The organism is Frankia sp. AiPa1 (genome assembly GCF_023243075.1).
GTDB lineage: Bacteria > Actinomycetota > Actinomycetes > Frankiales > Frankiaceae > Frankia.
Genome location: NZ_JALKFZ020000140.1, coordinates 57672 through 115342, shown reverse-complemented (window position 1 = coordinate 115342; position 57671 = coordinate 57672). Strand labels below are relative to the sequence as shown.

Below are 57671 nucleotides of genomic sequence, written 5' to 3'. Positions count from 1 at the left end.
GCTCCCCGTCCGCACTGTCACGCGCCGGGGCCACCTCGCCGCCCACCCATCCCGCCGAGCCCGGTGACGGCGGGCCTGAGGCCGCCGGGCCCGATGCGGTCGCGTCCGGCCCGGCGTCGACGGGCAACAACGACCCGTCCCCCGCACTCGCCCAGGCCGGGTCCGCCGACGCGCGCGGGGCAACACCCGCGGCGTCCGAGCCGGCGCCACGGGAAACACCGGGTGAGGCACGGCGTTCCGTCGCCGACGACGTCTGGTCCGGCGAGACAAGCCACCACGACCCCTTCAGCCCGGAATCCCCGGCCGGCCCGGAATCTCCAGTCGGCAACGCATCTCCAGTCGGCACGGAGTTTTCAGTCGGCAAGGGATCTCCGGCCGGCACCGAGCCGCCGGTGGCGACAGGGCCCGCGGGCGACGCCCCTCCGACGGCCGATATTCCCGCGCCGCCCAGGCCGGCGCCGGCCCGAAACCCACCGCCGATCCCCGCCGCGCCGCCGAACCCCACTGCGCCAGCGGCCTCGCTGGGCGGGACCGCCCCGTCCACGGAGCCTGTGCCCGGGGCGGCCCCGCCCACCAATCACCTGCCCACCTCGGAACTCCCGCGGTTCGCGGCACCGGTACCTCCGTGGGGACCCGTCCCACCGGCACAGGTCCCGTCCGCGGCACAGCCTCCCTCCACGGCGCCGTTCCCCTCAACGGCACCGCTCCCCACAGCGGCACACGACGGCCGGCCGGCCCTGCCCACGCCGCCGTCGCCCGTCGCGGACGCTGCGCCGCCGGGAAGCGAGCAGACCTCGGCGCGGGCGGACCGCACCGTGGACGAGGAGGATGATCTCTGGTGATCTTCCAGGTTCTGATCCTCCTCTCGGGTCTGGCCGGTCTGGGCCTGCTGGTCTACACGGCGTGGCCACGGGCCGCATGGCCACGGGCCGGCTGGTCACGGTCCGGCGGGTCACAGTCCGGGCGCCCACTCACCCGTCAGCGGGCGGGCGACGCGCCGGGTCTCGAGCTTCCCCTGCGTCCGGGCCGCGGTGGGACCGGCACCGCTGGACGCCGGCCCGGCGATCCGAACCGCGCCACCCCCACGAACCGCACCGCCCCCACGAACCGCACCGCCCCCACGAACCGCACCGTCCCCACGAGCCGTACCGCCGCCCCCGGACGGGTCAGCAACGCCGGCCCGGTCGGCCAGCCCAGGCCAGCAGGCCAGCCCAGGCCAGCAGACAAGGCCGGGCCAGCAGGCAAGGCCGGTCCGCGGGCCGGGAACCGGCCAGGTTCGCCGAACTACCAGCGCGGCCAGCCGGGCCTGCCCGGTTTGGGCGGCGGGCCGGGCAGCCCCGGCACTGGTGCCGCCGGGCGTCCAGACGGGTTCCGTCCGCCGAGGCCCACCGGCGGCGCGGACACCGGGGGAGAGAAACCGCCGTGGAGGGGTCCAGGCAGTGGGTGACGTCGAGGAGCTGCGGTTCCATCGGCCAGGCGGGGGGACGGTCGTCTGGCAGGTCGAGATGGATTCCGACGCGACCGATGAGACCAGGAACTTCGTCACCAAGCGTGGCCGGTACCGCGACTACCAGCTCGCGATCCGCTATGCGGTGGGCGGGGAGAGCGCCGAGCTCGCCCTGGAGAACGCCATCGCCACCGGACTGCGGATGCTGCGCCGCTTCGACGCCGACCGGCGCCTGCCATGGGACGGGTCCGGGTCCCGCTACCCGTGGCACCTCTCCCAGCTGTTCGGCTACGACGTGGACCAGAGGCGGCCGTTCGCGGTCACCGTCGAGTGGGGCGTGCCGGTCGACAGACTGCCCGTCCCGCTGTCCTCGCCGGACGACCAGCAGGAGTTCGCCCGGGGCCTGATCCGCGGGCTCGTCCTGCTGGAACACCTCGGGATCTCCCACCGGCAGCTGCGGGCCAACACGCTGTACTGGCACTCTCCCAGCCGGACGCTGCAGATCAACCGGTTCGAGTACGCCCGGCTCATCGGGGAGCCGCGCACGCGCCTGGCCCAGGTCGCCACCCCGGCCGAGCGGACCCCCCGCGAGTGGGCACCACCCGAGCAGATCCTCGGCGGCGGCGTCATCGACGCCCGCGACGACCTGTACAGCGCCGGATGCGCCCTGCTGAGCGTGACGCCCAACCGGCTGCACATCGGCCCGGGCGGCAATCCCGACATCGCCGCGAGCAACATCCCCTGGCTCGGGCAGATCCTGCACGGCGTCTTCGACCCGTTGCCTGGCCGCCCGAGCGCCGAGCAGGTACTGCGTCGGCTCGGCGTGGTCCTCACCCAGGACGAACTGCCCCGCTCGGAGCCGGATCCACTGGCCGAGGGACGCCGGGCGTTCGAGCAGCTTATGATCGCCAAGGGCCAGGGGCTGGCGGCTCCCCCGTCCCCGCGTGTCCATCCGACCGCGGAGCAGCCCACGATCGGACGCATCACCCCGACCCGGCCGACCAATCCCGGTGGCGCGGCCGGGCTGACCGACCCCGAAACTCCCACCCAGCCGCCGCCCACGGACGGATCGCCGTCCGCTCGGCTGCCCCGCATCCGCCGACGGGATCGGAGGTGAGCGCCGTGACCGTGACCGACACCGCGGGAAAGCAGAAGGTCACCTGCGTGATCTGTCTGGAGGAGTTCGACTGGAACGGCCGTGAGGCCTACCGTCGCGACGACAACGGCCCCCCGTCCCACGTCACTCTGCCGCCCCGGACCAGCGCGCGGTGGGCGCCGGAGATCCAGGGCGCGGTCCTGCGCTGCCCGAACGAGATCAACCGCGTGCCGCACTACTTCCCGGTGGACTTCGTCCTGCACGAACGACCGATCGTGATCGGTTTCGTCGGGGCTTCCCGGGCCGGCAAGACCTGCCTGCTGGCCGCGATGTCCGGCGAGATCGACCGGCAGCGGCTCGGCCCGCGCGGCCTGCGCACCATGCCGGTGAACCTGACCGAGCACAACACCTACCGGTCCAACGTGGTCGACCCGTTCTTCGAGAAGGGCATCGCCCCCCCGCACACCCGCAACGCCGCGCTGGTCTCCTACGCGGACGCGGTGCTGCTGACCACGGGCGCCGGGCTCACGTTCCCGCTGGTCTTCTTCGACGCCGCCGGCGAGCAGCTGCTGGGCCTGCAGAAACACGCGATGGCGTTGCGCTTTCTGCACCGGGTCGACGGTCTGATCTTCGTGGTCGACCCGACGAAGATCGGCGGCGAGGACAGCCGGGACGGCGTCGAGGACGACGAGTTGTCGGACGCCACCACCCTGGACGACCCGACCTACAGCGCCACCGTCGCCGGGCTGCGTTTCCGGGACAAGAAGGATGGCCGCCTGCTCATCCCGGCCGCGCTGGCGATCACCAAGTCGGACCGGCTGCGTTTCACCCCGCCGGTCGACCGCTGGCTGAGCCGTCCGGTGCCCAGTGCCGTCGACCGCTTCCTGTTCCGCCAGGAGAGCCAGGATGCCTACGCGTTCCTGCACCAACGTCGGGCCACCGCCTGGCTCGCGCCGGTGGACCAGTTCCAGTGGTGCACGCTGCACTTCGTCTCGGCCAGCGGGTCGTCCGCCGTCAGGTCCGGCCCCGCCGGTCCCGGCGAGGAGGCGCCCCCGGGCAGGTTTGTTCGGCCGGCGCGCCCGCGCCGGGTCCTGGAACCGCTCGTGGCCCTCCTGGCCATGATCGGGGAGCGCGACGTGCAGTACGTACGGGGGGGCTGACGGTCCGATGGACGGCAATGACCCGCGGTGGGTCCACCAGGCGATCATGCTGTACGACACGCGGACCAACGGTTTCCGCGCGGTCGTCAGCACTCTGCCGGAGACCGACAGCGCGCTGGCCAGCCCTGCGCTGACGTCGCTCGCCGATGCTCCCTACCGGCATCAGGACGCGGAGTCGAAATCCACCCTGTGCTTCGCCGACGCCCCGGACGGCCGCGGGATGGTGATCCGCCGCTTCTACGACGCGAGTTCCGGGCGACCCGCCTCCGCCGCCCACGTCCTCATCGGCCACAAACCCAAGGTCGGCGCCGGCCTCGCCCTCGGCCTGTTCGCTGGCTGGCCAGGCTGGTGGAACGGCGGACCGCCCCCAGAACTGCACGTCCTCGACCGCCAGCACCTCGTCGACGAGGCCGAAGGCCATCTCAACCTCGAACGCAACCGCGACCGACTCGGCGGCGCCCGAGCAATCGAACACGAGGAAGAACTCACCCGCCTCATCGTCGCCCTCATCGAGGCCCGCGACCGACCACTCGCGGTCACCCCCCACCGCTCCCACCCCGTCCACCTGCTCATCGCCGCCCGCGAAATACTCCGCGAATGGGTCAGCCCCGACTGGACCTTCTCCACCGGAGACCCCGAACAAAACGGCGGCATCCACATCACCTTCATGCTCCCCGAAGGCCGCATCCACTCCGAGAACCACGTCAACCTCGCCACCTACCCGGCAGAGGCACCCCACCTCATCACCGCCGCCAACCTCGTGCGCGCCTACACCAACTCGCACGACGCCGCCGCCTGGTCACAACTCCTCAGAGACGCCGGCATCACCAGCCGCGAAAGCCTCCTCACCTGGGCACAGGGCTTCACCCCCACCAGCGACGAAGCCACCATCACACGCAGACTCGGCGAAGAACACAACAAGGTTCTGAACCAGGAACGCGAAAACGCCCGCACCATCCTCGACCTGAAACAGCGAGAGCTCGACGAAATACTCGACGAACGCGAGACGCTGGAAAACCAGATCGACACGCTGACCGATGAACGCGATGATCAGGCCATGCGCGCGCGGCGGCTCGAGGCTCAGCTCAAGGAACGCGTGGATACACAGACCCAGCTCGCACAGCAAAACGAGGACCTGCGAGTCAAGCTCGAGGCCGCCGCGCGCCGAATGGCGCAGTCACCCGTCCGGCCCCCACAGGAGACGACCGATCGCTGGCCAGCCGGCCAGCCTCAGCTCGCACCGCTGCCCGGGGGAAATCCGGGCGCCGGAGAATCCCCCGGCACTCCCGCCCGTGGTCTCCCGACACGGGTCCCGGGTGGGGCGGCCGAGACCGGCCCGACCCGGATACCCACGCCCGTCGCCGCGCAGCGGCGTGGCCAGGGCATCGAAGCCACGCCGGAAGAGCTCGCCGCGCGTTGGCGGCGCGACATGTGGGTCCTCGGCGCCGTGGTCGGCGTTTTCGTCCTGCTCTTCCTTGTCAGCCTCGGTGGGCACGCGTGACTCCACAGCCCCCGAACGCCCCCGGGGCCGTATCCGCTCCTGACGTGGGCAGCGGCGGCTGGGTACCCCGACCGGAGCGGCCCCTTGCGGCCGACGACGTCCCCATCGATGTCTGGTCCACCCTGCGAGACCCTTGGACCTGGGCACGCACCGGTCTGCTGGCGTACCTGCCGACGCTGACCGCCTGGATTCTCGTCGTCGGGCTACGCCACCACCGGCCCGACCTGAGCGTTCCCAGCCCGCTTCCCGTGGCACTGATCATTGGGCTCGCCGGATGGATCACGCTGCAGGGCGTCGTCGTCGTCGCGGACCGTCCGTCAGCCCGGCGACCTCGGTCGTTCGGCCCGCTGGCCCGGCTGGCGGTGCCGCTGGTCGGCGCCGTCTACCTACTCGTCGCCTTCGGCGTGCTGGTGCGGCTGCGTATGTCGGGCCTGCCGGGAAGCACCCGGTTCCCGCTTGTCGGGCTCGCCGTGTCACTCGGTCTTGGCAGTGCGGGGCTGCTCGCCCTCGCCGTGCTGGTGCGGACCATGCCGCGCGGGCGGCTCATCGGGGCCACCGCGCGTCGGCGGGAGACCCTTGATCCGCTCGGGATCATGCTCGTCGGAGCCCTCCCGGCGGTCGCCCTCGTCTGCACGATCAACCACTTCGGCGGCTCCACGTTCGTGCTGGGCACAGAACGGATCCAGCCCGCCGCGCTGCTCCCGGCACTGGCTGTCGCCGCCGTCGCCCTGCTCATCACGCTGTGGAGGCGGTGGTACGCCCACCACAGCCCGACCGACGTCGCCGCGTACCTGACGACGTGCTCCATCGTCATCAGCATCGCGCTGGTCGCCGCCCTCGGGCCTGGCCAACCGGCGCAGGCCCTGGCCGCCGCGGTCGGCATGGCCTGGCTCATCGCCTCGAGCACCGGCAGACGCTGGATCCCGGCGCTCGGCCTGGTCGCGGTCCTCGCGGTGTATGCGGTGTACGCGTGGGTCAACGGGAACATCGTCCACAATCCCTATCGGCCCGAGGGACAGCCTTCCGGATACGCCGCCCATGCGCTGGCGCGCGCCGGAGCCGCCGGCAGCGGACCAGGACAGGGTCTGGTCGAGTCCTACGCATCCGGCAGGGCGCCGGGCCATTACGCGCTGAACGTGGTCGCCGAGGAACTCGGCACAGCCGGTATCCTGCTGGTCCTGGCCACCGTGGTTCTGACCGGCCTTTTCCTCACGCGGCTCGCGGCCCGCTGCGGGTGTGGGGAACTCGGCGCCTGGGCACAGGGCCTGGCTGCCGCGACCCTGGTCACGCTCGCGATTCCCACGCTCCCGCTGGTCTGGCCGGACTACGACGTCGACGTGGCACTGCCGGGCATCGCCCCCGACGGGGTCGGTCTCATCGCCCTGCTGTGGACCGTCGGCGCGCTGCTCGGCGCGGCCAGCCGGGTAGCCGAGACCCGCGCGCCCGCCATTAGGCGGCCCACCACTGCGCCGGCCGATTCCTTCGGCGGACACCTGCGGGCCATCCTCGCGGGACCAGCACGGACTCCGCTGATCGCGGGACTGTGCATCATAGCCATGGCGGCGGCCGTTGTGGTGTCCGCCGATCACGCCGCCCACGACCGCAATCTTTTCGACAAGGACGACAGGCATGCCGTCGAGGTGGCCAACCAGGTGCGTCCCGCTCGGGTCCTGACCAGTACGACCGTCGGCCTCGACGGCGCCACCCAGGAAGTAATCAAGAAACTGACGTCTGCCACGGACGCCAGAACGATCGCCGCGACGCGACGCTGCCCAGCGATAGCCTCAGGCAGTGTCCCTGGCGCCGGCCTGGGGCCAGGCTGCCCGCCCTCCCACCTGGTGTACACCCTCGCCGCCGCCGCCCAGAACGCCGCGGACCACGCCCTGCGAACTCTCCCGGCAGGCACGAACGGGGTGGTCGTCGCGCTCGACGCCAGCGACGGCCGGCTCCTCACCCTCGCCACCAGCCCCACCACGCCAGCCACGGAGACGCCAGTCGCGCAGCCCACCTGGTGGACCCCCCAGCCGGTCGGCATGTCCCTGGTCCGGGAACTCCTCGGCCGAAGCCCCGCCCTCGGTTCTGCCCTGCTCGCCGACCTGCGCCGCAACACACTGCTCCACAGCGGCGACAAACTGCCGAAGGACCTCACCGCGGACCAGGAGCGGATCGCTCAGGCCATCCACGAGCCTCTGTCCGGCGACCACGGACTCCACGATCTCCTGACCGCCGTCGACAACATCATCAAAGACCAGTTCAAGGACTGCGTCACCATCGATCAACCCGGCAGCGGCACCATGAAACTCGCCGACGGCGACAAGTGCCCCCTACCACAGCTGGTCAGTTTCATCCTGCCCACCAACGACGAGGGCCAGCCCGAAGCCAGCACGCCCACCACCGGGCATCCCGCCGTCCGGTCACTGGTCGACAACTGGGATCTTTCCAGGACCGCCGGCGCCGCGCTGCGCGCCGAAGGCCTGGGCACCTACACCGCACAGGCCTCCGGACAGCAGAGCAGCTCCGACACAGCCTGCACCGGAGGAACCGCGTGTCTGCGGATCAGCCCGATCCAGCTCGCCACCACCTTCGCCGCGCTCCTCACCCAGAACAAATCCGGCACCGCGGCCGCGCCGATACCCTTTCTCATCGGTGCTCAGAACAGCTCAGCGGCTCAGGCACCGCACGGCGCGTCCCCCTGGCCCGCGGCGAACAGCGACCAGGGCAAAACAGGCCAGAACGGAACGGAAGGGAGTGATCTCGCGGGCGTGCTGAAGACCGCCGGCATGTCCAGGTCGCTGCCCCAGTTCTGGAACGGCATCAACCAGGCCATCGACGTCCAGGCCGACGGCGGCGGGAGTTGGTCCATACGGACGGCCCCGAAAAGCGACGGGCACGACCCGTTCGTCATCGTCGCCTACACCGCACCCGGCACACCCGCTTCGGGGGCCCCAACCCCAGCATCGGACCTCGCCACCGCGGTGAACAGAGCGCTGTATGGGACGGGGGGCTGATGACCGAGCCTGCTGGGCCCGCCGGGGCTCCCGGGCCGGACGTGCCGATGCGGCCGGCCCGGCGGCGGGGCGGCGACAGCCGGATGGCCAGCCGAATCGGGCTGTGGGGCGCGCAGACCAGTGGGAAGACCACGATGCTCGCCGCCCTGCACGCCGCCATGACCCAGCAGAGCGGCGAGGACGAGAAACAGGACTGGATCCTGTTCGCCGGGAACACGAGGACCTCGGACTTCCTGGCCAAGGCGCGCAGTGACATCGCCCGCCGGGAGTTCCCGGCCGCCAATCTCTACGAGGCTCGCGATCTCTCGCTGCGCATGATGCGGCCACGGCGCTCCGGCCTGCTGCGACGGCTGACGCGCCGTCCCCCGCTCCGAACCGAGTTCGAGCTCACCCTGATGGACGTCAGCGGTCAGATGTACAACCCGACCGTGCTGGGCGACAATCCCGACCTCTATGCGGACGAGTCGGAGGCCGGGGACGCCGTCGAGAAACTCGTCGACCATCTTGCCCGGGCCGATGGCCTGGTCTACCTGTTCGACCCGGTGCGTGAGCTGGACAACCAGGATTCCTATCAGTACCTGGAGACAATGCTCGAGCGGGTGCTGCAACGTGCCGACGAGCTCGGCCGGATGCCCGACGGGAAGCTGCCGCATTACCTCGCGGTCTGCATCAGCAAGCTCGACGACCGGCGGGTGTTCCACCGGGCCTACGACGGCGGGTTCGTCTCCGCCGGCGACGACGACGCGATGATGCCGGTCGTCACCAGCGAGGACGCCGCCGACTTCTTCCAGTACCTGTGCTCGCGGGAGACGATGGGCCGCCACGCCGGCAGCGGCCCGAAGGTACGCGGCAGCATCGAACGGCACTTCCATCCGGGCCGGGTGCGGTACTTCGCCAGCTCGTCGATCGGGTTCTACGTCGGACGTACCGGGATGTTCCGCGTCCAGGACTTCGAGAACGTCGAAAAGGTCGATGGCCGCACCCGTATCCGGGGCGACGTCCGTCCTACCGGTGTGCTCGAGCCAGTCCTCTGGCTGGTCGAGTCGATCCGGTCCGACCCGCCGCCAGCCGCCGAGGCCATCACGTCCGACGGGCCGTCGGCGCAGCCGGGACCGCAGGACGAGGACCAGGCCGGGCCCGCCAGCCGCCGCACGGCGCTCCGCTCGCCGCGGACTCCCCGCCGCAGCGAGGACGAGGCGTTCGCCCCCGCCGACTACGGCCCGCCCCCGCTCTGGCACCGCGACGACGACGTCACCACCACCGGCCCACTCCCCCTCCCCTCTCCCGCTCCGGGCCTGGATCCGGACGCGTTCCCGGCCGACCCCTCGGACGGCGGCTTCCGGCTCGACCCCGTCCGTCCCCATAGCAGCCCGCCGTATGCCAGCTCGCCCAACGTCGGCGACCGCCACTCCGACGATCGCGACGGCGACGGGACCGACGGCTACCGCAGCGAGCCGGTCCGCCTGCAGAAGTTCGAGATCGGTGACGTGCGGACCCATGCCCAGCCCGATGCGCGGACCAGCACCTGGCCGGACGCAGCCCCGCCGGGTCAGACCTCCGCGGACGAGATCTGGCCGGACGAGGCGTCGCCGGGCGGTTTCCGAGTCGAGGGCAGCCAGCCCGACGGGTATCGGCCTGGCTGGTTCCTCGACAACGGTGATGGCGACGGTTACGGCGGCGGTCATAGTAGTGGCGGCGACGGCAGTGGCGGCGGCGGTGATTTCGGTGGCCGTGACGACGGCCGCGGAGTGTAAGGAGTGACGACGCGGATCGAGGCCGACTGGGCGATCTACAGCAAGACCGCGGGCAGTGCCGATGACTACCGGGTGCTGCGCGCGGGTGGCGCCTACTTCAGCCGCGACGACTATGACGCGATCCTGCGCCGGTTCGTCCCGGGCACTCCGCCCACCCCGTCCCAGCAGTCCGACCCGGCCGCCCTGCCCTGGGTCACGATCAGCTACGCCCCCCTTCCTCCCAGTACCGCGTCCGCGGCGGGGAGCGGCAGCGTGCTGGGAATCGCGCTGTGCACCTGGACGAACCGCAGCGACGCCGCCGGCCGGCCGGTCTCCGCGACCACCTACCTCTGCGCACCGTTCGCGCGTCTCGCCGCCGTCCCCGTGAGCTATCAGAGCCTGTACCGGACGGTGCGCGACGACGCGACGTTGGCCGCCGCGCTCACGCCGCAGCCGCGTGGCATCCAGCGTGGCGGGCCGGTGCCGCTGCTGGAGGCCGATCACGGCGGCGCGCGTCCAGCAGAGCCCCGACCGGGTGGGGCATCTCCGCCCGCGCTCCCGCCGACAGCGGCATCCGCTCCGCGACGGCCGCCGGGCGGGTCGCTGTCCCTGGAGTTCTCGCCCGGATTCGACGCCGAGGCGATCGCCCGGCGCCTGGACGCCGCTGAGCTCAACGCCGACGGGGGCGTCTTCCGGCAGGCGGCCGCCGTCGCCGCCTTGCTGCTGTGCCAGCCGGTGGCACTGCTCGGGCCGGCGTCGTCGGACCCGCAGACGAGACTTCGCCACCGGTTGTGGTTCCTCGACACGGTGGCCGCGCTGCTGCCGTACGGCCAGCGTTCCCGGCTGGTCGCGAGCACCTGGGCGGATTCCGGCAGCACACATCGGATCCGGCTCGCCTTCACCAATCGGGCTCGGCCAGGCGATGCCGCGGTGCACCTCGGCGGCCCGCGCCGGGGCTTCCGGCTACCGCCGCTGCCCCACGGTGCCGCCGAGTACTTCGCGCTGCTCCTCGAGTTGCGGGAGCGCCGGAAAATACCCGCGGCGGAGATCATCCGGCATCTCGCCGAGGCGCCCTACCGGCCAGGACATCACCTCGGCGACCCGGAGCACGCGCTGCTGAGTCTGGCTGACCTGCCCGGTCCGAGGTTCTTCACCACTCGCCTGCTCGTCGCGGCGCCCAGTGGCCCGGCGTCCAACCCGGCCGCGGCGTCGGTAGCCGCCGGCTCTGCCGACCTTGCCGCGGCGCCCTTCGGTACCGCACCCGTGCGGCTGTCCCGTGCCACACCGGCCGTGACGTCCACGTCCCGTGCTGTGACGGGCGGCGCGGTGACGGTCGGCGGCGCGGCGGCGGGCGGCGCGGGCGAGCGGAGCCTGATCACCCGTGAGCTGGTCTCGGACACCGTGGCGCTGATCCGGGCCCAGCGGGTCCGCCGCCGGCTGCTGTCGGGTCCGTCGAGCGCCCTGGCCGACGATGCGGTGCTCGGACAGCTGGCCGCGCACCCCGGCGGGCCCGCCGTCGCCCTGGAGCTTGTCCGGCGCGCCGTCGAGGACGACCTGCGCCTCGAAGCGGGCGGACGCGGGCCGGTCGTGGCCGGCACGATCGAGGCTGCCCCCCACACGGCAGGCTGGCTTGGCTGGCTGACCAGCGCGCCCTCACTGGGCGAGACGCTACGTCCGTTCACCGGACTGCTGGCCCGGCGGCACGATGCGGTGGACTTCGACGAGCTCGCCGCCAGGGGCCAGGATCTGTGGCAGGACAGCCGCTACTCGCTGGCGGCGGTCCGGCTCGCCCGGCTCACCGGGCAGGGCCGGGCGCTGGCCGAGCCACTGTGGACCTGGCTCACCACCGCGGCCGTCACCCCCCGCGCGCTCTCACCGGCCGAGAAGGCCGGCTGGGCCGAGGAGCTGCACCGGGCCTCCGGCGGCGACGGGGAGGGGGAGGCCCGGCTCGACTTCGCCTGCCTGCTGCTCGACGCAGAGCCGGTGGAGCCGCTGCGGGACCGGATGACCACCTCCTACCGGCGCGCCTATCGCTCGGCGATGTTCGGCGCCTACCACCTCATGGTGGACAGATATGGCCGGGGCATCCGCGCGGTCCGTCTCGCCGGCCTGGTGATGGACGGCCTCGCGGCCTCGCTGGAGCGCACCGGATGGCCGTACGACCCGGTGGCCAAGAACCTCATCCTCGAGCTGCTGACCTGGATGGTCGAGTCCGTGCACTGGATTCCGCCGAGACTGCGGATCGTCATGAACGTGTTCGTCAGCGAGCGGGGCGCCTCCGGCGGCTACCGCCACGGGGTCGACGACAAGTGGCTCCAGGCCTGGCCGGCCATGCTCACGACCTACGTCGACGGGCCGACCACCCGCCGCACCTATTAGCCCGGATCCAGCCTGTCTGTCACCACAGGTCGCTGCCGGGTTCCTCACCGGGCGGCGGTATGAGCACGGTCTCGTCCACCGCGCCGTCCCTGGCGGCGCCGTGCACCGTGTCGTCCTCGGCGGCGCCGTACACCGCGCTGCCGCTCGCGTGGCTGCTGTTCGCGCGGCCGCCATACGCGGAGCCGCCGTACGAGGGGCCGTCCTGCGTCCCGCCGCCGTGTGCGTCGCCACCGTGCGCCGTGGCGCCGTTGACCGCGGCGGCGGGCTCGGCGTGACCGTTCGCCGCCACACCGCCCGCATAGGCCCGGGACCCGTCGGTAGGCTCGCCCACCGCTGGCCCGCGCCCGACCGGCTGTTCGAACAGCGGGTCGGAGGGCGACCGGGAGGGGATCACAGTGGCCTCGTCCGCGTCCTGCCAGGTTGGATCCGAGAAGCCCAGCACACTCGAGGCACTCGACCGTTCGTACCGGCCTGGGGAATCCTGGTGGCGCGAGGGTTCCGCGTCCTGCGCCCGACGATCCGAGACAGTCGTGCCCTGGCCTGCGTCGCCCGACCGGCCCCGGCCATCCCGGTCCCGGTCCCGGTCCGGGACGACATCATGTCCGGAGGCGGTGCGTCGGCCGTTCACCAGGTCCCAGCTCGCCGTGTCGGCGCCCCGGCCGCTGGTGCTCCGGCCGGCGTCGACATCGCGACCGCTGGTGGGACGCTCCGGGCCCCGACGGGCCCGGCGCAGCTCGTCCCGACTGCGTCCAGTCGGCGGCCACGAGCGCTGCGGCGGGGCGCCGAGCACCTCGTCGACGCTGGCCGAACGCTGGTAGGCGGGCAGGACGTTCGGGGCGGGGACCTGCCGGGTGGTGCGGTAGTTCGGGTCCTGGTCGACCCGGTCGAACTCCTCGCGCTTCCAGCGGTCGAGGGTGCGCTCGGCGATCTCGACCTGATCCCGCACGGTGCGGCGGGCCAGCTCCTCGATGGCCTCGTCGCGCTCGTCCCGGGCGGCCTGCGCCTCGCGCAGCGTGTCCGTCTGGTAGATCGTCTGCTCGGCCCGCAGCCGGCGGCTGAACTGCCGGGAGATCGCCAGGTGCTCGCGTTCCTCCGCCTCCAGGCCCTCCTCGTATTTGTTCTTACGCCCAAGCAGCATGAACAGTTTGAACAGAATCGGCAGACAGTCGATCGCGGTGATGAATGCCAGCAGCGTGTAGTGCGTGGTGCGCATCGTCGCGTTGTGCTTGGTCAGGTCGCCGAGGGCCTGCATACGGATCAGCAGGCCGGTGTTCTCCGTGTTCGACGTGTCGAACGAGCGCCGCAGTCGGTCCCGCTTCACGAGCAGCGGAGCAAGCTCCTTCTGGTCAGCGGCGATCTGGTCCTTGGCGTCCTGCACGGCCTTTTGCTGCCGGGCGGGAAGAGCGTTCCCCGCGGTTGTCCGGGCCGCGGCCAGCTGGGTCTGCAGCGGCTGAACGAAGTTCTGGAAGTAGTCGTCCCGCTGCTGCTTGAGCTGCTGGGTTCGGAAACCGTCTCCCGGCCGGCCCGAGCCCACGCCGTCACCGCAGTTGGTGCTGCCGGACTCCTCGCAGTTGATCTGCTGCTGGAGCCGGTTGTAGGTCTTCATCGGGTCGACGTCCGGGCTCAGCTTCGCCACCAGCGAGCTCACCGCCGGGTCGTTCTCGACGGTCGCGCCACCCTTGGTGTTGACGAGCACCGTCTGCCTACCGATGTCGCCGCTGAGCCGGTTGATCTGGCTGACGATCGGATTCCTCGGGTCGTTCCAGCTCTCCTGCTGGCTGGTGGCCGCCGAGGCCTGGATCAGCGCGACCTGCTGCATGATCTCCGGCTGGAAGATGCGCAGCACGAACGGCGTGGAGACCACGAGGCCGATGAGGAAAGCCAGCGCCGCACGCGGCAACAGCATCCAGATGTTGGAACGGCCCGCGGTCGCCAGTAGCCACCGGTCGAATCCCATGATGGCGAGGCCCCAGAGCAGCCCGAGAACGGCGCACGCCGGGATCGGCAGGTTCAGGCCCATCCGCAGGGCAAAACCGCTGGAGATCGCCGCCATCGACGAGGTGATGAACACCGCGCTGCCGAGACCGACGTATTTCGGCCGGTCGGACGGAAACCGTTCGAGCACCCTCAGGTTCGCCGTGGACAGCCACAGCATGAACTGGCCCATGGTATGGAACGGCGCGCGCACGAAGCGGCCGACCGCACCTGACACTCTGCGCACTCCTGAGCCGATCCCCCGCATGGCCAACTCCCCAGCAGGCCGCGTCCCCCGTAGCGACTCCGCACCAGCAGGATACTCCCCGCCGGCGGGATCCAACCGCCGCGATTCCCATATCCACACCGCCCCACGACGGCCCGCGGCGGACTATCGACGCCACCCCTCACACCGACCTCACCCGACCCCACGGAACGTGGACAGGCACACGGGCTCCCTCCCGAGGCTCCCACCCTAAGCCGCTTCCCACCGGCGCCTGACCAGCACGTCCGCCCATCGGACCGTCCTTTCCCCCGGTAAACGCTCCACTTGGTGTCCACAGGACGATCCCCCCCGGCCGCGCACCCGTCACGCTCCCGCCGTGCCCACAACGAAGGGCTGCCCGTCGCTCGGCGTCAGCGCGAGACCGCCTGGGCCAGGGCGCAACCGGCAGCGGCAGCGGCGGCCGCGACGACCGCGACGACCACCACTCCGGGCGGCCGGTGGTACGTTCGCCGGAGGTGGGAGACCGTGATCCGCTCCGGGTTCTGGGACGGGTGGGCTGGCCGGTGGAACCTGTGGGACGTCTACTGACGGTCAACCTCGCCGTCGTCCGGGACGGCGCGTGGACGGGCGCCATGGGCCGCAGCGGCATCGACAAACGTCCGGTCAGCGGCCCGGTGCGGGCGGGGCCGGAGGGCCTCGGTGGCGACACCGTCGTCGACCGGCGGTTCCACGGCGGTGTCGACCGGGCCGGTTATGCCTTCGCGCACGAGGATTACGCCTGGTGGATGGAGACGCTTGGGCGGCGCATCATCCCGGGTAATTTCGGCGAGAATCTCACGACGGCGGAACTCGACGTCACCGGTGCCCGGATCGGCGAGCTGTGGGCGATCGGCTCGGCCGTGTTCGAGGTGTCGGCGCCGCGGGTGCCCTGCCGGGTATTCGCCGGGTTCTGGGATGTCCCCGATCTCATCGCCCGTTTCACCCAGCGGGCCGAGCCCGGCGCTTACCTGCGGGTCCGGACGCCGGGTGAGGTCACCGCCGGTGATGCGATCACGATCGTTCACCGACCGAATCACGACATCACCATCGGATCCGTGTTCCGTGCACTGACAACCGAGCCAGAGCGCCTGCCCGAGCTTGGCGCCGTCGCCGATGTTCTGCCCACGGACATCCGGCGCAGGGTCCGCCGCCGCCTCGCCCACCGGGTGCCAACTCCCTGAGGTCGGGCTACCGGTGGACTATTGGCGCTGCTTGAACTGGCGCATCACGGTGGCGGTCTCGATCCCGGTGATTCCCGGGACGGACGCGATCCGTCGCGTGAGATACCCGTAAAGATCCTCGGTGTCGCGGCAGATCACCGCGGCGACCAGGTTGCTGCCGCCGGTGGTGGCCGCGACGAACGCGACCTCGGGATGCCGGGCGAGGGCCGCTCCGGTGGCGTCCAGCGCGGCCGGCGTCACCGTCAACCAGAGCAGCGCGACCTGTGATAGCCGAGCCTGTCGAGGTCGATCTGCAGATCGAAGTACACCGCGCCACTGGCACGCAGGCGGGCGAGCCTGCGCCGCACGCTGGGCTCGGAGAGCCGGACGGACGCGCCCAGGCTGACATGTCCCCGTGTCCCGCCCGTCCGCAGGAGCCCGACGCATGGCTCCCGGGCGACTACGAGCCGGAATGGCCGACGGCGGCCCAGCTCGCCTGCCTTCACTCCAGACGATCAGAGTCACGTTCCGCGACGGAATTCCCAGCCCCGGACCGCGCCAAGATCCAAAGAGGTCGCCATGGGGGGATTCGTGTCCGATTTGCCCCCCACGGCGACCTAGATAGCGGGATCTTGCTCTTCCACCCAACGCGGAAGGTGACGCGTCCCGGCTCCGGGCACTCTCGCGGTGGGAGCCGGGTGACGGCAGGGCGGGCAGGGCCAGGCGGAACGCGCGAAAACGGGTGTTACGGGCGAAACAGGCGTGACGTGGGGGAATAAGCGTTACAGGCCGGAACGCGCGCCACCGGCTCGACAGTCGGAGCGGACGGACAGGCGGGAACGGGTGTAACGGGAGGGAGCGGGCTGTTCGTACCGTTCGGCGCGTTGACAACGATGTGGGCGGACCGCATACTGCGAACGCCTGTGTAAGGAAGCCGGTGGAAATCCGGCGCGGTCGCGCCACTGTGACCGGTCCGCCCGCCAGGCGTGGTGGGGGCCGGGAGCCAGACCCAAGCGCAGGTGAGTCCGTTCATTCGGGACGCACGATCCCCCAGGAGGTTTTCCCTTCATGACGACACCTGCCGCCGAGTCACGGCAGCGCGCGATCGCCCTCCCGCTGACCGCCCGCCACCTGGCGCTGGGTCTGACGGCGCTGCTCTCCCTGGCGCTGCTGTACTTCATCGGCGTCGACCAGGGCGCGACGTCGCTGTTCGGCTCGGACACGCACATCCACGAGTTCGTGCATGACGCGCGCCACTTCCTCGGCTTCCCCTGCCACTGAGCGGGGGCCGCCGCGATGGAACTTCGTCACATTTACCGCGGCCTTGGTGTGGGGCTGGTCGGCGGGCTGTTGGCGTTCGTGTTCGCCCGCATCTTCGCCGAGCCGTTCATCCAGGACGCGATCGACTACGAGAGCGGGCGCGACGCCGCTCAGGACGCACTCGGTCATGCCGCCGGTCTCGGGCACGGGCATGAGGGGGCGGAGGTGTTCAGCCGCTCGGTGCAGCGCAACATCGGCGTCGGGGTGGGCATGGCGGCTTTCGGGCTGGCCATCGGCGGGCTGTTCGTCGTCGTCTACCTGATCCTTTCCCGGCGGTACCCGCGGATCCGCCCGCGGGTGCTCGCCGCGCTGCTGGCCGGGGCCGGGTTCGTGAGCCTTTACCTGGTGCCGTTCGCCAAGTACCCGGCGAACCCGCCGGCGATCGGCCACGAGGAGACGATCGGGGACCGCAGTGCCCTGTACGTGACGATGGTCGCGGTGTCGGTGGTGTCGCTGACGCTCGCCGTGTTCGCTGGGCGCTGGCTGGCCGGCCGGGTCGGGGCGTGGAACGCGAGCCTGCTCGCCGCGGTGGTGTTTCTCGTGCTGGTCGGGGTGGCCATGGCGCTGCTGCCGCCGTTGGGGCATCTCGCGTCGAACAAGGCCGAGTACGGCACGTTCGCCACCGAGACCCCGCAACCGCTGCGGGACGCGAAGGGCGCGATCGTCTACCCGGGCTTCCCGGCCGACGTGCTGTTCCGATTCCGGTTCTACTCCGTCATCAGCCAGCTGATCATGTGGCTGACGATCGGGTTCGGTTTCGGCGCCCTTGCCGAACGCCTTGCCGTCGCCCCGGTCCGTGCCCGTGCCACGCGGCGTGGGTTGACCGAGGCAGCCACCGACCGTCCGTCGGCAACAGCGCCCGCGGCGCCTTCCGCCGCCGGCTGAGACGGGGATACGCCCGTCCGTTCGATCAGGGACGCGGGGCCGCCCATCCGGCCCCGCGTCCCTGATCGGTCTGTCCCGCCTGGTCTGTGACGTCGATGGCCGCGACCTCGCCGACCAGTGGCGGCTCGGCTCGTTCTCGCCGGTCAGACGGTTGTCAGGACACCGCCACCCCGACGCAGTTCGTCATCTTAAGTTAGGGTTACTTTATTTCTTCACGCCGCGCCTGGCAACCGGCTCGCCCGACCAGGCGAGCTGGTAGACGCATGCCAGCCGCGAGCCGACAGGCGTGCGCAGCAAGACCCTGAGGGCGCCTCGTCAGCCGAGCCGGTAGGTGACGCCGGTGATCCGCTCGGACTCGGCCCACAGGAGGCGCTGGCGGTCGCGGTGAAGGGCGGCCCGGCCTGCTCGCGCGGGCGCCGGCGTCCCCGTCGCGCCGAACAGTCCGTTCGGCCCATAGAACTCGCCACCGCGCACGGACGGATCCACCGCGGCCCGGATGGAGGCAAGCGCCCCGGCCTGCGCACCGTGGATGAGCCAGCCCATCACCGGCTGCATCCGATCCGCCATGAACGCCCGCATGACCGTGGGCAGGCCACGCCCCAGGCCGGTCCGGGCCACTCCCGGATGCGCCGCCACCGCGATGGTCGACGCGCCCGCCGCGTCCAGACGCCGCTGCAGTTCGAAGGCGAACATCAGCATCGCGAGTTTCGACGCCGGATACGGCAGCCGCCCGCCCGCGGAGCCGTTGGCGGCCGGCGAGATCACGCGAGGACGGTCCGACTGGCCGGCCGAGAAGGCGGGGACACGGGCCAGGTCGACGGGGCTGATCCGGCCGATGTGATGCGCGAGGCTGCTCACCATGACGACGCGCGAGTCCGTGGCGGCGAGCAGACGGTCGAGCAGCAGGCCGGTCAGGGCGAAATGCCCGAGGTAGTTGATGCCCAGCGTCGGGTCAAAACCGTCCTGGGTGGCGGCCGGATCCGGCCGCATCACCCCGGCATTGTTGATCAGCAGGTCAATCCGGGGATGCTCCGCCCGGATCCGCCCGGCCGCCGCGTACACCGACCCGAGCGAGGCCAGGTCCAGGTGCTGCACCCGCACATCGGCGGTGGACGGGCCGCCGGCCGCGGCGACCTCCGAGCGGATGTGGGCGGCGGCCGCCTCAGCCAGGGGCACATCACGACAGGCCAGAACGACGGTGGCGCCGTGCCCGGCGAGAACTCGCGCGGTCTCGAAACCGAGGCCGGAGTCGGCGCCGGTGATCACAACACGCCGTCCGCCCAGGTCGGGTACGTCTGCGGGACTCCAGCCCAGAACATCGCGGTCACGACCGCCCATGTGCCTGCCTCCCCTTCCCGCGCCCCCGCTGCCCCGCCACGCTCCGCTCCGCCCCCGCTCCGCCCCGCTACCCGGTCAGTTCGGGCTCGAGCAGGATGAGCGGGATCACCCGTTGCGTCTTCGTCTCATACCCGCGGTACCAGCGGTTGGCGACCACGGCGGGCCAGAGCCGGCCACGTTCGTCCGCGGTGGCGGGTCGGCCACGCATCGACCGCCACTGCTCACCCCTGGCCCGCACCTGGACCTGGGGGTTGGCGCAGATGTTGAGGAACCAATCGGGATCACGATCGTCACCGCCGCGGGAGGCCACGAGGACGATCGTGGACCCCTCCCGAAGCGGCGAGGTCAACCGCAGCGTGTGCGGACGTCCCGAGCGCCGACCGATGGTGATCACTTCCAGCACGGGCATGCCCGCGGCCCGCCAGCCCAGCCGGCCCCCCGTCAACCGGACGACGACGCCATGAGCCCGGTTCAGCACCTTGAACATTCGGTCTCTTGCCATCCTGCGCCCCTCCGCGTCCGCCGTTCAATCCACCCGTTGCCCGATCCACCCGCCGCCGAGCGATCCACCTGCGGCTCACCCGTTGCCGTGGGCCGATACTGCTCCATCCATCTGGCTACCCACCCGCGCGCACAGTGACCCCGTCGTTCACCGCAGCGCCGCCCGCCGCCGGGCGCGATGCTGGGGCACTTCCCACCCGGACATTCAATCGATCCTGCCGTCCACCACACGAAGTGGGTCCGGATTGTCGTGTTTCCGTCCCCCGAACGCGGGCCCCCGACATGGCGCCGACACAAAAAGCGACCTTGCGGATACTCGATGCAACAGGAGGGTAGGTATCCGGCACGGAGCACGGGAGCAGGCGTCACGACCAACGTGCCCGTCGACGCATTCGTCAGAAAGGCGCTCGGATGCCGATCCTCTGCCGCCCGTCCATCGCGGTGCCGGAGCATGTGATCTCCATGGCGCAGACCCTGGAACTGGCCCGCCGACTGCACGCCGACCATCCCCGACTCGATCTGGTCCTGCAGCTGATCGCGCACACCGGGGTGCGGGAGCGTCATCTCGTCCAGCCACTCGCGCAGACGCTGCGCCACCCGGGGTTCGAGGCCCGCAACGACGTCTACGCGCGGGAGGCACGCCGTCGGGTCCCCGCGGTGGTGCGCGGTGCGCTCGCCGCCGCGCGGATCGATGCCGCGAAGGTCGACGCGATCATCTTCGTGTCCTGCACCGGCTTCCTCATGCCGTCGATGACCGCCTGGATGATCAATAATCTGGGGTTCCGGTCCGACACCCGGCAGATCCCGATCGCCCAGCTCGGCTGCGCGGCCGGCGGGGCCGCGATCAACCGGGCGGCCGACTTCTGCACCGCCTACCCGGACGCGAACGTTCTGCTCGTCGCGTGCGAGTTCTGCTCGCTCTGCTATCAGCCGGACGACGTCGAGGTGGGAAACCTGCTGGCCAACGGGCTGTTCGGCGACGCGGTGGCCGCCGCGGTGGTGCGCGGGCGTGACGGCAGCGGCGTGTGCGGCATCGACCTTGAACGCAACAGCTCGTACCTGGTGCCGGGCACCGAGGAGTGGATCTCCTATGCGGTGCGGTCGACCGGCTTCCACTTCCAGCTCGACCGGCGCGTGCCGAGGACCATGTCGATGCTCGCCCCCGCGCTGCACACCCTGGCCCGAAGCCACGGCTGGGAGGCCGCCGACCTCGACTTCTACATCATCCACGCCGGCGGTCCGCGCATCCTCGACGACCTGCGCGACATCCTCGGCGTGGACGCCTCGGCCTTCCGCTACAGCCGGGCCACCCTCACCGACTACGGCAACATCGCGAGTGCCGTCGTGTTCGACGCGTTGCGCCGCATGTTCGACGACGACGTCCTCGAACCAGGCGCCCGCGGCATGATCGCCGGCTTCGGCCCGGGCATCACCGCCGAGACCAGCATCGGCAGCTGGACCCGCGGCCCCGCCCGGCTCGAAGCCCCCCACGGCAGCGCCCGGATCCCGGACTCCCAACGCACCGACCCGGGTAGCCGCCGCGGCCGCCCCGAGCAGTTCCGCGAGAAGGGACGCGCGCATGCACTCCGAGACCCGTGTGAGGCCGGACCGCGAGGCACCCTCCGGCGCGACGTCACCCGACGCGATGCCGTCGGACACGACGCCGTCTGACCCGCTGCCGCCCCCGGCGGTGCACTGCCCGTTCGACCAGGGTGACGCGCTCGAACCCGATCCGTTGCTGGAACGGCTGCGCGACGAACGTCCGATCACGCGGATCACGATGCAGTATGGCGTGGGCTGGGCCTGGCTGGTCACGCGATACGACGACGTCCGCCGGGTGGTGAGCGATCCGCGGTTCAGCCGGGCCGCGGGGGTGGGCCGTGACCTGCCACGCATGACGCCCGAACCGATCGCGCAACCCGACGCGATCAACCTTCTGGACCCGCCGGACCTCACCCGCCTGCGTCACCTGGCCGCGCAGGCGCTCACCGCGGGCCAGGTCGCCCGGATGACCCCGGCCATCCAGTCCATCGTGGACGGGCTGCTCGACGAGCTGGCCGCCGCGGGACCGCCGGCCGAGTTCACCCGGCAGTTCGCCGCCCGGCTGCCGCTGGACACGATCTGCGAACTCATGGCGATCGCCCCGCATGACCGGCCCCGCATCCGCCGCTGGGTCCTCGACATCATGTCCACCCGCAGCGGCGCGGACACGAGCCGCGCGGCCAAGGCAGCACTGCGCGCCCACTTCGACGAGCTCGCTGCCCGTCGCCGCCGTGACCCCGGCGAGGACCTGATCAGTCTGCTCGCCACCGCCCGCGACGGCGAGGACGCCCTCGATGACACGGAGCTCGCCATGATGGCGCAGGTGCTCACCGTGAGCGGCCACGACACCAGCACCTACCAGCTCAGCAACATCCTCTACACCCTGCTCACCCGTCCGGACGCGCTTGCCCGGGTGCGGGCCCGGCCCGAGCTGCTCGACCGGGCGCTCGAGGAACTGCTGCGTCAGATCCCCTTCCGCCGGGGCGTCGGCATCGCCCGGATCGCGCGGGCCGACGTGGAGCTCGGCGGGGTGACGATCCGCGCGGGCGAGGCCGTGCACGTCTCCTACCTGGCCGCGAACCGCGATCCGGAAGTGTTCGACCGGCCCGGTGAGCTCGACCTCGACCGTCCCCCCACCACGAACCTGACCTTCGGGCACGGCACCCACTTCTGCCTGGGCGCGAACCTGGCCCGAGCGATGCTGCGCCTCGCCGTCGCCAGTCTGCTGCACCGCCTGCCCGCGCTGCGCCTGGCCGTTCCCGCCGCCGAGATCCCCTGGCACACCGGTTCGATCTGGCGCTACCCCGAGCGCCTGCCTATAACCTGGTAGATCGGCTCTCCGCCGATACCCCCGGCTGCGCCTTCCCGCGCCACGAGCTCCCAACCGAGATGGGAAGTATCGGATGGGAGCAGCGCCCGGGACGGCCGAGTCCAGACCCAGCCAGACCCGGCCGAGATCATCCGGGCACCGGCACATCGGCCGGGTGCCTGCCTGGTGCGCCGGTCGTCCCCTCGGCTGCCCGTCCCGGCGTTCGGTCGGTCCGTGCGTCAGTGCCCGCCTCGGCCGTCGTCCGGCGGTCGGCCAGACCGGTCGGGCGCCGCCGTCCCGGACGGACGAGAAAAGCGACGACCAGAAGGGCGACGACGGCGGTGACCGCGGCGTTCACGCCGAGGGCCAGGTGCAGACCACCGAGCGTGGCCTCGGCCGACGAGTGGCCGCCGGCGTGTTGCAGCGCGACGGTGCGCGCGTTCGCGATCGCTGACATCACGGGGATACCGAGGGTCAGCGCGACCTGCTGCGTCATCGTGGTCAGACCTGTGGCCAGGCCCTGCTGCGCATCCGGGAGGCCGGAGGTGGCGGTGACCAGGTAGGCGACGATGCCGCAGGCGTGCCCGAAGAAGCCGACGACCGAGGCCAGCAGGACCAGCGTCAGCGAACCACGGCCGAGCCCGATGAACACCAGCGCCAGCGCGCACAACCCCTGCAGGATCAGACCAAGCACCAGCATCGGCCGGGAGGGAACAACCGCGAGGATCCGCGGGGACAGCATTCCGGCGGTGAAGGCAGCGGCCCCGGGGACCCCGAAGATCAGGCCCGTGGTGACCGCCGAGTAGCCGAGGACCTGCTGCAGGTAGAGCGTCAGAATGAACACGATCGAGCTGCCCAGCGCGAAGACGCCGAAACCGCCCGCGTTTCCCCATCCGACGTGGCGCAGCCGCATGACGTCCAGGGACGCCAGCGGATGTGGGCTGGTCCGCTCGATCCGCCAGAACGCCGCGAGCAGGACCAGGCCGAGACCGATCGCGATCCACACCAGCGGGTCCGTCCAGCCGTCCTCGCCGCCGCGGGAGACACCGAAGACGAACGCGACGAGACCCGCGGTGACACTCAGCGCACCCGGTACGTCCAGGCGCTGCCCCGGCGTCCCGCGGCCGGCCGGAATGGCCCGTGGCGCCAGCACGATGATCGCGACCGCCACGGGAACGTTCACCAGGAATGCCCAGCGCCAGCTCAGGTAGCCGGTGAGCAGGCCGCCGACCAGCGCGCCGACGGTGAACCCGGCCGGGAGCAGCGCACCGTTGAGGCTGAGCGCACGCTGGCGCACCGGCCCTTCCGGAAAGATGGTCACCAGCAGCGACAGCGCCGCCGGGACGGCGATCGCCGCGGCCAGGCCCTGCCCGACCCGGGCGACGAGCAGCTCCGCGGGAGACTGCGCGATCCCGCCGACCAGGGACGCGACGACCAGCAGGACGAGTCCGCCCAGGAACAGCCGTCGTCGACCGGCGAGGTCGGCGACCCGGGCGAACAGCAGGGTGAAACCGGCGGATGGCAGCGCGAACGCGGTCGCGATCCACTGCAGATCCCGGTCGCCGATCCCGACGCCCCGCCCGATCGAGGGCAGGGCCACATTCAGGATCGAAAAGTCGATCGCCAGCATGAACTGGCTGCCCAACAGCAGGACGAGCGCGAGCCGTTGCCGTGGGGTCATCCGGGTAGCGGAGGAGAAGGAGGATGCGGTCACGCGGAAAACATTCATCCCGTCAGGCCGCGCCAGCCACATCCCTGCGGATGCCATCCCTGCGGAGAGTGGTACTGACAGGGTCACCCTGACTGCGGTGGGAGAGCGTCCACCGCGGGGACAATGCCTCCAAGGACGGAGCCACCACTGACGGAGCCTCCACTCGCGGAGCCATCTTGACGGAGCCATCATGACGGAACTCGGCGAGTTTCTCCGTTCCCGCCGCGACCGGCTCACCCCGGCGGACGTGGGGCTGAGCCGGCCCGGGGATCGCCGACGCGTCCCCGGGCTGCGCCGGGAGGAGCTCGCGCAGCTTGCCGGAGTCAGCGTCACCTACTACATCCGGCTCGAGCAGGGGCAGAGCCGCAACGCCTCCGACGCGGTGCTCGACGCCCTGGCTCGCGTACTGCTGCTCAGCGACGACGAGCACCAGCACATGCGCTCGCTCGCCCGGCCGACCCGGGCGGCCCGCAGATCGGCTCGCCCGGAGCGGGTACGCCCGGGTGTCATGACGCTGCTGGAGGCGGTACGCGACGTGCCGGCGCTGGTGCTCGGCCGGCGTACCGACATCCTCGCCTGGAATCGACTCGGGCATGCGATGATCGCGCCGCATCTCGAGTTCTCCGCGCCGGCGCAGTGCGCCATCCGGCCGAACATGGCCCGGCTCATTCTGCTCGACGCCCACACCCGCGATCTCTACGTGCACTGGCAGCGCAAGGTGGATGACCTGGTCAGCTATCTGCGGTTGGCCTCCGGGCAGCATCCCGACGACGAGGCGCTCACCGCGCTGATCGGCGAGCTGTGCGTGAAAAGCCAGGTGTTCGCCTCGGCCTGGGCCCGTCACGGAGTCCGGGACTGCCGGGCGATGGTGCGCGAGTTCCGCCACCCGCTGGTCGGCGAGGTGAGCCTGGCCGAGGAGCTGCTGCGTCTGCCGGACGACCCGGGCCTGCGGCTGGTCATGCTCATTGCCGAGCCGGGCTCGACCAGCGCCGAGCGGCTCTCCCTGCTCGCGAGCCTGCACGCTCCCGGCGCATCCGCCGCTTCGAGCACCCCGGTGGCCGCACGTGAAACGTGATGGTGAGCATCCGAAACAACCACATCGGCCTGCCGCCGGCGGGTGCTGGCGAGGTACGGATCGTGCGGGCGACCAGGCAGCGTAGACCACCAATCCCCGATTAATCCGATGTTGGAGGCGGTCGCGGCCCGCACCCTGGGCGGATGGACGACCGACCGGGCCCCGTAGAGGCCATACCAGCCCAACGCGACGCTCCCGCTGCCGCCGCGCATCCACCCCCGTCGGGCATGAATGATCCGGTTCTCACGTACGGCCGCGAGGACGGTGATGCCACCGGAGCGTGGACGAAGCACATGCGCACGATGGAACGCACAGGTGTGCGCACCATGGCCCGCCAGCTTCCGGGGCTGCTGCGTCTGTCCTGGTCGCTGGCCTGGGAGGCCGACCGAACCGGACTCATCGCACTGGTTGCCGTACGGGTGCTGTCGGGCCTGCTGGAGGCTGCGGGGCTGCTGGCAGTAGCCGGGGCACTCACCGGGCTGCTGGCCGAAGGGCCGACGCCGCAGCGACTGCACGCGGCGTTGCCGGCGCTGGTGCTCGTCGTCGGCGCCGGGACGACGCGCACCGGACTGTCGCTGGTCGAGAACCTGCTGCGCAGCCGGTTCGGGCCACGCATCGATCGGGTCTGCACGGTGCGGCTGCTCCAGCTGGCCACCCGGACGTCGGTGATGGCCTTCGACGACCCGCGCTTCGTCGACGACCTGGAAGCCGCCGAGCGCGGTGCGGCCGGCGGGCGCCAGCTTGTGGACAACGCCATGGACGTGTTCACCGCCGCGGTCCGGATGATCGCCGCCGGAAGTGTGCTCGGGGTGCTGCACCCGGTGCTGGTGCCGCTGCTGGTGCTGTCCATCGTGCCGGACGGCTGGGCGACGGCCCGCTCGGCCCGGCTACGGTATACCTCCTGGCTCAGCCGCATCCGCCAGGTCCGGCGTCAGTACATGTTGGCGCACCACATGAGCGAACGGGAATGTGCCGCCGAGATCCGCTCGTTCGGCCTGGGTGCGTTCCTGCTCGACGAGTACACCCGGCTCGCCCGCGACCTCGAGGACGAGCAACTGCGCGTCGGCCGCGGCCAGGCCCGTTACCGTCTGATCGGCGAGAGCGTGGCGGGCCTTGCTCTCGGCGCCACCTACGCCACGCTCGTGCTGCTCCTCGACCACGGGGTGATGCCGTTGGCAGCCGCCGGCACCGCCGTCCTCGCGATCCGCACCGGGCGCGGCGCCCTGGAGACCGCGCTGTCGAGCCTCACCGAAGCGTACGAGAACTTCCTCTACTTCGCGGAATACCGATCATGGACTGAGGAGGCGGCCCAGCGAATTCCCGCACCGCGTTCGACAAAGGCGCCGACGGACCCGGACGTTATCCGAGTCGAGAACGCCACGTACACCTACCCGCACACGGACACCGTCGCTCTGCGCGGGGTCTCGGTGGAACTACGCCGTGGGCAGGTGGTCGCCTTCGTCGGGATGAACGGCAGCGGCAAGTCGACGCTGGCGAAGATCCTCGCCGGCCTGTACGTTCCCGACTCCGGCACCGTGCGGTGGGACGAGGTCGACCTCGCCGGTGTCGACCCGGACAGCGTCCGCGACCGGGTCGGCCTGATTCCCCAGTCGTACACCCGCTGGCCGATGTCCGCCCGGATGAACATCGCCGTCGGCCGGGTCGACCGCCTGGCCGCCGACGGCCCCGACAGCGTCGTGCCGGCCGCCGTCGCCACCGGCGCGGACGAGGTCGTCGACCGCCTACCGCATGGCTACGACACCTCGCTCGCCCGCCAGTACAACTCCGGTCATGACCTGTCCGGTGGCCAGTGGCAGCGCATCGCCTGTGCGCGCGCCGTCTACCGGGACGCCCCTTTCCTGATCGCCGACGAACCGTCCGCCGCCCTGGACGCGCGGGCCGAGCAGGCGCTGTTCGATCTCATCGGGGAGCTTGGCCGCGACCGCATCGTCCTGCTGATCACCCACCGTCTCGCCAGCGTCCGGGGTGCCGACCGCATCTACGTCCTCGACGAGGGCGTCGTCGTCGAGGAGGGCACCCATCTCGACCTCATGGCCCGCCTCGGCATCTACTACGACCTGTTCACCATCCAGGCCCGCCAGTTCGTCGACGCGGATTAGTTCTCGATCCGCTCGCCGCAGTAGTTGGGGTCAATCGTCGTCAGCCCGGTGCCCTCAGCGTTGACCGCGACGAAGGGATAGCACACGTCCGGCTTGCCGAAGTCCGCCTCGAAGTTGACGGTCGGGATGATGCCCCCGGCGTCGTAGCCCTTGACCGCGCGCAGGCCGTTGATGAAGCTCTCCCTGGTCGGACACGGTCCGGCCGCCTGCAGGCCGCGGACGAGCATGTCCCCGGCGACGTATCCGATCTCCGCGATGGGATCATCGAGGTCCTGCAGTTCGGGGGCGTAGCGGGCCAGCGCCTGCTTGTAGGCGGCGATGGCCGGGTCTTTCGGGTCGACGGGCGCGGACGAGTAGGTCGTGAGGCCCGCGATCAGGGAGCCGTATTTCTGCAGCAGCTGCGCACCGATCTTCTGACCGCCACTGAGAATGACCTTCGGTGCCAGCCCCTGCGACCGCACGCCGGCGACGATCCGGGCGAACGCGTCCGTCGTCAGGGTGCTCGCCAGGACATCCAGGTTGTTCGCCTTCAGCTGGCGGGCGATCTCCCGGATCTGGCCATCGGTCGGCGTCTGGTCCGCGACTCCGATCGTGACCGTCATTCCAGTCGACGCGAGACTCGTCCTGATCTGATTGGCGATGACGTCAGAAACCTTGAGACCGGCCGCGTCGGTGACGAAAAGGACGCGGGTGCCACCATGCTCCTGAACGTATTTCCCGAAGGTGGTGACCGAGGTCGAGGAACTGACGGCCGTCAGGTAATGGAAGTAGGTGAACATGTTCCGGTACTTCGACCACACCGGCTCCACGGCCATGCCGAGCACGGGGACCTTCTGGTCGGAGAGATACTGGGCCCCACCGCTCGACACGGGGGTCACCTCGATGACGGCGAAGTCCTTCTTGTTCTCCACCAGATTCCGCGCGACCACCAGGTTGGTGTCCGGCTGACCCCTGTCATCCGCCCAGTCATAGGTGATCTTCCGGCCGTTCACACCCCCCGCCGCGTTCGCCACGCCGATTCTCGCCGCCAGTCCGGCGCGGGCCGCGATAAAAGTGGCCGAGAGTGGCCCGGTATACGGATAGATGAATCCGGCCTTGACCTCGTCCGCCGTGACTCCGGGGGTGTCACAGGCCGCGGTCGTCGAGGCCGGGCCGCCGCTGCAGGCCGCGAGGGAGGCCAGGAACAACAGTGCTGCGGGCAACGCTGACAGTGCGCGCATCCTCATGCGATGGGCCTCCCTGAGGCGAGCCTGTGATCTGGCCGTGGTGGCCAGGCGCCGCACCGCTCCTGACCTGCCCCGGCTCCGGCGGCCGGATCGGCCGCCTCAGTGGACTATGGGCGCGTCATCCCTGTCGAATCCGGACCAATCACGTCATTCTCACCGCTACGGGTGGAACAAAAAGGATATATCTAGCAAAAAGGCGAAATTCTACCCTTATGACGGCTTGTCCAAAGTCCTGACAGCTTCCTGCCACGCCGCTCCGGCCGCGGACCGCGGTGCGGTAGCGTCAACCACGTCCCGACACCGCCCGAGCCGGAGGCCGTCGCGCCCCATGCGCCTGCACGTCGGCTGCGCGATGTGGACGCACTCGTCGTGGAACGGCCGGTACTTCCCGCCCGCCCTGCCCGCCGCCGTTCGGCTGCGGCACTATGCGAGCTGGTGCACGGCGGTCGAGGGCAACACCACGTTCTACGCGATCCCGAGTCCGGACACTGCCCGCTCCTGGGCGCGGCAGACCGACGAGGACTTCCGCTTCGTTCTCAAACTCCCAAAGCTGATCACTCATGATCAGCGCCTGACCGACGTGGGTGTTCCACTGCGGGCGTTCCTGGGCGCGGCCGAACCGCTGGGTCCGCGGCTCGAGGCGATCTGGCTGCAGTTTCCGCCCGCGTTCACACCCGTGGACGTACCGGCGCTGGCGGCCTTCCTACGCAGGCTGCCACGGACCTACCGGTACGCCGTCGAGGTCCGTCACCCGGCGTTCTTTACCGACCCGGACGCCGCGCTCGCCCTGGAACGCATGTTGCTGACCATGGGCGCGGAATGGATCCCGTTCGACACCACCGCGTTCTTCGCCAGCCCGCCGACCAGCGACGCCGAACGCGACGCCTGGGCGAAGAAGCCGCGCATGCCACTGCGCGCTCGGGCGCTGACCGACCGCCCGATCATCCGCTACCTGGGCCGTGACGACGCCGCGCGCACGGCCGAAGGCTGGCAGCGCTGGGCGGACCTCTGCGCCGAATGGCTGCGCGAGGGCCGCTCCCCCACCGTCTTCATCCACACACCGGACAACGCGGACGCCCCGCGGCTCGCCCGCCAGTTCCACGACGACGTCCGATCCCGCGTACCGTATCTCGATCTTGCATCATTGCCCTCTCCCCTGCCAGCGTCGCCTCCCACCTTGTTCTGAGACGAGCCTCGCCACCGGCAATCAGTGGGGAGGCGAACATCGGCGATGCACACCGGGAGCCGCGGCGGTGGCCTGGCGAGGGACGGCGGCGACGCCGCTCAGGACACTCCGGCGCCGGCCGGCAGGAGTCGCGCGGCCGGGGGCGTGCCGGCGGCATCGTAGAGCTCCGCGAGGTTGCCCGGGTCGAAGAACTCCTCGCTGGAACAACCGCCGCCGACCATCGTGAAGAACCTCCGCAGGTGCCGGGGGCTCTGGCTGAGCGCGGTCACGACGGCGGCGAGCAACGGTGGCAGGGTCAGGTCGGACAGGGCGACGGTCAGGGCGAAGCTGCCGGCGCTGTCGCGGTCACGCTCGCGGGCATAGTCGGCGACGGCCTCGTCGATCGGCCCGGCGCCCGACAGCCCCCGATGCAGCTGGTCGGCGAGGATCTCGCCATACACAAAGGCATCCGTGATGCCTCGGGCGGTCAGCGGGTCCTTGTGGTAGCCGGCGTCGCCGACAAGTGCCCAGCCGGGGCCGTGCGAGCGGCGATAGAAGTTGTCCGGGTAACGCACGGCGCGGAACGGCTCCTCCCGACGGCCGCGGGCGCGCAGATCGGCGCCGAGTTCGGGCCGCACATGGTCGATCACGGCCTGGAATCCGACCGTGGCGTCGGCGCGGAACTCCCGGTACGCGTCCCGTTTCCGCATGACGACCAGCATGGTCAGACCGTCGTGGGTGGGACAGGAGGCGAACTGCCGTTCGTCGCGCGTCCGATTCTGAAAGTCCCAGTCAAGGCCGGAGAAATAGGAATAGTAGACGAAGCCAGTCGCCGGTACGGTGCCGTACGCTTCGGCGCCGACCTTTGCGGCCACCGTGGAATTCGCACCGTCGGCGCCCACGACAAACCGCGCGCGGAAATCATGCTCGGCACCGTCGGCAGTTCTGGCTCGGATCCCGCACGCACGGCCGTCCGAGCTGAACAGAACATCCTCGACGGCACAGCGCTCGAGGACCTCGGCACCGGCCTCCCGCGCCGCGTCGACCAGCAGTGCGTCAAGCACGGTCCGCCGAGGGCAGTACACCTCAGTGATCCCCTCGATCGGATCGGCGAATCCCTCGACGCCGAGATCACCGTTGGAGAAACCCATGTGCCGCACCGGCGGAACACCGGTCTCCCGCAGCCGGTCGAGCAGTCCCCAGGCATGCAGGCGAGCGAGACCCGCCTGGTGGATCAGATGCGTGGACACCGTGTCGCTGGGAAACGCGGCCCGGTCGACGACCAGGGTCCGGTATCCGTGCCGTGCCAGCAGCATGGCCACCGGTGCCCCGGCGCAGCGCGCCCCGACAACAATGACGTCATACATAGCGCCCTCCCGTGATCCAAACGGTCCTGGCAACGTCGAGCATCGAACGTCGAACAGTGCCGGAGGTGCGGTCAGGAATGCCGTTCGAGAACGGCGCGCACGACCTCGCCCACCGCGGTGGGGAGATCCTGCCAGGCATTACCGAGATCGTCTGCGTAGGAACGCCGGTAGGCCGGTCCGGTCACTGCCGACTTCGGGGCCGGTCCGGCCGCTACCGGCGCCGGGACAGGGACAGGCGACGCCGGGGCCAGGCCCGACGCTGACGTACCCACCCGCGAGCCGAGTGGGCGTGGCGCGGGCAGGTGGAGGGAGTGGAACTGGATCGACAGTCTGAGACCCGGCGCCGTCGCCACTGCGACCGGGCCCGCCCCGAGGGAATGCGCGTCAAAGAGCTGCAGTTCGGTGCGATCGGGATGGTGCACGACGATCGCCACCCAGCCGGGTCCGCCGTCGGTGTCAGGAACGAACACCGGCGACTCGCCGGCGGTACCGGACGGAAACGGCCAGGCGGATTTCTCCGTCATCGTCTCGAGATCCAGGTGGACCAGCGAGGAGGGTATCTCGCGGGTGGGCAGGCGCGCGATCGGCACCTCCCGATGGGGATGGTCCCGGTAGAGATCCACCACCCGGGTGACGAGCATGTCCGGGTCGCATCCCCAGTACGCCTGCCACAGGTGACGCCCGGTCTCCAGACCCGCGGGGCGCATGTCCCGGGCGTAGAGCAGTGTCGCCCAGTGCCGGTCGGAGTCGAGGAACTGCCGGCTGTCGCGGACTTCGCCCGTCCGACCGTCGATGACATAGCGGCCCACCGGTGACGCGTCGACCGGCGCGGACACAAATCCGCGCAGTCCCTTCGCCACCGGTTCACCGGTTCCCCACACCCGGTCGGAATCCCGCAGCGAGTAGTTCAGGTCCCAACCGTTGGAATGCGCCAGGTACAGGGTGACGTTGTCGCCGTCCTGCCGATAGTCGGCGAAATGATGGAGCGACTCGCGCGGCACCCGCGCGTGGGTGACCGGAACGGCCCGTCCCCGCCGCGCCGCCGTCAGATCACGCTTGGCGACCAGGTAGATATCGGTGAACGGGTGGTGCGGCCGGGTACGGTTGCGGCCGGCGACGCTGCCCGGCTCCGGCTGGAAACCTATCTCGGTGAAGATCACATAATCCTCGGTGACCGTCACCTCGTGCACCCCCTGCACCAGGTGCGCGCCCGGGACATACCAGGTGTCGATGTCGCCCTGGCCGTCCCAGCGGACGACCCACAACGGTCCCTCCACGTCCGTGCGGGACGTGCCGCGGGGTTGCAGGTTCGTGTTGCACCACCACAGGCAGCCCTCGTCGAGGTCCTCCACCGGATGGGCGGCGGTGCGCACCCCCGGCCACAGCGGATGCTCGACGACCTGCGGATACTCGGCGACTCCGCCGAGGTAGGAGTGGAACGCGAAGGTCGCCGGATCGACCTCGACCGGCCGCTGGGCCAGCCCGGTCAGCAGGAGGCGGTCGCCGAAGGAATGCGGCGCGACGTTGGTCATCGCCGGGCGGGAGGTGGCCAGCAGTGGGGCCAGGTCCGCCGGTGGCAGTATCTGGCTGAGCCCCGCGAAAATCGCCAGATCGGGGGTGACCACCCGGGTGGTGAGCCAGTGCCGGCTGGCCAGGTCGACCTGGCTGAGAATGCCGGGCCCGGCGAACATGAAGTCCACCGCGGTCGGCTGTGCCGGCCCGATGAACAGGGCACGCCCCGATATTTTCTCGGGCCAGGCACCGGCGGTCACGGTCAGCTCGACGTCATGTTCCATGCTCGGTTCGAGAAGATGGTGCAGCGCGTGGTCCATCTGACCTCCTCGCCGGCCAGAACGCCGCTCTCCGGACGGACCGGGGCAACGTCTGGAGAACAGGGGGATGCTCAGGAAAACAGATCCGCAGGACAGGTCGAGACAGCGCCGGTAATCCGGGCATCATCAGGATCCGCCAGCCCGCAAAAAGCTGCGCCATCAGCTGAGAATATTATCGGCGCCGAGGCCGTACAGGGCCATCACAAAGCAGAATCAGACCATAGGGATCGTGCGGAACGACGAGCGGACGGACGACATCTTCCGGCACGATGGATCCGTCCCGTCTGCTGTATGCGCCAATATTGCCCGCGACCTCGTTCCCAGGATCGTACGTTCGTGGGAACGAGGAACGACGCATGGCACCCGGCCACCGGCCAGGAAACGAGGTATCCGGTGCTCGAGACGACCCTTGAGGTCAGTGTCGCCGTTCCCCTTCCCGGCAGGGACGTCCACGCCTTCATGGCCACGCCGGATCACTGGGCCGCCGCATCCGCGGTGACCGAGCGGATCGAGGGCGAGCGCACCGACCGCCCCGCCACGCTGGGGCAGACCTTCGCGGACGTGCTGCGGCTCGGCCCGGACGCGACCACCACAGTGCGGTGGACCGTCACCCGGGACGATCCCGGCGTCGCCTGGCAGATCTCCGCCAACCCACCGGCCAGCACCGACCCGGTGGACGGCCGAATTCACGTCACGGTGACCTACACGTACACCTACACCTACACCTACACCTACGGCGACGGCGACGGCGACGGTCCGAGCGGCCATGCCCCCGATCCGACGGGGCACGCCGCGGACCTGGCGGCCGAGGCCGAGGCCGGACCCGACGCGGTCACGCCGCAAGCCCGTACGACGCTGCTCACCCGCACGGTTCGTGCCACCTACCTGGGAAACGCGCTCCTCCCCCTGCCCTACCGGGATGTGTTCACCAATCAGGCGGTCGCCGCGGGGTTCCTCGCGGCGATGCGTGACGGGATGCTGGCCCGCCATCGGCGCACCACCGCCTGACCGGCCCCCGGATAGGCCGGCGTCGGCCCGGAGGACGGTCTGCCGCTATCCCGGGAGCGCCCCTTCGTGGGATAGGTGCCTCCACGGTCCCGACCTGGGCACAGCGGACGAAGGTCAGGCCAGGTTCTGTCCGCACAGGTTCGGTTCCACGACGACGAACCCGTCGCCGGCGGGATTCGCCTGGACGAACGAGTAGCAGGTCGTCACCTGGCCGGCCGCGGCACGCAGGCTCATCGGGCTGATCAGACCGTCGGCGTCATAACTGTTCACCGTGCTCAGCGCGGCCACGAACCCGCCCCGGGTCGGGCAGGCGCCGGCGAGCTGCAGACCGCGCAGGAACAGATCGGTGCTGATGTAGGCGGCGACCGCGGTGTCCTGTTGCGGCTCGGTGATCTGCGGCGCATAGCGGCGCATCGCGTCCACGTAGGCCTGGACGCCACGGCCGCCGAGTTCGAACGGCCGGTAGAACACGGGGACGCTGATTCCGGCCATCCGGGAACCGAACGTACGCAACAGTTCGTGGTCGTAGCCGGTGGCGGACAGGACGACCTTCAGCGAGTATCCACCGCCGCGTATGGCGTCGACCACCGTGATGAGGTCCTTGGGCGCGAGAACGCCGACGACCGTGTCCGCGCCGCTGGCGGCGATGCGGTGACCGATGACGGCCGGGTCGTCGACGCCGGCCGTGTAGGTGATCGTGTCGAGCATCCGCACTCCGGCGGCGGTCAGGCTGCGGGCGTACGACGCGGCGCTGTTCGCCACGGCCGGTGAGAGCGCTGGCTGCAGGATCACCGCCCGCCGCCCGCCCTGTTCGTGGACGAACCGGCCCTGGGTGTCGGCGGTGACAACATTCGTCCGGTCCTGCCCGTACGCGGTGCCGGTGACCGGAATACCCTGATGGGTGAGGTAGTCGGTGCTCCCGGAGGCAGCCACCGACAGTTCGATGAGGCCGAAGGCGCGTTGCTGTTCCACGAGGTCACGGGCCGCGGCGACGTTGCTCTGCGGCGCCCCCTGGTCATCACGCCAGCGGTAGACGATCTTGCGGCCGTGGACGCCGCCGACGGCGTTCGCCGCGCCCAGCCGGGCATCGACCCCGGCCCGGACGGCATCGAACATTCCCGATGCCGGCCCCGACACGGGAGAGATCACGCCAAGGTTGATCTGGTGGTCATCGACGCCTGGTGAACCGCACACCGAGGCCGAGGAGGCCGAATCCGTCGACGAGCAGCCGGTCAGCACCGACGATGCCGAGAGCACCGCGACAACCGACATGACGGCCACGACCGGTGCACGCCGACCCGACCCGAATCCGGTCGGCCGGATTATGCCCGGCAGTCCTATAGAGCGGCACAAAAAAACCGTAAGGTGATCGAGAGCACATTCTCGACGCGAGAGTTCACACTGACGCGGCGCACGTCGCCGGCTGCGCACGTCTCGCACAAGAGCCAACTTCCGCTTGCGGGACAGGGGCTGCCGCGTAGGCACACCAGGTCCAGAGAACACAGGTCCCCCTGCACTGTCAGGTGGGCAGAACGGGTGGGGCGGGCGATGCGCCGAGGCGTCGAGGGCCGGTCTCGACCGATCGGACCAGGCGATTACATCGCCCGGTTCCCGCGGGACCGAACGCTACCAAACGCGTTTTCTCTGCCCGATCGAGGACATCCGGCAGAAAGCCCGCCAACGGCGCCCATACGGATCGGCTGCCAAAGTCACTACGCGGATCTGGGCAGAAGTTTTTTGACCGTTCACTGCGGAGTCACGAGCCACACATCATGTCCGCCGGCCCGAATCCCGGACACCGCCGAATCCCACCCACCCGACAACGACGCGTCACCAGCGACGGTGTGGGCGTGACAATGCTTACATGCCTTCGGCTCTCGTTGTCCCACCGCCGCCCGAGACGGGGACAACAGGGGTAGCGTCCGTTCGAATGCTGACGCGGGACCCACCCTGACGCAGGACCCTGAAGCAGGGCCCCGGCACCGGATGGCCGACACGCGGCACGTCCACCCGACCGGCGGGAGCGAGAGGGGATCGGTGCAGGTACGAGCTGAGCACCGCTCCCCACGCTGCCCGGCCGTACCCTGCCGTACACGCGGGAGATCATCCGTCTTCACCGGCAGGCCGAGCCCTTCTCCCGCTTCGGCTGGCGGTGAGCCGGGTGGCCCGACCGTATGCGCGCCGAGATCGTCAGCTGTAGCCGCGGACGAACAGCCGAACCGCTGATTCCCGCGCGGCGTCGAGCTCAGCCGCACCCGCCGCGCTGCCGACCGCACCGGCGACGTCCCCGAGTGCACTCATCTGCCACGCCGTCCCCCAGACCAGGGCGATGAACTGACCGGCGGCGCGCAACGGGTCGTCGATCCGTAGCACGCCCGCCCCAATGAGCATGCCGAGGTGGGCGGCGACCTCCGCGAAGACCGGACGGGCGACCCGGGTCCGCCACAGCTCGAACAGCTCGGGCCGGCGCGACCCCTCGGCCTGCAGGAGCTGACGCAGCAGCACGCTGCGTGGATCACGGGCGATCGCGGCCAGCCGCTGGGCGAGGGTGTCGAGGTGGGCGACGGGGTCAGGCTCAGGCTCACCATGCCCACCCGCGAGGCCCGGACCAGCCGGGCGCGGAAAGTCCGTGGCGGCCGCGTGCAGCCGGTCGAGGGTCGCCGACAGGTGCGTGTCGATGACCGCCTGGAAAAGGGACTCCTTGTCACCGAAGTGGCTGTAGACCGTCTGCCGGGAGGTGGGCGCCTCGCGGGCGATGTCCTCCAGCGTCGTCGATGCGAAGCCCTGCCGGGCGAACAGCCGCAGCGCCGCCTCGATGATCGCCTGCCGCTTCGCCGGCAGCCCACGAGGGGCGCCCCGGGACGCCCCATCCACCGGTCTGGACATGCCCCCAAGCCTAGTGTTGGACATCATCGTCTAGATTACTGGACGCTGATGTCCATGACTGTCGCGACAGGAGATGCCCATGCCAGGCCCAGATCCAGCTCGACCCGCCACCCCGCGGCCAAGCCCGGATTCCAGCCCCGGCGGCGGAGAAGTCGGGGTGACCCCACGGACCGTGGTCATCGGCGCGGGTCCGGCCGGGCTGACGGCCGCGCTCGAGCTCACCCGGCGAGACGCTCCGGTCACGGTGCTGGAGGCCGACGACGTCGTCGGTGGGATCAGCCGCACGGTGGAGCGGGACGGCTGGCGATTCGACATCGGCGGCCACCGCTTCTTCACCAAGGTGCCCCGGGTCGAAAGCCTCTGGCACGATCTTCTCGGTCCGGACGACTTCCTGCTCCGCCCCAGGATGAGTCGCATCTTCTATTGCGGAAAGCTGTACGACTATCCGCTGCGCCCGATGAACGCGCTGCGCAACCTGGGCCTGCGTGAGGCCGCCCTCGCGGTGGGGTCCTACCTGCGGGCACGGCTGCGGCCACCACGGGACCCGGACGCCGACTACGAATCCTGGCTGGTGTCCCGGTTCGGTTGGCGACTGTATCGCACGTTTTTCAAGACCTACACGGAAAAAGTCTGGGGCATTCCGGTCAGCGACATGCCGGTGGACTGGGCCGCCCAACGGGTGAAGAATCTCTCGCTTGGCGCCGCGATCGTGGACGCCCTACGGCCCGGTGGTCGGCGCACGGACATCACGAGCCTCATCGAGGAGTTCCACTATCCGCGGCTGGGCCCGGGAATGATGTGGGAGGAGGCTGCCCGCAGGGTGGGGAAGGACGGCGGCACGCTCACCCTGAATGCCGCGGTCACCGCCATCCACCGCACCGGCGGAGACGCCGACGACGGCGACACGAACAGCACCGGCCGGGCGGTCGCGGTGACGGTCACACCTTCCTCGGGCGCACCATACCGCCTGCCGGCCGACCATGTGATCTCCTCGACGCCGCTGGCCACCCTGGTCGCCTGCATGGACCCGCCGCCGCCGGAGCCGGTCCTGGCCGCCGCGCGCGACCTGCGCTACCGGGACTACCTCACCGTCGCCCTCGTCGTTCCGAGTGCCTTCAGCTTCCCGGACAACTGGATCTACATCCATGACCCGGAGGTGAGGGTGGGGCGGATCCAGAACTACGGGTCCTGGTCACCATTCCTGGTCAAGGATGGACGCACCTGTCTCGGCCTGGAGTTCTTCGTCTTCGAGGGGGATGGCATGTGGACCCGCTCGGACGACGATCTGATCGCGCTGGCGACCGGGGAGCTCGAAGAGCTTGGACTCGTGCGCCCGGGCGCCGTCGAGAGCGGCTACGTCGTACGCATCCCCAAGGCCTATCCGACGTACGACCAGTACTACCAGAACAATGTGACCGTGATCCGTGAATGGCTGGCCGAGAACGCCCCGAACGTGCACCCGGTCGGCCGCAACGGAATGCACCGATACAACAACGCCGATCATTCGATGCTGACCGCGATGCTGACCGTCGAGAATATTCTCGACGGATGCGGTCATGACGTCTGGACGGTCAACGTCGAGCAGGAGTACCACGAACAGCGCACCTCGGCCACGAGCGCCGGCAATGGCGATGGCAATGGCGGTGACAATGGCGATGGCAATGGCGGAACCGGCCGCGACGCTCCGGTGATCCCTCGCGATGCGGGGCGGAACGCGGCCCGCCCCGGGCGGCGGGACCGCCGAACAGGGACTTGACGAGCCGCAGGCAACTATCCGGTCACGCGGGTGGTGCCGTCAGGGGAGGGTCCGCTCGGCGCCGGCGGCCGGTGGGCGCAACCATCAGCATCGGCGGTGACCAGCCGCAGGTGGCTGCCCTGCCTGGCTGCGGCTGACCGGCGGGTGCGAGGTGATCCGGCCGGTCGGCGCTGGGCCGCATCCGAGCACCGGCCGGGAACGGCGTAAAGGGTCCGCGCCGGGGTGGCAGCGCCGAGAGCGACGATCGCCTCGACGAGTCCCGCCCACGGCTCCCCCGAGCCCGGGTCCTGCGCAGGACCCGAGTCCAGGGTCTGCGCAGGACCCGGGTCGAGGACCTGCGCGGACGCCGAAGCCGGGGCCGGCGTGAGCGCCAGGCTCAGGGCGGCGCGGGCGCGGACCAGCGCGGCCAGGTCGGCCAGCTGGGCGGACGGGGTGCGGATGGCGGCCTGGCGGGGGTTGATGCCGGCCTCCGCGGCCACCAGCCACACGGGCATTCCGTCCAGGACGTCCCGGCGGCGCCGGACCAGCCGGCGGACGTCGCCCGACCAGCGTCCGGCCCGCACCGCGCCGGCGACGATCACCGCGTCGTACCCGTCGAACCCGATCACCTGCCGGGACGGGTGCACATCGACGGCCACCCCGCGTCCGATCAGGGCCGCGCCCATCGTCCGGGCCAGTTCCTCCGCTCCCCCGCCGCGTATCCCGTAGACCACCAGAGCTCGCGTCACCGCGTCCTCCAACCTTGCCGCTGCGCTCCGTCAGCGTCGACCGCACACGACCGTCGCACGCCCGTAACCCAGTGGACATCCGTGGCGCGGCCCACACCATGCGTCGAACGTCGCCAGAACACAGGACATCCGGACTCGGGACGGCGGGCTCCGTGGCCGCCGCACGGTCCGGCCCCAACCGGCCGCCGGGGTGCGGACCAGCCGGTTCAGACCTGCGGACCACCGATCGTCTCAGGAGCTCAGCCAGCGGCGGATTCCGGGACGAGACGCCTTCGCCCACCTCCGCGCGAAGTCACGACGCAGTGCGGCGGCACGGTTGCGTTCCTGCTCGGCCAGCAGACCGTAGGTGAAGGAGGACTCGCCGGCACGATGCGCCGCCACCGCGAGGACCCGCAGGCGCCCGAGGGCGACGACGCTGTCCTGGTGCGCGCCGAGCTGCTCCTGGACGCGGCGGGCCCGGCTCGCGAGCCGCTGCGCGGCCTTGCCGGCCAGGGGCACCATCACTTCGCTGGCGTAGCGCAGCCGCTTCGCGGCCTTGCGGGCGCGGTGGTAGGCAACGTCTCGGCCGGGGCCGGGTGCCGCCGAGCGGGCCGCGCGGACGCGACGGGTCAGCCGCCGATCGGCCCGGCGGACCAGCTTCGGCAGCACGCGGCAGGCCGGCGCTCCGGCGAGGCCGGTCATCCCGGCGCCGCGCTCCGAGCGACCATGCCAGTCACCGGCACCGGCACCGGCACCGCCAACGTCACCGCCACCGACACCGACACCGACAGCACTGCCACCGACGGCGCTGGCGCCGACATCGGAGACGAAGGCGAGCAACTCGTCGATGAACACGAGATAGCGCTCGCCGCGCAGAAACACGAGCGCCTCCTCGCGTGCCCGCATCATCTCGCCGAGCAGGGTCTCCTGAATCCGGGCGGCCACCGGGCCGAGAACGAGCTCTCCGGGCTGGGCGTCGAGCGCGTCCCGCAGGCCGGCAAGCTGCACCTCGGCATCGCGAGGGCGACCGAGCATCTCGCCGATCTCCCGCAGACCGCGTTCGATCCGCGTCGCGCGGTCCCGTTCGAACAGCGGGCGGAAGGTCCGCACGGTGCTGCGCAGCCGGCGGACCGCCACCCGCAGGTCGTGCACGGATTCCGACGCGCCGAGCCGCACCGCCGGGTCGGCGGCGAGCAGCGCCGCGGTGTTGCGGGCCAGGTAGGCGTGGACGACCTGGCCGGCGCTCAGCTCACCCTGGGCGCGACGGGCGGGACCGGCGACGGGGCTGGACGGGGCGGCGGGGCCGGACAGGGCGGCGGCGACGGGCAGGTCGGGCGGGCCGACGTCCACGGCGAGGGCGCGGCGCAGCGTGGACGCGCCCACCGCCACCCGGGCACCGGCATCGCGCAGGATGTGGTCGGCGGTGACCAGCAGATCATGCCCCGCCGGGTCGAGCGCCTCGACGTCGATCTCCCGCCAGCGCGAGACGACGATCCGCCGGCTGCCCGTCGGCGGCCGCCCCATCGTGCGCGCCTGGACATGGTCGTCGGCGACCTTCAGCAGATCATGCCCGGCCGCGTCGCGCAGACGGCGGGTCCGCCGCACGATGCTCACCCGCACCACGGGCCGCAGCGACGCCCCCCGCACCCAGACCGCGACCAGATCCGCGAGGTCGTCCGGAACCCTCGGACCGGGGCCGCCCGAGTCGGCGGCGTCCAGGGGGCGGCCGATCTCCTCGCGGGCGCCGTCGGCGGTGGACAGGTTCAGGTGCCAGCCGGCGTCGCTGCCGCCCTCCCCGCGACGCAGGGTCAGCTGGTTGCGTGCCAGCCGCAGATCGTCGGTGTCGTAGTAGACCGCGTCCAGCTCCACCTGGGCCTGCTCGCCGACGGACGCGACGCCGTCGACCGTGTCGAAGGCGGGAACGCGGAACGTCTCGTCGACGGCGAACGTGTGCTCGACCTCGTGGGTGACCGTCACCAGTCACTCCCTTCGGGTGAGATGTCCCCTGGCCGCACGCCCGACGAGACGGTGCCCGACGGGACGTCATCTGCCTGTCGTTCCCGCGCTCCGGCACGGGAAATCCCCCCCGCACCCACGGTCCGCGAGCCCAGGCCAAGCCAGGCCAAGCCAGGTCGTCAGGTGCAGGTGACGCGGTGGGCACCGGCGTAGAGGTTCATCGTGTCGCCGCGGACAAATCCGGCCAACGTCATGCCGGACTCCTCGGCCAGGTCGACGGCCAGGGTGGACGGCGCGGACACCGCGGCGAGCATCGGCACGCCGGCGAGCAGCGCCTTCTGCACCAGTTCGAACGATGCCCGCCCGCTGACCACCAGGATCTGCCCCGACAGCGGGATCCGGCCCGCGCGGGCGGCCGCGCCGATGGCCTTGTCGACGGCGTTGTGCCGCCCGACGTCCTCCCGCACCGCCCACGGCACACCGTCCGGCCCGGCCAGGCCCGCCGCGTGCAGGCCGCCGGTGGCGGCGAACAGCCGCTGCGCCGCCCGCAGCGCCTCGGGCAGCGCGGTGACGACCTGTGGTGCGACCCGCAGCGGATCGTCGGCGATGGTGTACCGGCCCCGCAACCGCACCGCGTCGATGCTCGCCTTGCCGCACAGCCCGCAGGAGCTGGTCGTGTAGAAGGTGCGGGCGGCGCCGACGTCCGGCGCGGGCACACCCGGGGCGAGTGTCACGTCCAGGACGTTGTACGTGGGCCGACCGTCCTCGTCGAGCGCCCCGTCTCCGCCGGGCCCGGTGCGGGAGACGCAGTAGCGCATCGCGGCGACGTCGGCGCCGCCGGCGATCAGGCCCTCACCGAGCAGGAAGCCGAGGGCGAGGTCCATGTCGTCGCCGGGCGTGCGCATCGTCACCGCGAGCGGCCGACCATCAACGCGGATCTCCAACGGTTCCTCACCGGCCACGGTGTCCGGCCGCACTGCCGTCGCCACCCCCGCCCGGACCCGGGTCACCGTCCGCCGGGCGCTGGCGCGTCCCATCCGGCTCCTCCCGTCGGCCCGTCCGGCCCGTCCGGCCCGTCCGGCCCGTCCGGCACCGGGCGCTCGAGGCCGGTGGGTTCCAGACGGACGACCAGGGACTTGGACGCCGGGGTGTTGCTGCGTTTCGCCGTCGCGTCCAGCGGCACCAGGACGTTCGTCTCGGGGAAGTAGGCGGCGGCGCAGCCGGGTGCGGTCGGATAGGCCACGGCGCGGAAGTTCTCCGCCCGACGCGTCGACCCGTCCGTCCAGACACTGACCAGATTCACATGTGAGCCGTCCGCGACCCCGAGGGTCGCGAGATCGTCCGGATGGACGAGGACGACCCGCCGTCCGCCGCGCACGCCGCGGTAGCGGTCGTCAAGCCCATAGACCGTCGTGTTGTACTGATCATGGGATCGGATGGTCTGCAGCAGCAGGTGGCCGGGCGGTACCAGGAGCGGTTCGGCCGTGTTCACGGTGAACGCGGCCCGGCCGCTCGGCGTCGGGAAGGTCCGGCTGTCCCGCGGGGGATGCGGCAGTGCGAAGCCGCCGGATTCGGCGAGACGATATTCGAAGTCCTCGAAGCCCGGCACGACCCGGGAGATGCGCTCGCGGATCCGCGCATAGTCCGCGGCGAACTGCGCCCAGTCGACCTTCGCATCCGCCGGCCGCACGCCGCCGCCGACACTCGCTGCCCTCGCTGTCCCCGCCTGCGCTGTCCCCGCCTCCGCAGTCCCCGTTCGCGCCAGGTCCGCCGTCCCTGCCTGTTCGGACGTGGCGGCAAGCGTGGCCTGGGCGATGCCGCAGACGATGGCGACCTCGGAGCGCAGGTCAGGACCGGCCGGGGCGAGCCGGCCGCGAGAGGCGTGCACCATGCCCATCGAGTCCTCGACGCTGACCTGCTGCGGACCGCCGGCCTGGACATCGACCTCGGTGCGCCCGAGTGCCGGCAGGATCAACGCAGCCCGACCGGTCACCGCGTGCGAGCGGTTGAGGGTGGTGGAGACCTGGACGGTCAGCCGGCAGCCCCGCATCGCCGCCTCGGTGACGGCCGAGTCCGGGGTCGCGGCCACGAAGTTTCCGCCCATCCCGACGAACACCCGCAACCGGCCGTCACGCATCGCCCGGATCGTGCCGACAACGTCCAGCCCGTGCCGCCGGGGTGGCGCGAAGCCGAACTCGGCGCCGAGCGCGTCCAGGAACGCCGTCGTAGGACGCTCCCAGATGCCCATCGTCCGGTCACCCTGGACGTTCGAGTGTCCCCGCACCGGGCACACCCCGGCGCCGGGACGCCCGATGTTGCCGCGTAGCAGCAGGACGTTGACGAGTTCCTGGATGGTCGCGACCGCACCGGCATGCTGGGTGAGGCCCATCGCCCAGCAGACGACGACCCGGTCGGCGGCGAGCAGCCGCCCGGCGAGCTCGTCGATCTCGGCGGCCGACAGGCCCGTCGCGGCGGCGATCTCGTCGTCGGACAGCGCACCACCAGACGGAGCACTGCCAGACGGAGCGCTACCGGACGGGGCACCACCAGACGGGGCGCCGCCAGGCCGGGCGCCGCGTAGATGGCGGACGTAGTCGTCGAAGCCGGTGGTGTGCCGCGCGATGAAGTCGTGGTCGAGCACGGTGCCGGGGGCGGCGTCCTCGGCGGCGAGCAGCCGGCGGCCCAGCGCCTGGAACAACGCGAGATCTCCGCCGAGGCGGATCTGCAGGAACTGGTCGGCGAGCGCCGTGCCACGCCCGACGATGCCACGGGCATTCTGCGGGTTGCGGAAACGCAGCAGCGCCGCCTCCGGCAGCGGGTTGACGGCGACGATCTGCCCGCCGCCGCGCTTGACCCGCTCCAGCGAGCTGAGCATCCGCGGATGGTTCGTCCCCGGATTCTGCCCGACGACGAGCACCAGGTCCGCGGCCTCGAGGTCGGCGAGCGTCACCGAACCCTTGCCGATGCCGATGGTCGAGGTCAGCGCCGTACCGGACGATTCATGGCACATGTTCGAGCAGTCCGGCAGGTTGTTCGTGCCGAGAACGCGGGCGAACAGCTGGTAGACGAATGCGGCCTCGTTACTCGTCCGTCCGGAGGTGTAGAAGGCAGCCTCGTCCGGATGCTCGAGCGCGGCGAGTTCACCGGCGATGACGGCGAACGCGTCGTCCCAGCTGATCGGGACGTAGTGGTCGGCGTCCGGCGGGCGGTACATCGGTTCGACGAGCCGCCCCTGGCTGCCCAGCCAGTGCCCGCTGCGCCCGGCGAGGTCGGCGAGGCTGTGCGCGGCGAAGAACTCCCTGGTCACTCGCGCCCGGGTCGCCTCCTCGGCCACCGCCTTCGCACCGTTCTCGCAGAATTCGAACGCCGAGCGTTCTCCGGGCGGCGGCTCCGGCCAGGCGCAGCCCGGACAGTCGAACCCGTGGTCCTGGTTGACCAGCCGCAACGTCCGCACCGACCGTACGGCACCCATCCGCCGCCACGACTGCGCCAGGGCGTGCCCGACCCCGGGCACCCCCGCCGCCCAGTTGGCGGGCGCCCCGATCCGCGGCTCAGCATCGTCGTCGGCAGCCATCCCGTCCACCATCCTCGCCCGCGAGGCCGAACACCGTCGTTACTCAGCCCTCGCGTGGCCGCGCGGCCTGCTTCAGAGGTGGCAGCCGCCCGAGGTCGGATTCCGGGTCGAGGCCCGCGGCGCGCAGCAGGTGCTCGGCGTGCCGCAGGACGGGGGCATCGACCATCTGGCCCTCGAAGGCGAACACACCGCCACCGGCCTGTTCGGCCGCTCGCAGGACACGGTCGGCCCAGGCGAGCTCCGTCTCGCCCGGCCGGAACGCTTCCCGCACCACCGCCACCTGGCTGGGATGAATGCACGCCTTGGCCGCGTATCCAGTCGCCGCCGCGTCGCGGGCCTCGGCCGCAAGGCCGTCAAGGTCGGGAATGTCCAGGTAGACGGCGTCGATGGCGGCCCGCCCACGGGCGGCGGCGGCCAGCAGGACGGATGATGCCGCATGCCGGGCAACATCACGGTAACGGCCGTCCGGATGCCGGCTGGACCGGCCGCCGATCGCGGCGAGCAGGTCCTCCGCACCCCACATCAGCGCGACCACGTTCGCGGCGGCGGCGATCGCCGGGGCGGCGAGCACACCGGCGGGGGTCTCGCACAGGGCGATCACGTCGCGGGCGGGCCCGAGCCGGGCGGGCTGGTCGGCGGACTCGGTCTTGGCGAGCATGACCAGCCGCAGGCCGGTGCGGTCCAGCGCGGCGAGATCGGCGGCGAAATCCGCGCTGGTCGCCGGGTTGACCCGCACGACCGTGCGGTCCGGGTCGAGGTCGGGGGCGGCCCTGACCAGCGCCTCCCGCGCCCGCGCCCGGTTCTGCGCGGCCACGCCGTCCTCCAGGTCAAGGATCACCAGGTCGGCCGCCGCGACGGCCTTGCCGAACCGCTCCGGCCGGTCCGCCGGACAGAACAGCAGCGCCCCGGCGACCCTCGCCCGCCCGTCCATGTCCCTCTCCCGTCCGCCCCGGCACCGCTCGTCCCACCAGAAAATATCCCAGCAAGCACGCACAGCTACCCATGCCCTGACCAGGCACACACCGCCAGGAACCGGCCACGCACGCCGGCTTCCTGGACGTTACGCCGGACGACCCCGCTCGCGCTCCCGCCGCGGGGACCGTGCGGGGGCAGGCCCGTCAACCGCCTGCGCCGCGGCTCGTTCCGAAGAGGTCCAGGTAGCGGTGGGAACTGTCCGGGTTCAGGTCGGGGTTGTGGAGCGAGGAGCGGACGTTGCCCGCTTCGGATGTGTTGAAATATGCCTCATAGGCCAACAGGCCGGTGTTTCGCGTGAAGAAGTCGTGCATCTTCTCGATGTAGAACGGGTTGTCGCCACCGCCACCGTTCGAGTACGACAGCCCCCACTCAGGGACCGCGAGCTTCTTGTGATGGGCACGGGCGAAGTCCGCGACGGTGCACAGCCCGGAGGGCTGGTGGCATTGCTGGTCCCAGGCATTCTGGGTCGTGGAGGCGGGGTAGATGTCGTAGTCGTCGATGCTGACGACATCAACGTAGGCGTCCCCCGGATATGCCGCCCAGACGTCGGTGTCACCGCCGGGCAGCGTGTCGCTGTGCGCACTCAGGGTCCACTCGATCCGCACCCGGGGGGCGGTCGACCTGATCGCGGTGACCGCGTGCACGAAGCAGCTCTTCCAGGCCTGCGGGTCTCGAACGTGCCAGTACATCCAGGCCCCGTTGAACTCCCAGCCGAGCCGGACATAGGCGTCCCCGCGGCCGTACCGAGTCAGGGTCGAGCCGAACTGGGCCCAGGAGCCGTCGTAGTCTCCACGGGCGCAGGCCAGCTCGTTGCCGCTCACCGGGTACAGCGGCTGGGCCACCGACAGCTGCCCGGGAAACTGGGCCCGGGTGAACGCGCCGACCGGCCAGGACGCCGTGGTGAGGCTCGGCCAGTCATTGCGGGTGGTGAACACGACGGCCACGTCGACCGGACGACCTGTCCACGACGCCCACGCGTTGACATCCGCCGGGTGGTTCCCGTTGGCGCCGGACGCCCACCCCAGGCCGGATCGGATGGCCGGCTGCCGCGGCGATCCGGAGGCGCTCGCCGACGGAACGGCCGGCGACGCCGTCGCGGGGCGGCCGGCGCGCTCGGCCTGGCTGGTCGGGCTGGCCTGGCCGGACTGGCCGGAGCAGGCAGCGATGGCCAGCACAAGAGCCAGCGTCGCGATCAGCACGACCGGCGGCACACCGCTCCCCCTGCCCGGCCTGCGACAGATCACGGCGACGGCTCGGTTCGGCCATCGGCAAGCAGACCAGCCGCCGCGCACAGCTTGTTACAGATCACGGCGAACCAGCCGATGACCGGGGATTCCCGGTTCGGGGATTCCCGGACCGGCCTGGGGCGGTGCACCGAACTGACGCGGGAGGGGAATGGTCTGCTGACCGGGTGCGCTGATGGTCTGCTGGCCGGCAGAGCGGTGGGCCTTGTGGAGCAGGTATCGCAGGGCGGGCTGTTCCACGGCGTGATGCAGAGCCGCGGCCAGCGCGAACGCGAGGAGGAAGCAGAGTGTGACGCCGAGTGCCGCCGCGGGTGCGGTGGCCGCGTCGAGCCAGCCAAGTTCGCTGCCGACGGCGAGTGCGGCGGGATGAGCCAGGTAGAAGGCGTAGGAGATCGCGCCGAAATACACCATCGGGCGGGCACTCGCTCCGGGCACCCGACAGCCGTCGGCTTCGCGGGTACCGACCAGGAAGATGGCCACCGCGAAGGACGGCAGGGCGAGGGTGTCGATGAGACCCTGGCGGTCGCCGTAGGGGAATCCGAGGCCGATCGGGACGGCGAGCCAGGCGGCGGCGAGAAGGGCCAGTGTCCGGCGTTGCCCGGTCGTGCCGCGGGAGCCTTCCCGCGCCAGCAGTCCCAGGACGATGCCGAGGATGAACTCGCCCAGCCGCACCGCCGGATTGGCGTAGGCGGCGAGGTCGACGCGGGGATCGACCACGCCGGCCAGGCAGGACACAGCCGCGGCCGGGAGCAGAACGAGCAGGGCCAGCCGGATCCGGCCCGCGTTGGCCCGAGCGGCCAGCCGTGGGTGGACAAGCGGGAAGACGAGGTAGAAGAACGCCTCGCAGGACAGCGACCACAGCACCGCTCCGCCCCAACCGAAGTAGATCGACTGGGTGGGAATCCAGGCCTGGACCAAGAGCAGGCTCGGGAGGAGGGCGACGGGTTTCGAGCCGAATTCGCCGATCATTCCCAGTGACCAGGCGACGGGGAACCACAGCAGTACGGCGACAAGATACAGCGGGTAGATCCGGGCGAACCGACGCCAGTAGAACCGGGCCCGGGACACCGGGCCGGCGGCCCAGGTGAGGACGAAACCCGAGAGCACGAAGAAGAACGAGACGCCGGTATATCCGATGTTGCCGAGCGGAGCGACGGGCAGGGTGTCCCCCACGTCCGCGTCGATGTGGCGGAGGAACACGAGGGTGGCGGCGGCTCCGCGCAGACCCGTCAGCGCGGGCAGATCGGGCCGAGCGTGCGGTGGCGGCGGCGGCGGTGGAGCGGCCCGCGTCCCGGTATCCCTCCGGTGCCGGCCGCGTGGTCGAGGCGGCATTCTCTCGGTCACCGCGTCCTTTCTCGCTCTTGCTCGCTCCTGCGGCGCAGGCCCGGGTGGGGCCGTTCGCACGGGGACGAGTGTGCTGATCAGACCGGCGGAACTGCGCTGTTCATGACCCGAGGTAGCCTCAGCCGCGGCCCGACCACGCAGACGGAGAGATGGAACGTCTCCTTTCATGACCCCGGCCAGCCACCTCGGCGAATATGGGCTCGACCATACTCTTACGTCAGGGTCTAGTTCAGACGGGGTATGGCACCCATATCACCCGAAAAGGGACGACCGACTACGTCCCGCGGCCATCCGCACTCCGCCGCCCCCGCCCGCACTGACGTGCCCGGCGGGACGAGGTCAGTGGCCAGCGAGGCGGTCGTCGAGGTGGCGGGCGAGCAGGCGGCGGGCGTCGTCGGGCGTGTGCCGGCCGGCGAGTACGGCGGTGCCGAGCCCGACGGTCAGCGCCAGCAGGGCACTCGCCTCGTCCCGGGGGTCGCGCGTGGGAGCGAGCAGGCCCTCGCGTTGGCAGATCAGCAACCGCTCGACGAGCCAGGTCTCGAGAACGTCCGGGTCGTTGGCGTACGGCTGGGCCGCGAGCGCGGGGTCGGTCAGCGCCAGCGCGAAGTACTGGTTGTACAGGACGTACAACATGCGGCTCTCGTCGTCCAACGGCAGGGTCGCCGCGAGGACGACCTCGATCCGTGCCCGCCCGGTGGACGCCGGCCGTCCGCCCGCGGGCGGAGACTCCTGCGCCACCGCCCGTTCGGCCACGAGCCGAGGCGCCACCCGCTCGGCGAACAGTTCACCCACCCGGCGCAGACCGAACAGGAGCAGCCCCTCCTTGGTCTCGAAGTAGTACTGGACGAGCCGCACCGACACACCCGCCTCGGCCGCGACCTCCCGGAACCCCGCCGTGTGCAGGCCCCGGCTGGCCGCGACCCGCAGCAGCGCGTCGGCGATGTGACGGCGGCGCTGCTCGTGGTCGACCCGCTTCGGCATCGCGTCCTTTCGTGATACACATGTACCATGACAGCTCGAGAGAGCCCCGCCGTCGGGCGGTTCCGCGGCGAGAAGCAGCGTGCCAGATTCCTCGCGGCCTACGACGGGGCCTTCACCGCCCTGTGGCCCACACCCTGGGAGGAAACGGAGGTCGAGACCGAGTTCGGCACCACCCACGTCCATCGCTATGGCCCTGTGTCGGGCAGGCAGGCATCGGCGACCGTCGGTGCCCCCGTGGTGCTGCTGCATGGGGCGAACTCGAACGCCGTGCAGTGGTACCCGTTCCTGGCCGCGCTCGGCGCCCGGCATCCGGTCATCGCCCTGGACACCCTCGGCGATCCCGGGCGTAGCGTCGCCCGCCGCCCGATCCACCACCCGGCGGACAGCGCCGCCTGGCTCGACCAGACCCTCGCGGCCCTCGGCGTGCGCCACGCGCACCTCGTCGGCCACTCCTACGGCGGATGGCTGGCGCTCAACCAGGCCGTCCACGCACCCGACCGGCTGATCAGCGTCACCGCGCTCGACCCCGGCGGACTGGAGAAGGTCAGCGCCCGGTTCATCTGGCTGATGTACCTCAACGGCCTGGCCGGCCTCGCTCCGCCGCCGCTTCGCCGACGGCTCGCGGTCTGGCTGGACAACCCCGTCCTGCTCGTCCCCGAGCTCCGCAGGGTCCTGCTGACCGGCGCTCGAACGTTCCGCACCCGCCGTCCGGCGCCGGCCCCGCTGCGCGACGACGAGCTGCGCGCCATCGGGACCCCGACGCTCGTCCTGATCGGCCAGCACAGCCCACTGCTGCACCCGCCGCGTGCCCAGGCCCGGATCTCGCAGCTGCCCCATGGCCACGCCGAGATCCTCCCCGGCGTCGGCCACGGCCCCGGCTTCCAGCAGGGCGCCGACGTCAACCGCCGTCTGGTGGCCTTCCTCGCCCGCGCGGAGCGCCCCGCCAAGGCATCCTCAGCCACCCCCTCGACTGGACCCGGGACCGCCGCCGAGCTCCGGTAGGCGGTACGTCCGCTGTCCCGCCAGGTCGGCGAACGTCTCGTTCCGCGGCGGCCCGGGACCCGGGCCGCCGGAAACCGACGCCCCAACGCCGACCGCCGCCGCCGCGGCTGTCAGGTCAGCAGCAGGATCTTGCCGGTGAAGCGCCGGGCCTCGATGTCCGCATGTGCGGCAGCCACCTCGGCCAGCGGGTAGGTCCGGCCGATCACCGGGGTCAGGCGTCCCGCCGCGGCCTCGTCCAGCACGTGGCGGATCCGGCGGGGGTTGTCCGGCCAGAACTCCGGCAGCTGCGCCATGTCCACAACGGTCAGCCGCCTCCGGTCGGACTCGCCGATCGCGGTCTGCGTACCGCTGGTCATGCCATAGCCGGAGAACCGGCCGCCGTCGACGAGCACCGCCACCGCCGCCGCCCCGACCGCGCCGCCGATCCCGTCGAACACCACGTCCAACCCCTGCCCGCCGGTGAGCGCCCGCAGCTGGTCGGGCCAGTCCGGGGCGGAATAGTCGACGGTCTCGGCACCCAGCTCCCGCGCGAGCGCGCGCTTCTCCTCGCCCCGCACCCCGGCGATGACCGTCGCCCCCGCCGTGACGGCGAGCTGCACCAGGAGATTACCGAGACCACCCACGCCTGGTGCCACCAGGACGCGGTCCCCCTTGTGCACCGGGGTCCGCTCCAGCAGGGCGAGTGCGGTGCTGCCGTCGTCCAGCAACGCGGTGGCGTCGCGCAGACCGAGGTCCGCGGGGATCGGATAGACCGTCTCCGGCGTGGCGACGACCGTGTCGGCATAACCTCCGCCGTACGCACCGCCCACCGGGCGACCCACGACCCGGGCGCCGAGCCACTCGCCGCCGACCCCCACCCCGACCGCGGTGACCGTGCCCGCGACCGCACCCCCGGGCACGTACGGCGGCTCCACCCCGAACACCTCAGGCCCGTTGCCCGCCCGGATCTGGACGTCCAGCCAGCCCACGCCCACGGCCTCCACCCCGATCACAAGCTCCCCCGCCCGCGCAACCGGCGCGGGCAGCTCCACCAGCTCGAGAACATCAGATGGACCAAACCGACTGACCTTGATCGCTCGCATGCCCCCAGCCTGCAGGCTGAACCCGGCTTCAGGTCAAGTGCGCGGCACAGCTCGTCCGAGGCATCACCCCGCCGGTCGCCATGGCCTTCCACGCCCGTCGGGCCGGCGTCTCGTCTGGCCCAGGACGTGCCGGGTTCACCGGATGGTTGGGTTGACGCCATGTGGTGGATGACTGACTGTCCGCCGAGGGCGACAGCATCAGCGGTCATGGACGCGAACCCCGCCAGCTCCGCGACTCACTCCGTCCGTGCGGCCAGCCCCGCGGCAGCGGCCGTACCCGGTGGCGCCGATACCTCCAGCGGTCCCCGCACGGCCGGCGCACCGGCAACCGCTGGGCCTGTGGCTGGCGACGGCGCGCGCCCGACGCTCGAGGCGTCGCGGCGGACGTTGCTGCGGGCCGGGGTGATCGGCGGGGGGCTCGCGCTGGTCGGTGGGACGACGCTGGCGGGCGGGCACGGCGGGCCGGTGTTGTGGCGGCGGCCGGCGTTCGCCGGCACGAGCGCCAGCACCATCCCGGAGCAGGTGCATCTTGCCTGGGGGGACGACCCGGCGACCTCGGTGACCGTCTCCTGGGTGTCGCCGGCGGCGGTACGCCGGCCGCGGGTGCGGCTCGGCACGGCGACCGGCGGATTCGGGCGGTACGTGGACGCCGAGGAGCGCACCTACGTCGACGGGGTGAACGGCCAGCGGACCGTCGTCTACCACGCTCATCTGCGCGGGCTGAAGCCCGGAACCGCCTACACCTACCAGGTTGACATCGCGGACGGCGGTCCGAGCGCCAGCCTGACCGGCGCCGCCGCCGGCACCAGTACCGGCACGTTCACCACCGCGCGCCAGGGGCGGTTCCCGTTCCGGTTCACCAGCTACGGCGACCTCGCCACCGACAAGTCGTGGACGATCTCCTCGCCGAACGCCTACCACGCGGTGAACGCCGTCGAGCGGTTCGCGCCGCTGTTCCACCTGCTCAACGGGGACCTGTGCTACGCCAACCTGACGTTCGCCCAGCAGCCGGCGGTCTGGCGGGACTTCGGTGTCAACGTGGCCCGGTCCGCGGCGAACCGGCCATGGATGCCGGCGCTGGGTAACCACGAGATCGAGTTCGGCAACGGGCCGCACGGCTACGAGGCGTACCTGACCCGCTTCAGCCTGCCGTCCAACGGTATCCCGGGCCTGGTCGGGAACTTCTACAGCTACCGCGTCGGCTCGGCGCTGTTCCTCTCCCTGGACGCCGACGACGTCATCTACCAGGACGGCGGCGCGTTCGCCGGCACCGACATCGTCCCGCCGAACGGCACGCCCACCATCCCCGGCGGCACCAGCCGCTACAACCGCCTCTACACCGGCACGCTCGCCGCCGGCCCGAACGGCACCCTCGCCCCGGGCGGCAACCGGCAGACCCGCTGGCTGGAGCACACCCTCGCCGCCGCGCGGGCCGACCACAGCATCGACTGGATCATCGTGCAGATGCACCAGTGCCCGGTCTCCAGCTCGTCCACCGGCAACGGCTCGGACCTCGGCATCCGCCAGGCCTGGCTGCCGCTGTTCGACCGCTACCAGGTCGACCTCGTGGTCACCGGCCACGACCACGACTACGAGCGGACGTTCCCGCTGCGAGGCTTCGACCGTAACACCGGCAGGGAAGCCTCCGGCGCCACGGCAACCACAGGCGGCTCGACCGGCTCGACCGGCTCCAGCGGCGGCTCCGCGGGTACCGCCGGTGGTGCCGTCGGCGCCGGGGGCGCCACCGTCGACACGCTGCGGCCGCGGCCGGTCGTCACCGACGCGTCCGCCGACACGTTCGACACCGACAAGGGCACCGTCTACCTGGTGCTCGGCGGCGGCGGGACGTCCGGCCCCACCGACACCTACGGTGCCACCTCTACCGGCACCCGCCAGGGCAAGGTCATCACGAAGCGGACGGCGATCAGCAGGGACGCGAAGACCGGCGCCTACGCCAAGTCCCCCGCGGACGCCGTCGAGGACGCCGTCTGGTCGGCCCGCCCGGATGCCTCCGGCCACCCGTACGGCATCGCCGTGTTCGACCTAGACCCCGGCACCCGTCGCGGCGGCCCGACCACCATCACCGTCGGCTACTACCATGCCCCCCGCGTCCAGGCCGGCGACCCCGCCCCCGACTACACCCTGTTCGAACGCTTCACCCTGCGCCGCCCCCGCCGCGACTGAGGCCCCACGGCCCCACGGCCCCACCGACGCCGTACCGCCGGCCCCACCGCGAGGCCCCACTACCAGCCATCGCTACAGTCCGCAGCGGGCAAGGCGACAAGATCCCGCCAAGTAGGTCGCCGCGGGGGGCAAATCGGACGCGAATACCCCCACAGCGACCTATTTGGATCTTGAATGCTCGCCACCCCGAGATTGCCATCGCGGAACGTGACTACGTGGCGCTCGAGGGCGCCGCGCTGGCTGGCTGGCGCGTCCTCTCGGCAGGCACTCGTAGCGGCTGACATATTTGTCAGTTAGTGTCAGAATTATAAAGTCGCCGCGCGCTGCGTTCGGGCTGTTCGGAGGACCCATGCCCCTGAAGGCGATCGATGTCTACGACCCCGCCCGCTACGCGGACGGCATCCCCCAGGACGATTTCCGCTGGCTGCGCGAGAACGACCCCGTCCACCGGCACGCCGACCCCGAGCTGCCGGAGGGCTTCTGGGCCGTCACCCGGCACGCCGACGTCTCCCGCGTCTCGCGCACGCCGGACACCTTCTCCTCGAGCCGACGCACCACGATGCTCGGCGAGGTCTCCGAGGAGGAGTGCGCCCAGCAGCGCATGATGATGCTGAACATGGACCCGCCCGAGCACAGCCGGCTGCGCGGCCTGGTCAGCCGGGGTTTCACCCCGAAGACGATCCGCCTGATGGGCGAACACCTGCGCAGGACGAGCGAGCTGATCGTCGACAGGGCGCTGGAGGCGGGGTCCGGTGACTTCGTCGACCTCTGCGCCGCGGAGCTCCCGCTGATCGTCCTGGCCGAGCTGATGGGCGTCCCCGTCGAGGACCGCCGCAAGATATTCGACTGGTCGAACCGCCTCGCGTCCGCCACCACCACCCTGCGGATCGAGGAGAACGAGGACGCCGCCACGGCCGCCATCGAGGTCTACGCCTACGCCAATGATCTCGGCATCGCCAAGCGCGCCTGCCCGGCCGACGACATCGTCACCACGCTGATCTCGCCGGACGAGAGCGGGCAGGAGCTGTCCGAACTCGAGTTCGACCTGTTCTTCCTGCTGCTGCTGTTCGCCGGCAACGAGACGACCCGCAACGCCATCAGCGGCGGCATGCTGGCCATGATCGAGCACCCGGAACAGTGGGAGCGGTTGCGCGACAACATCGACCTGGCTCCCCAGGCGGCCGAGGAGATCGTCCGCTGGGTCAGCCCGGTCAACAGCTTCCGCCGCACCGCCACCCGGGACGTCGAGCTCGGCGGCCAGCCCATTCAGGAAGGCGACAAGGTCATCGTCTTCTACTCGTCGGCGAACTACGACGAGTCGGTGTTCGAGAACCCGTACGCCTTCGACATCGGCCGCTCGCCCAACCCGCATCTCGGCTTCGGCGGCGGTGGCCCGCACTTCTGCCTCGGCCGACACCTCGCCGCGCTCGAGGTCGAAATGATGTTCCGCACGCTGGCCACGAAGCTGCGCGGGGTCGAGCTGACCGGCCCGGTCGGCCGGCTCAGCTCCAACTTCGTCAACGGCATCACCTCGATGCCGGTCCGCCTGATCCCGGCCTGATCCTCGCCTGACCCAGCCCGACCCAGTTCTGGCCTGACCCACGTCGGGCCAGACCGCGCTCGGCGCACGGTGGCCTGCCTGACTCCAGACCGACCTGGCCGGGTCGGCCGGGCGCCGCGCGGGGCCCGGCCGGCAACGCCCGGCGCCCGTCAGGGCCGGGTGGCGCCGTCGGGGTAGGAGTAGAACTGCTGGCACCACCGGCGCTGTTCGGTGATCGCCTTCTCCGACGGTCGCAGCACCGGCGGATCCTTGTAGATCTTGTTCTCCCAGATGGGAATGTCCTGGCTGACGGCGTTGGTGAAGGTCCGGGCCGCCTTCTCCGCGGCGTTCGGGCCGAGCGAGCGCGGCGAGGTGAAGATCCACCGGACGTGCAGGTTCTCCTCATCGATCGGAGTCGTCGAGGAGATGAAGGTCGTGTAGCCCTTCACCCGCAGGACACCGAGCCCAAGCCCGAAACCCTCCCGGACGAAGTTGCCGTCCATGCCGATCGAGCGCTTGTAGGGCCCGTCGATGTGGAAGTCCTCCTCGGGAATCGCCGGCGTTCCGTGCACGTACATGAAGTGCGGCGTGTCGACGTTGTTCTCGGCCATTTCCTGGCAGCAGGTGGCGATCTCGAAGTCGCGCATGTGGATCGGCAGCCAGTCCGGGTCGTCGAACTCGGACACCTCGGGAACCTCGTAGGTCGGCGCCTCGCGCTCCAGGTGGTGCCAGGCCCAGATCATGTGGTTGCGCTCGACTGTGGGATAGCTGCGGGCGGTCGCCTTCTTCGGGATGAAGTCGATGTCGTCGTAGGGAACCTCCACGCAGGCCCCGGTCGCGCCGTCGAACCGCCAGCCGTGGAACGGGCAGCGCAGCGATCCCTGTTCGACCCGCCCGCCGACGGCCAGGTTCGCCCCCAGGTGCGGGCAGTAGGCGTCGAACAGGTACGGCGTGCCGTCGGCGCCCCGGAAGAGCACCAGGTCCTTGCCGAAGTAGAACAGCGGTTTGGTCCTGCCCGGCTCGATCTCGTCGGCGCGGGCGACGATGAACCAGCCGTTCGGAATCGGAAAGGGGAAACGCGGGGTCCGCTCGCCACGGACCTTCGTCCGCGCCGAAAGATCGTTCAGCGTGTCCGGGCGCTGCGGCATCGGCAGCCCGACCAGGTCTTCGACCACGCCTTCCACGGTTCGCACATCCGTCGCGCCGTAGAGGGCGCTCTTTCTGCCCGTCGCGCTCGTCGCGCTCGGGGCAGGCCGGGCGGCCCTGGTCTCATCCGAGATGGCCATGAGCTGCCTCCCACCGGCGGGACGTACACGTTCCGGACCCGTATAGCGACCGTGAAGCACCGTCGTCGCACGTCACTGAACCATCATTCAACCTGACCTTCACACGGATCACAAGTGTCCGGGTCGGACCAGCCCGGACACCATCGCCCGGCCGGATCGAGGCGCCTGCCCAGGATCGACCTGCTATACGTGGGAGACAGGGGGAGACATCGGCAACGTGTCCGGCTCGGGCAACCAGGAGGCTCGGGCAACCAGGAGGGTGGTGATGGCGATGACCGCGGTCGACGACACCCGCGGGCAGGCCGCGGCCGCGGCGACGAGCATGCCGCCCCTGACCGCCGGCCACCGACCCGACCTGCCGGCCAGCCGCGACGCGGCGGCCTCGACCTCCGTGCGCGCGCAGCGACACCGTCAGCGCGCTGAACGCACGCGGGAGAAGCTCCTGGACGTCGCCGAGGAGCTCTTCGGCCGGCAGGGTTTCCGGGAGACCAGCCTGCGCCAGGTCGCCGAGCGGTGCGAGGTCTCCGTCGGTGCGCTCTACCTGCACGTACGCAACAAGGAGGAGCTGCTGGGGGCCGTGGTCGACCGCCGGTCGCTCGTGCTGATGGCCAGAATCCGCTCGTTCGCCCTGGCGGAGGGCCCCGGCCTGGACAGTCTCACCGCACTCGTCCGGGCCGAGATCGGCTTCTATCGGACCTTTCCCGATTTCGGCCGGCTCGTCAGTCGCATGTTTCCGGCCGGGTTCTCGACCGTCCCCCGGCTCGACACGGAGGTCGCCCGCGGCTACGCCGCGGCGTTGCGCCTGGAGGCCGAACTGATCCGGCGTGGGCAGCAGGACGGCTCGATCCGCCCCGGCAACCCCGACACACTGGCCGAACTGCTGGCCGCGATGGTCGGCGTCTACCGTCGGGCCGACACCGGCGGCGCGGACATGGCCACCGCGTCCACCGGGCAGGACGGCCTCACGGAGGAGGAGTTCGTCCAGATGGTCCGGCGCGCGTTCGCGCATGTCCATATGCCTGAAGGTCCATC

At 71.0% G+C, this 57671-nt stretch carries 42 protein-coding genes and 1 riboswitch (2 of these 43 cut by a window edge); of the genes, 22 read left to right on the top strand and 20 right to left on the bottom strand.

Features of this window, described 5'->3' with window-relative positions; translation table 11 throughout:
- The 8 genes in view from MXD95_RS14920 to MXD95_RS14885 are tightly spaced (at most 7 nt apart) and all read left to right on the top strand, a layout consistent with a single transcriptional unit that may run on beyond the window.
- Nucleotides 1-842, top strand: the end of a protein-coding gene (locus MXD95_RS14920; protein WP_250641222.1) for a hypothetical protein. Its footprint begins 2581 nt before the window's first position; only the last 842 of its 3423 coding nucleotides appear in the window; the start codon falls outside the window, past its left edge; the stop codon is at nt 840-842.
- Nucleotides 839-1447: a hypothetical protein gene (locus MXD95_RS14915; RefSeq protein ID WP_250641221.1), complete on the top strand. Its 609-nt coding sequence runs from the start codon at nt 839-841 to the stop codon at nt 1445-1447. The genes MXD95_RS14920 and MXD95_RS14915 overlap by 4 nt, the downstream gene beginning before the upstream one ends.
- On the top strand, nt 1440-2564 hold the full coding sequence (locus MXD95_RS28960) for a protein kinase family protein (RefSeq protein ID WP_250641220.1): 1125 nt from the start codon (nt 1440-1442) through the stop codon (nt 2562-2564). Before MXD95_RS14915 ends, MXD95_RS28960 begins: the two co-directional genes overlap by 8 nt.
- Nucleotides 2565-2569: 5 nt before the next feature.
- Nucleotides 2570-3703, top strand: coding sequence for a hypothetical protein (locus MXD95_RS28540; protein WP_250641219.1), 1134 nt, complete (start codon nt 2570-2572; stop codon nt 3701-3703).
- Nucleotides 3704-3710: 7 nt separating this feature from the next.
- Entirely contained in the window at nt 3711-5204 is a 1494-nt protein-coding gene (locus tag MXD95_RS14900) for a hypothetical protein (RefSeq protein ID WP_250641218.1), read from the top strand.
- On the top strand, nt 5201-8212 hold the full coding sequence (locus MXD95_RS14895) for a hypothetical protein (RefSeq protein WP_250641217.1): 3012 nt from the start codon (nt 5201-5203) through the stop codon (nt 8210-8212). Before MXD95_RS14900 ends, MXD95_RS14895 begins: the two co-directional genes overlap by 4 nt.
- The gene (locus MXD95_RS14890; protein ID WP_250641216.1) at nt 8212-9966 is read left to right on the top strand and encodes a chromosomal replication initiator protein DnaA; all 1755 of its coding nucleotides are present in this window, start codon (nt 8212-8214) and stop codon (nt 9964-9966) included. Before MXD95_RS14895 ends, MXD95_RS14890 begins: the two co-directional genes overlap by 1 nt.
- A 3-nt stretch (nt 9967-9969) precedes the next feature.
- Nucleotides 9970-12324, top strand: coding sequence for a hypothetical protein (locus tag MXD95_RS14885; RefSeq protein ID WP_250641215.1), 2355 nt, complete (start codon nt 9970-9972; stop codon nt 12322-12324).
- Between the two features lie 19 nt (nt 12325-12343).
- On the opposite strand, the gene MXD95_RS14880 is transcribed toward MXD95_RS14885, so the two are convergent.
- Entirely contained in the window at nt 12344-14536 is a 2193-nt protein-coding gene (locus tag MXD95_RS14880; protein WP_250641214.1) for a DUF4407 domain-containing protein, read from the bottom strand.
- Between the two features lie 560 nt (nt 14537-15096).
- Between MXD95_RS14880 and MXD95_RS14875 the strand changes: the two genes are divergently transcribed.
- Nucleotides 15097-15744 carry an MOSC domain-containing protein gene (locus tag MXD95_RS14875; RefSeq protein WP_250641213.1) on the top strand — a complete coding sequence of 216 codons (648 nt, stop codon included), beginning with the start codon at nt 15097-15099 and terminating at the stop codon, nt 15742-15744.
- An 18-nt stretch (nt 15745-15762) separates the two neighbouring features.
- On the opposite strand, the gene MXD95_RS14870 is transcribed toward MXD95_RS14875, so the two are convergent.
- Nucleotides 15763-15990 carry an Lrp/AsnC ligand binding domain-containing protein gene (locus MXD95_RS14870; protein WP_251078379.1) on the bottom strand — a complete coding sequence of 76 codons (228 nt, stop codon included), beginning with the start codon at nt 15988-15990 and terminating at the stop codon, nt 15763-15765.
- Between the two features lie 616 nt (nt 15991-16606).
- Nucleotides 16607-16804, top strand: a riboswitch (cobalamin riboswitch).
- Between MXD95_RS14870 and MXD95_RS14865 the strand changes: the two genes are divergently transcribed.
- Both MXD95_RS14865 and MXD95_RS14860 read left to right on the top strand, forming a co-directional pair.
- Nucleotides 16792-17004: a CbtB domain-containing protein gene (locus tag MXD95_RS14865; RefSeq protein ID WP_250641212.1), complete on the top strand. Its 213-nt coding sequence runs from the start codon at nt 16792-16794 to the stop codon at nt 17002-17004. (Overlaps the previous riboswitch by 13 nt.)
- Before the next feature lie 15 nt (nt 17005-17019).
- Complete coding sequence (locus tag MXD95_RS14860) at nt 17020-17928, top strand: CbtA family protein (RefSeq protein WP_250641211.1); 909 nt, start codon at nt 17020-17022, stop codon at nt 17926-17928.
- 315 nt (nt 17929-18243) lie between these two features.
- Here the strand turns inward: MXD95_RS14860 and MXD95_RS14855 are convergent, their stop codons facing one another.
- Both MXD95_RS14855 and MXD95_RS14850 read right to left on the bottom strand, forming a co-directional pair.
- Complete coding sequence (locus MXD95_RS14855; RefSeq protein ID WP_250641210.1) at nt 18244-19266, bottom strand: SDR family NAD(P)-dependent oxidoreductase; 1023 nt, start codon at nt 19264-19266, stop codon at nt 18244-18246.
- Between the two features lie 67 nt (nt 19267-19333).
- Nucleotides 19334-19768 carry a nitroreductase/quinone reductase family protein gene (locus MXD95_RS14850; RefSeq protein ID WP_250641209.1) on the bottom strand — a complete coding sequence of 145 codons (435 nt, stop codon included), beginning with the start codon at nt 19766-19768 and terminating at the stop codon, nt 19334-19336.
- Between the two features lie 410 nt (nt 19769-20178).
- On the opposite strand from MXD95_RS14850, the gene MXD95_RS14845 reads away from it, so the two are divergent.
- Both MXD95_RS14845 and MXD95_RS14840 read left to right on the top strand, forming a co-directional pair.
- Nucleotides 20179-21438, top strand: a complete 1260-nt coding sequence (locus MXD95_RS14845) for a type III polyketide synthase (protein ID WP_285223640.1) — start codon at nt 20179-20181, stop codon at nt 21436-21438.
- Nucleotides 21347-22639, top strand: coding sequence for a cytochrome P450 (locus MXD95_RS14840; protein WP_250641208.1), 1293 nt, complete (start codon nt 21347-21349; stop codon nt 22637-22639). Before MXD95_RS14845 ends, MXD95_RS14840 begins: the two co-directional genes overlap by 92 nt.
- 127 nt (nt 22640-22766) lie before the next feature.
- Here the strand turns inward: MXD95_RS14840 and MXD95_RS14835 are convergent, their stop codons facing one another.
- On the bottom strand, nt 22767-24332 hold the full coding sequence (locus MXD95_RS14835) for an MFS transporter (protein ID WP_250641207.1): 1566 nt from the start codon (nt 24330-24332) through the stop codon (nt 22767-22769).
- Nucleotides 24333-24519: 187 nt separating this feature from the next.
- On the opposite strand from MXD95_RS14835, the gene MXD95_RS14830 reads away from it, so the two are divergent.
- Together MXD95_RS14830 and MXD95_RS14825 are read left to right on the top strand one after the other, a co-directional pair.
- Nucleotides 24520-25404 carry a helix-turn-helix domain-containing protein gene (locus MXD95_RS14830; protein ID WP_250641206.1) on the top strand — a complete coding sequence of 295 codons (885 nt, stop codon included), beginning with the start codon at nt 24520-24522 and terminating at the stop codon, nt 25402-25404.
- A gap of 227 nt (nt 25405-25631) precedes the next feature.
- Complete coding sequence (locus MXD95_RS14825; protein ID WP_250641205.1) at nt 25632-27524, top strand: ABC transporter ATP-binding protein; 1893 nt, start codon at nt 25632-25634, stop codon at nt 27522-27524.
- Here MXD95_RS14825 and MXD95_RS14820 read toward each other — a convergent pair.
- Nucleotides 27521-28744 (bottom strand): ABC transporter substrate-binding protein, encoded by a 1224-nt coding sequence (locus tag MXD95_RS14820; RefSeq protein WP_250641204.1) that lies wholly within the window; start codon nt 28742-28744, stop codon nt 27521-27523. The two genes, MXD95_RS14825 and MXD95_RS14820, sit on opposite strands and share 4 nt — an antisense overlap.
- 334 nt (nt 28745-29078) lie before the next feature.
- Here MXD95_RS14820 and MXD95_RS14815 point away from each other — a divergent pair, with 334 nt between their 5' ends.
- Complete coding sequence (locus MXD95_RS14815) at nt 29079-29936, top strand: DUF72 domain-containing protein (RefSeq protein ID WP_250641203.1); 858 nt, start codon at nt 29079-29081, stop codon at nt 29934-29936.
- A gap of 98 nt (nt 29937-30034) precedes the next feature.
- Here MXD95_RS14815 and MXD95_RS14810 read toward each other — a convergent pair whose 3' ends face one another.
- Together MXD95_RS14810 and MXD95_RS14805 are read right to left on the bottom strand one after the other, a co-directional pair.
- The gene (locus tag MXD95_RS14810; protein WP_250641202.1) at nt 30035-31282 is read right to left on the bottom strand and encodes an NAD(P)/FAD-dependent oxidoreductase; all 1248 of its coding nucleotides are present in this window, start codon (nt 31280-31282) and stop codon (nt 30035-30037) included.
- A gap of 71 nt (nt 31283-31353) precedes the next feature.
- Nucleotides 31354-33114, bottom strand: coding sequence for a carotenoid oxygenase family protein (locus MXD95_RS14805; RefSeq protein ID WP_250641201.1), 1761 nt, complete (start codon nt 33112-33114; stop codon nt 31354-31356).
- Nucleotides 33115-33507: 393 nt separating this feature from the next.
- On the opposite strand from MXD95_RS14805, the gene MXD95_RS14800 reads away from it, so the two are divergent.
- On the top strand, nt 33508-34122 hold the full coding sequence (locus tag MXD95_RS14800; RefSeq protein ID WP_250641200.1) for a hypothetical protein: 615 nt from the start codon (nt 33508-33510) through the stop codon (nt 34120-34122).
- A gap of 114 nt (nt 34123-34236) precedes the next feature.
- Here the strand turns inward: MXD95_RS14800 and MXD95_RS14795 are convergent, their stop codons facing one another.
- A complete protein-coding gene (locus tag MXD95_RS14795; RefSeq protein ID WP_250641199.1) occupies nt 34237-35394 on the bottom strand; it encodes an ABC transporter substrate-binding protein in 1158 nt (385 codons plus the stop codon).
- 918 nt (nt 35395-36312) lie between these two features.
- Nucleotides 36313-37008 (bottom strand): TetR/AcrR family transcriptional regulator, encoded by a 696-nt coding sequence (locus MXD95_RS14790; protein WP_250641198.1) that lies wholly within the window; start codon nt 37006-37008, stop codon nt 36313-36315.
- 79 nt (nt 37009-37087) lie between these two features.
- Here MXD95_RS14790 and MXD95_RS14785 point away from each other — a divergent pair, with 79 nt between their 5' ends.
- Nucleotides 37088-38764: an NAD(P)/FAD-dependent oxidoreductase gene (locus MXD95_RS14785; protein WP_374122032.1), complete on the top strand. Its 1677-nt coding sequence runs from the start codon at nt 37088-37090 to the stop codon at nt 38762-38764.
- A 14-nt stretch (nt 38765-38778) separates the two neighbouring features.
- Here MXD95_RS14785 and MXD95_RS14780 read toward each other — a convergent pair whose 3' ends face one another.
- From MXD95_RS14780 to MXD95_RS14745, 8 genes are all read right to left on the bottom strand, one after another.
- Entirely contained in the window at nt 38779-39492 is a 714-nt protein-coding gene (locus MXD95_RS14780; protein WP_250641196.1) for a flavodoxin domain-containing protein, read from the bottom strand.
- A gap of 231 nt (nt 39493-39723) precedes the next feature.
- Nucleotides 39724-41448 (bottom strand): CYTH and CHAD domain-containing protein, encoded by a 1725-nt coding sequence (locus MXD95_RS14775; protein WP_250641195.1) that lies wholly within the window; start codon nt 41446-41448, stop codon nt 39724-39726.
- 158 nt (nt 41449-41606) lie between these two features.
- Nucleotides 41607-42464: a formate dehydrogenase accessory sulfurtransferase FdhD gene (gene fdhD, locus MXD95_RS14770; RefSeq protein WP_250641194.1), complete on the bottom strand. Its 858-nt coding sequence runs from the start codon at nt 42462-42464 to the stop codon at nt 41607-41609.
- Entirely contained in the window at nt 42434-45001 is a 2568-nt protein-coding gene (locus tag MXD95_RS14765; protein ID WP_250641193.1) for a molybdopterin-dependent oxidoreductase, read from the bottom strand. Before MXD95_RS14765 ends, fdhD begins: the two co-directional genes overlap by 31 nt.
- A 43-nt stretch (nt 45002-45044) precedes the next feature.
- Nucleotides 45045-45932, bottom strand: a complete 888-nt coding sequence (locus MXD95_RS14760; RefSeq protein ID WP_250641192.1) for an HpcH/HpaI aldolase/citrate lyase family protein — start codon at nt 45930-45932, stop codon at nt 45045-45047.
- 187 nt (nt 45933-46119) lie between these two features.
- Nucleotides 46120-47187, bottom strand: a complete 1068-nt coding sequence (locus MXD95_RS14755; RefSeq protein ID WP_250641191.1) for a glycoside hydrolase family 26 protein — start codon at nt 47185-47187, stop codon at nt 46120-46122.
- Between the two features lie 87 nt (nt 47188-47274).
- Nucleotides 47275-48564 carry an acyltransferase family protein gene (locus tag MXD95_RS14750; RefSeq protein WP_250641190.1) on the bottom strand — a complete coding sequence of 430 codons (1290 nt, stop codon included), beginning with the start codon at nt 48562-48564 and terminating at the stop codon, nt 47275-47277.
- A gap of 339 nt (nt 48565-48903) precedes the next feature.
- A complete protein-coding gene (locus tag MXD95_RS14745; protein ID WP_250641189.1) occupies nt 48904-49545 on the bottom strand; it encodes a TetR/AcrR family transcriptional regulator in 642 nt (213 codons plus the stop codon).
- Between the two features lie 27 nt (nt 49546-49572).
- Here MXD95_RS14745 and MXD95_RS14740 point away from each other — a divergent pair, with 27 nt between their 5' ends.
- The gene (locus MXD95_RS14740; RefSeq protein ID WP_250641188.1) at nt 49573-50547 is read left to right on the top strand and encodes an alpha/beta fold hydrolase; all 975 of its coding nucleotides are present in this window, start codon (nt 49573-49575) and stop codon (nt 50545-50547) included.
- Between the two features lie 110 nt (nt 50548-50657).
- On the opposite strand, the gene MXD95_RS14735 is transcribed toward MXD95_RS14740, so the two are convergent.
- Nucleotides 50658-51629, bottom strand: coding sequence for a zinc-binding dehydrogenase (locus tag MXD95_RS14735; RefSeq protein ID WP_250641187.1), 972 nt, complete (start codon nt 51627-51629; stop codon nt 50658-50660).
- 339 nt (nt 51630-51968) lie between these two features.
- Between MXD95_RS14735 and MXD95_RS14730 the strand changes: the two genes are divergently transcribed.
- Entirely contained in the window at nt 51969-53813 is a 1845-nt protein-coding gene (locus MXD95_RS14730) for a purple acid phosphatase family protein (protein ID WP_250641186.1), read from the top strand.
- Between the two features lie 349 nt (nt 53814-54162).
- On the top strand, nt 54163-55374 hold the full coding sequence (locus MXD95_RS14725; protein ID WP_250641185.1) for a cytochrome P450: 1212 nt from the start codon (nt 54163-54165) through the stop codon (nt 55372-55374).
- Between the two features lie 149 nt (nt 55375-55523).
- On the opposite strand, the gene MXD95_RS14720 is transcribed toward MXD95_RS14725, so the two are convergent.
- Nucleotides 55524-56639: a Rieske 2Fe-2S domain-containing protein gene (locus MXD95_RS14720; RefSeq protein ID WP_250641184.1), complete on the bottom strand. Its 1116-nt coding sequence runs from the start codon at nt 56637-56639 to the stop codon at nt 55524-55526.
- A gap of 265 nt (nt 56640-56904) precedes the next feature.
- Between MXD95_RS14720 and MXD95_RS14715 the strand changes: the two genes are divergently transcribed.
- Nucleotides 56905-57671: the 5' portion of a TetR/AcrR family transcriptional regulator gene (locus MXD95_RS14715; protein ID WP_250641183.1), read on the top strand. 7 nt of this gene lie beyond the right edge of the window; only the first 767 of its 774 coding nucleotides appear in the window; its start codon is at nt 56905-56907; its stop codon lies off the right edge, out of view.

What these genes read in the sequence shown, in the direction of transcription:
- MXD95_RS14725 (WP_250641185.1), top strand. Translation starts at nt 54,163, where the DNA reads ATGCCCCTGAAGGCGATCGATGTCTACGACCCCGCCCGCTACGCGGAC.
- MXD95_RS14795 (WP_250641199.1), bottom strand. Translation starts at nt 35,394, where the DNA reads ATGTCGGTTGTCGCGGTGCTCTCGGCATCGTCGGTGCTGACCGGCTGC.
- MXD95_RS14860 (WP_250641211.1), top strand. Translation starts at nt 17,020, where the DNA reads ATGGAACTTCGTCACATTTACCGCGGCCTTGGTGTGGGGCTGGTCGGC.
- MXD95_RS14825 (WP_250641205.1), top strand. Translation starts at nt 25,632, where the DNA reads ATGAATGATCCGGTTCTCACGTACGGCCGCGAGGACGGTGATGCCACC.
- fdhD (WP_250641194.1), bottom strand. Translation starts at nt 42,464, where the DNA reads ATGGGACGCGCCAGCGCCCGGCGGACGGTGACCCGGGTCCGGGCGGGG.
- MXD95_RS14900 (WP_250641218.1), top strand. Translation starts at nt 3,711, where the DNA reads ATGGACGGCAATGACCCGCGGTGGGTCCACCAGGCGATCATGCTGTAC.
- MXD95_RS14735 (WP_250641187.1), bottom strand. Translation starts at nt 51,629, where the DNA reads ATGCGAGCGATCAAGGTCAGTCGGTTTGGTCCATCTGATGTTCTCGAG.
- MXD95_RS14785 (WP_374122032.1), top strand. Translation starts at nt 37,088, where the DNA reads ATGCCAGGCCCAGATCCAGCTCGACCCGCCACCCCGCGGCCAAGCCCG.
- MXD95_RS14840 (WP_250641208.1), top strand. Translation starts at nt 21,347, where the DNA reads ATGCACTCCGAGACCCGTGTGAGGCCGGACCGCGAGGCACCCTCCGGC.
- MXD95_RS14805 (WP_250641201.1), bottom strand. Translation starts at nt 33,114, where the DNA reads ATGGACCACGCGCTGCACCATCTTCTCGAACCGAGCATGGAACATGAC.
- MXD95_RS14720 (WP_250641184.1), bottom strand. Translation starts at nt 56,639, where the DNA reads ATGGCCATCTCGGATGAGACCAGGGCCGCCCGGCCTGCCCCGAGCGCG.
- MXD95_RS14810 (WP_250641202.1), bottom strand. Translation starts at nt 31,282, where the DNA reads ATGTATGACGTCATTGTTGTCGGGGCGCGCTGCGCCGGGGCACCGGTG.
- MXD95_RS14855 (WP_250641210.1), bottom strand. Translation starts at nt 19,266, where the DNA reads ATGGGCGGTCGTGACCGCGATGTTCTGGGCTGGAGTCCCGCAGACGTA.
- MXD95_RS14830 (WP_250641206.1), top strand. Translation starts at nt 24,520, where the DNA reads ATGACGGAACTCGGCGAGTTTCTCCGTTCCCGCCGCGACCGGCTCACC.
- MXD95_RS14790 (WP_250641198.1), bottom strand. Translation starts at nt 37,008, where the DNA reads ATGTCCAGACCGGTGGATGGGGCGTCCCGGGGCGCCCCTCGTGGGCTG.
- MXD95_RS14765 (WP_250641193.1), bottom strand. Translation starts at nt 45,001, where the DNA reads ATGGCTGCCGACGACGATGCTGAGCCGCGGATCGGGGCGCCCGCCAAC.
- MXD95_RS14845 (WP_285223640.1), top strand. Translation starts at nt 20,179, where the DNA reads ATGCCGATCCTCTGCCGCCCGTCCATCGCGGTGCCGGAGCATGTGATC.
- MXD95_RS14890 (WP_250641216.1), top strand. Translation starts at nt 8,212, where the DNA reads ATGACCGAGCCTGCTGGGCCCGCCGGGGCTCCCGGGCCGGACGTGCCG.
- MXD95_RS14815 (WP_250641203.1), top strand. Translation starts at nt 29,079, where the DNA reads ATGCGCCTGCACGTCGGCTGCGCGATGTGGACGCACTCGTCGTGGAAC.
- MXD95_RS14740 (WP_250641188.1), top strand. Translation starts at nt 49,573, where the DNA reads ATGACAGCTCGAGAGAGCCCCGCCGTCGGGCGGTTCCGCGGCGAGAAG.
- MXD95_RS14820 (WP_250641204.1), bottom strand. Translation starts at nt 28,744, where the DNA reads ATGCGCGCACTGTCAGCGTTGCCCGCAGCACTGTTGTTCCTGGCCTCC.
- MXD95_RS14850 (WP_250641209.1), bottom strand. Translation starts at nt 19,768, where the DNA reads ATGGCAAGAGACCGAATGTTCAAGGTGCTGAACCGGGCTCATGGCGTC.
- MXD95_RS14745 (WP_250641189.1), bottom strand. Translation starts at nt 49,545, where the DNA reads ATGCCGAAGCGGGTCGACCACGAGCAGCGCCGCCGTCACATCGCCGAC.
- MXD95_RS14865 (WP_250641212.1), top strand. Translation starts at nt 16,792, where the DNA reads ATGACGACACCTGCCGCCGAGTCACGGCAGCGCGCGATCGCCCTCCCG.
- MXD95_RS14760 (WP_250641192.1), bottom strand. Translation starts at nt 45,932, where the DNA reads ATGGACGGGCGGGCGAGGGTCGCCGGGGCGCTGCTGTTCTGTCCGGCG.